Origin of the sequence: Xanthomonas sp. CFBP 8443, from assembly GCF_025666195.1 — a bacterium.
Classification (GTDB): domain Bacteria; phylum Pseudomonadota; class Gammaproteobacteria; order Xanthomonadales; family Xanthomonadaceae; genus Xanthomonas_A.
Genome location: NZ_CP102592.1, coordinates 3,202,122 through 3,259,792, shown reverse-complemented (window position 1 = coordinate 3,259,792; position 57,671 = coordinate 3,202,122). Strand labels below are relative to the sequence as shown.

Genomic DNA, 57,671 nt, shown 5'->3' with positions numbered 1-57,671 from the left:
TCCGATGCGCCAGTGATGCCGCCGTCTTCGACGGCCTTGTCCGTTCCTGCCGAACCCGGCGGGCGCGACCGGCATCCCTGGAGGTCCCATGACGCATCCCCTGCTCGCGCTGCAACGCGCGTCGTATGTCCTGCCCGACGGCAGGACCCTGTTTTCCGATCTCGATTTCGTGCTCGATGCGCGGCGCACCGGCCTGGTCGGCCGCAACGGCGTCGGCAAGAGCGTGTTCGCGCGCCTGCTCGCCGGCCAGCTGGCGCCGAGCGCCGGGCGCTGCCGCCGGCATGGCCGCATCCATTACCTGCCGCAGCAGATCGTGCGCGCCGCCGGCGACACGGTGGCCTCGCTGGCCGGGGTGCGTCCGGCGCTGGACGCACTGGCGCGGATCGAGGCCGGTAGCGCCGATCCGGCCGACTTCGACACGCTTGGCGAGCGCTGGGACATCGCCCAGCGCCTGCGCGCCGAACTGGAACTGTGCGGACTCGGCCATGTGACCGCGCGGCGGCCGGCGGCCGAACTCAGCGGCGGCGAGGCGATGCGCGTGGCGCTCCTCGGCGCCTGGCTGTCCGATGCGGATGTGCTGATCCTGGACGAACCGAGCAACCATCTCGACCGTCCGCAGCGCCAGCAGCTGCAGCAGCAACTGCGACGCTGGCCGAACGGGCTGCTGGTGGTCAGTCACGATCGCGCGCTGTTGCAGGACATGCAGCGCACCGTGGAGCTGTCGTCGCTGGGCCTGCGCGACTACGGCGGCGACTACGCGTTCTACGCGCAGTGCAAGGCGCAGGAGCAACAGCACGCGCTGGCCGACCTGGAACGCTGCAGGCACGAGCGGCGCCGCCACGGGGATGCGTTGCGCGAGCAGCAGGCGCGCCAGCAGCGGCGCAGCGCGCACGGCCGCCGCCAGGCGCAGGACGCCAACCAGGCGCCGATCCTGCTCGGCGCGCAGAAGCAGCGCAGCGAGCACAGCGCCGGCAAACAGCGGCAGCAGCTGGCCGCTGCGCACACGCGGCTGTCCGCACAGGTGCGCGCGGCAGCGAGCGAGGTCGACGCCGCCGCGCCGATCGCGTTGTTCGCGCCATCGCCGGCCGCGGTGGCCACGCGCCGGGTCGCCGACCTGCACGGCCTGCGGCTGCCGTACGCCACGGCCACGCGCGCCGCGCTGGACCTGCGCATCGGCGGCCGGCAGCGGATCGGCGTGGTCGGGCCCAACGGCAGCGGCAAATCGACCCTGTTGCGGGTGCTCGACGGCCAGCTCGCGCCGCGGGCCGGGCGCTGCGACGTGTCGGTGCCGAGCGCCTACCTGGACCAGTCGTTGCAGTTGCTCGACCCGGCACGGCCGGTGCTGGCGCAGGTGCAGGCGGCCAATGCCGTCGCCGACGTCGCCGAGCTGCGCACGCGGCTGGCCCTGCTCGGCCTGGACGCGCAGCGCATCGGCGTGCCCAGCGGCCGGCTCAGCGGCGGCGAGCGGCTGAAGGCGGCGCTGGCCTGCGCGTTCTACCGCGATCCGCCGGCGCAGTTGCTGCTGCTGGACGAGCCGGACAACCACCTGGACCTGGACGCGCGCGAGGCGCTGCGGCAGGTGCTGCTGCAGTACCCGGGCGCCTTGCTGGTGGTCTCGCACGATGCCGGGTTCCTCGACGACCTGCGCCTGGACACGCGCCTGCAGGCCGATCCCGACGGCTGGCGGCTGGCGCCGTGGTGAGCGTGGGCCGCGCGCCAGGGGTGGCCCACGCCAGGGCATGGCGCGGCCCCGGGCTGGTAATGGCGGGCGCGATGGCCGACCATTCGCGTCTTCCCGTCCGTTGCCGCCGCCCGCCTGTCGCAGGCCGCGCTGCCGCGATACGCGCGGAGCGGGCCGAGTGTCCGCCCGTGCATTCCTCCTTCTTCGTGTGGTCCGCATTCCCGTGAAATTCTTCGTCTCCTGCGCCAAGGGCCTGGAATACCTGCTCGTCGACGAGCTGCTCGCGCTCGGCGTGGCCAAGGTCACCGCCACCGTGTCCGGGGTCAATAGCGAGGGCGAGCTGCGCGATGCGCAGCGCGCCGTGCTGTGGTCGCGCCTGGCCAGCCGCGTGCTGTGGCCGCTGGACGAGTTCGATTGCCCCGACGAGACCGCGCTGTACGCCGGCGTCGCCGCGCTGCCGTGGCGCGAGCACCTGACTTCGCAGCACACCCTGGCGGTGGACGCGCACGTGTCCGGGACCGCGATCACGCATGCGCGCTACGCCGCGCAGCGGGTCAAGGATGCGGTGGTGGACACGCTGCGTGGCGAAGGCCTGGAACGGCCGTCGGTGGACGTGGAGGATCCGGATCTGCGACTGAACCTGTCGCTGCGCAAGGGCCGCGCCACGCTGTCGGTGGACCTGGGCGGCGGTTCGCTGCACCGGCGCGGCTGGCGCCAGGCGCAGAACGAAGCGCCGCTGAAGGAGAACCTGGCCGCGGCGGTGCTGTTGCGCGGGCAATGGCCGCAGCTGTACGCGCAGGGCGGCGGGTTGCTGGATCCGATGTGCGGCAGCGGCACGCTGCTGATCGAAGGCGCGCTGATGGCCGCCGACGTGGCCCCGGGGCTGTTGCGCGGCGATCTGGCCGCCGCACGCCGCGGCGACGCCGGCCCACTCGGGTTCAGCGTGGCGCCGAGCCGCTGGCTGGGCTTCGACCAGGACGCCTGGCGCGCCCTGCTGGCCGAGGCGCGGCAGCGCGAAGCGGCTGGCCGCGCCGCGTTGCGGCCGGTGATCCATGGCGGCGACATCGACCCGCACGCGATCCGCGCCGCGCGCGAGAACGCGCAGGCGGCCGGCGTCGCCGCGGCGATCGTGTTCGAGGTGCGCGACGTCGCCGACCTGCGCACGCCAGCGCAGGCGCTGGGCACGGTGGTGTGCAACCCGCCCTACGACGAGCGCCTGGCCGCCGACACCGCGCTGTACCGGCGCCTGGGTGAGGCGCTCAAGCGCGCGGTGCCGCAGTGGCGGGCCAGCCTGCTGTGCGGCAATGCCGACCTGGCCTATGCCACCGGCCTGCGCGCGGCCAAGAAATACCAGATGTTCAACGGCGCGCTGGAATGCCCGCTGATCGTCTGCGACCCGATCGCGGTCGCGCAGCGCGAGCCGGCCGAGGCGCCGCGCGCGCTCAGCGACGGCGCGCAGATGGTCGCCAACCGGCTGCGCAAGAACCTGCGCAAGTTCAAGACCTGGCGCGCGCGCGAGCAGGTCAGCTGCTTCCGCGCCTACGACGCCGACCTGCCCGAGTACGCGGCGGCGATCGACGTGTACCAGGAGGACGGCGGCCAGGCGCGTACCTACCTGCACGTGCAGGAATACGCCGCGCCCGAAGAGATTCCCGATGCCGACGTGCGCCGCCGCCGCAACGAGTTGCTGGCCGCCGCGCGCGAGGTGTTCGAGGTCCCGGCCGAGCGGGTGGCGCTGAAGTCGCGCGAGCGCGGCAAGGGCGGCAGCAAGTACGGCCGTTTCGAGCAGCGCGGCGAGTTCCTGGTGGTGCGCGAGCACGGCGCCTTGCTGCGGGTCAACCTGTTCGACTACCTGGACACCGGCCTGTTCCTGGACCACCGCCCGCTGCGCGGGGCGATGGCGCAGCAGGCGCGCGGCAAGCGCTTCCTCAACCTGTTCTGCTACACCGGCGTGGCCAGCGTGCAGGCGGCGGTGGCCGGCGCCGATTCCACCACCAGCGTGGACCTGTCCGGGACCTACCTGCAGTGGTGCGCCGACAACCTGGCGTTCAACGGCAAGGGCGGCGCCCAGCACCGGCTGGTGCAGGCCGACGCGCTGACCTGGCTGGAGGCGGAGAAGAACCGCTACGACGTGATCTTCTGCGACCCACCGACCTTCTCCAACTCCGCGCGCGCGGAGGACTTCGACATCCAGCGCGAGCACGTGCGGCTGCTGCGCGCGGCGGTGGCGCGGCTGATGCCCGACGGCGTGCTGTACTTCTCCAACAACTTCCGCCGCTTCAAGCTGGACGAGAACGCGCTGGCCGAATTCGCATCGTGCGAGGAGATCACCGCGCAGACCATCGCGCCGGATTTCGAGCGCAACCCGCGCATCCATCGCGCCTGGCGCTTGCAGCGGCGCTGAGGGCAGGCTGGTGCCGCTTGCTGCGGCGGCCCGATCCGGGCGCTGTTGGCCGTAGGGGCGTTTTTGTGGGAGCGACTTCAGTCGCGACGGGCATTACCGATAAAGCCCGTCGCGACTGAAGTCGCTCCCACAGTGTGCTCTGCGGCTCAGCTGTCGCTGTGCCGCGCCGCGGCCTGGATGGCCGGACGCGGCTGCACGTCCTCGCCCGAGTCGCGTTCGCTCCAGTAGTCCTGGATCTGCAGGATCTGCGGCAGGATCGCGGTGAACAGCGCCACCAGGCGCGGCTCGAACTGGCTGCCGGCCTGTTGCTGGAACAGCTCCATCACCTTGGCCAGCGGCCACGCCTCCTTGTACGGGCGCTGCGTGGTCAGCGCGTCGAACACGTCGGCCACGGCCACGATCCGCGCCGATTCGGGAATGCGTTCGCCGGCCAGACCGGCCGGGTAGCCGCTGCCGTCCCAATGCTCGTGGTGGTACAGCGCGACTTCGGCGGCGAGCCGGAACAGCGGTGCGCCGCTGCGGCTGAGGATGTCGTAGCCGATCTGCGGATGCCGCTTCATCACCCGCCATTCCTCCGTATCCAGCGGCCCGGGCTTTTTCAGCACCGCGTCGGGGATGCCGATCTTGCCGGTGTCGTGCATCGGCGCGGCCTGCTCGAGCAGGCTGGCGTCCTCGCTCGACCAGCCGGCGGCCACCGCCAGCGCGCGCGCGTAGGCGGCCATGCGCCAGATGTGGGTGCCGGTGTCCGAGTCGCTGTAGTGGCCGGCCATGCCCAGCATGCGGATCGCGTCGCGGTGGCTGCTGGCCAGGCTGGCGGCGCTGACCAGCGACAGGTGGGTGCGCACCCGCGCGCGCAGGATGCTCGGCGAATAGGGCTTGGTGATGTAGTCCACGCCGCCGGCCTCGAAGCCGATGCTCTCGTCGGCGTCCTTGTCCTTGCCGGTGACGAAGATGATCGGGATCGCCGCGGTGCGCGGATCCTGCTTGAGCGTGCGGGCGATGGTGTAGCCGTCCAGATCGGGCAGGTCGACGTCGAGCAGGATCAGCGCGGGGCGGTGCTTGACCACCGCGCGCAAGGCTTCGGCGCCGTTCTTGGCGAAGGTCAGCGCGTAGTCCTCGCGCAGGATCTGCCGGATCAGCGCCAGGTTGCTGGCTTCGTCGTCTACGCACAGGATCGGAGGGTGGGCCATCGTGGTTCCTTGTCGTGTGCACGCCGCGGCGCCCGGACTGGGGCGCAGCGGCGGATGCTATTGGTTTGCATCGGCCTGCCAGCGCCTGACTTTAGTTTCGGCCTCGCGGAAGGAAAAGCTTTCCACCAGGTGCAGCAGTTCCGCCGTCATCGCCGCCGGCAGCGACGGCGCCAGGCCGTGCAGCACCCGCTCGACGCGGTCCGGGTCGTCGCTGTCCAGGGCCTGCAGCAGTTGCTGCAGTTGCTGTTGCAGCAGGACCGGGGACGCTGCGCTCTCGCCGACATCCGCGGCGGGAGCGGCCGGCGGCGCCTGCGCGGCGGCGGCCTCGGCCTCGGCCACGAAGCGCTGGATCGCCGCGGCGGTGGCGGCCATGGCCGTGCCCAGCGCCGCGATCGCCGCGCCGGCCTGGGCCGGCGCATCGCTCAGTCGTTCCTCCAGCGCGGCGCTGGCCGCGACCAGCGCCGGCAGCGCCAGCGAACCGGCCGAGCCGCGCAGCTTGTGCACGTAGGAGATCGCCGCTGCCGGCGCCTCCGGGGTCAGCAGCGTGCGCAGCATCGCCGCCGGATCGGGGTTCTCCTGCAGCAGCTTCAGCAGGTAGCGCTGGTAGGGCGCGCGTTCGGTCCACAGGCGCCGCGCCTGGTCGGCGTCGAGCAGCTGCGGGTCGGCGTCGGGCCAGACCTCGGCAGCGACCGCTGGCGGTGGCGGCTCGAGCGGCAGCGGCATGCGCAGCGGCAGGAACTGGCGGATCACCGCGATCAGCTCTTCGACCTGGAAGGGCTTGGCGATGAAGCCGTTCATGCCGCTGGACAGGGCCAGGTCCTGCTGCTGGCGGTAGGCGCCGGCGGTCAGCGCGATCACCGGCAGGTGGGCCAGGCGCGGGTCCTCGCGCAGCAGGCGGGTGGCCTCGTAGCCGTCCAGGGTCGGCATCTGCACGTCCATCAGCACCAGATGGAAGCGGCTGGGATCGCGCCGCAGCCGTTGCAGCGCCTGCTCGCCGTCGTGCGCCAGTTCCACCTGCGCGCCTTCGCCCTCGAGGATGCGCTGTGCGACCTCGCAATTGATCTCGCTGTCGTCGACCACCAGCAGCCGCGCGCCGGCCAGGCGCGGGGTGCCGTCGCCGCTGAGCAAGGGCGCGGGGCCATCGCCGCGGCGCCGCGCCAGCAGCGTGGCGATGGTGCGGTACAGCGCCGAGGCGGTGACCGGCTTGGTCATCACCGCGTCCACGTCGCTGGGCGCGTGCTGCTGTTCCTCCAGCAGGCGGCGCTCGTAGGCGGTGACCATGACGATGATCGGTTGCCGGTCAGGCGCCGATTGCGCGCGGATGCGCTGCGCCACGCTCAGCCCGTCCAGGTCGGGCATGCGCCAGTCGAGCAGGATCACGTCGAAGCTGTCGCGTTCCGGGCCGGCCGCGGCGACCGCCGCGGTCCCGCTGGACACCGCTTCCACCTGCCAGCCGAAACCGCTGGCGATGCTGGCCAGGTTGTTGCGCACCAGGTCGTGGTCGTCGGCGATCAGCACCCGGCGCGCCTCCGGGTGCTCCACCTCGGCGGCCGGCGCCGGCAGCACCGCGAAGCTGATCGCGAAATAGAAATCGCTGCCCAGCCCGGGCGTGCTCTGCACCTCGAGCTGGCCGCCCATCAGTTCCACCAGGCGCCGGCTGATGGTCAGGCCCAGGCCGCTGCCGCCGTAGCGGCGGCTGGTGGAGGTGTCGGCCTGCAGGAACGGCGAGAAGATCAGGCTCTGCTTCTCGCGCGCGATGCCGATGCCGGTGTCGCGCACCGAGAAGAACAGTTTGACCTTGCCGGGCTCGGGGCTGGGGAAGCTGCGCACCGACAGCGCCACTTCGCCCTGCTCGGTGAACTTGATGGCGTTGCCGACCAGGTTGATCAGCACCTGGTTCAGGCGCAGCGCATCGCCGCGCAGCCAGCGGCAGCCGGCCGGCAGCGGCTCGACGATCATCTCCACCGGCTTGGCGCTGATCGCCGAGGTCATCAGCGCGGCGATGTTCTCCAGCAACTGGTTCAGGTCGAACGGTTCCGATTCCAGGTCGATGCGCCCGGATTCGATCTTGGAGAAGTCGAGGATGTCGTTGATGATCTCCAGCAGCGAGCGCGCCGAGGTATCGATCTTCTGGATCATGTCCTTGGCCGCCTGCGGCAGCTCGCTGTGCTGCAGCAGGTACAGCATGCCCAGGATCGCGTTCATCGGCGTGCGGATCTCGTGGCTCATGTTGGCCAGGAAATCGCTCTTGGACTGGTTGGCGGTTTCCGCCGCGTCGATCGCCAGGCGCAGTTCGCGCTCGTGGCGCTTCTGCTCGGTCAGGTCGACCGCGATGCCGAGGTAGCCGATCACCTGGTCGTTGTCGTCGCGCAGCGTGCTCAGCGTCAGCAGCACCGGGAACGGGCGGCCGTCCTTGCTGACGTAGGTCCACTCGCGGGTATCGCTGCGCCCCAGCGTGGACAGCGCGGCCACCGACTCGAACGCCGGCACCACCGCCATGCCCGATTGCGCGGCCATGTGCTCGGCGCGGCTGGCCAACTGCTCCGGATCCAGGAACAGGCCGGTGGCCTTGCGTCCGATCATCTCGTGCGCGGCGTAGCCGAGCATGGTCTCGGCGGCGGGGTTGAACAGGGTGATGGTGCCGTCCGGGTCGGTGGCCACGATCGCGTAGCCGGCGTTGGCCAGGATCGTGCGCTGCAGCGCCGAGTAGGTGACCAGTTCGCTGGTGCGCTGCGCCACCTGCTGTTCCAGGGTGGCGTTGAGCTCCAGCACCCGCGCCTCGGCGCGCACCCGTTCGGAGACGTCGTGCAGCAGGTGCGAGTGGCCGACGACGTCGCCGTCGGTGTCCAGGATCGGCGAGGCGCTGGCCAGCGCGCTGACCACGTGGCCGTCGCGATGGCGCAGTTCACGCACCTGCGTGTCGTTGCCGGTGGAATCGCGCACCTGCGTACCCAGCAGGTCCTGCAGCGGCTGGCCGATGGCCTGGCCCGGGGTGTGGCCGAAGATGCGTTCGGCGGCCGGATTCCAGTGGGTGATGCGGCCGTGCAGATCTTCGGCCACGATCGCTTCGCTGGTTCCGCCGACCAGCGAAGCCAACTGGCTCTGCTCGCGCAGGATCAGGTCGCGCCGATGGCGGCCGGTCAGATATAGGTACAGCAGCGCGGCGAGCAGCAGGGAGATGCCGCCGACCAGGCCGCCGACCAGCAGCGGCGAGGTCTGGTTGAGCGAGCGGACGAAGCCCGGCGTGGCCTGTGCGCTGAGCAGCCAGCGCCGTCCGTAGACCGGCAGGCTGCGCTCGGCGCGCAAGCCCGCGACCGGCGCCCCCGCGGCGGCACCGCGATAGAACGGCTGCGTGCTGTTCTCGCTGTCGGCCAGGGTCAGCAGCAAGTCGTGGGCATGGTTGGGGGACGACACCAGCACTTCGGCAATATTGAGCGGCGCATAGGCCCAGCCGGTGGTGGCCTGCCAACGTTGCTCCGGGGTCTGCAACGGCAGGTCTTCGCGGTAGATCGGCAGCAACAGCAGGAACCCACTGTTGCCGACCCCGGGACTCTGCACCAGGCGGATCGGTGCGGTGAGGGTCGGCTTGCCCGAGCGCGCCGCGGCGATCGCCGCCGCGCGCCGCGTCGGCTCGGAGGCGATGTCGAAGCCCTGCGCGGGATTGTTGGCGCGCACCGGCTGGATATACAGGATCACGAAGCGGTCGCCGTCGTGCGGCGCCAGCTGGCCGATCTGCAGCGACGGCGCCCCGTCGGCACGCGCCTGCTGCAGGAACGCGGCCTCCTCGCTGCGCGCCACCCGGCGGATATAGCCGAAGCCGCGCACGCCGGGGAATTCGCGCCGGTACTCGCGCGAATCGCTGTAGCGTGTGAAGCGTTCGCGCGTGATGCGGTCGCCGCCGGCGGCGATCACCGCACCGCGCGCGCCGCGCAGGCCGTGTTCGTAGACGTTCATGCGTTGCTGCAGTTCGCCGGTGGCGTGGCTGGTCAGCTCCTGGAAGCGGTCGCGGGCCTGCTGCAGATTGCGTTGCTGCAGGCCGCGTGCGATCAATGCCGCGGCCAGCAACCCGAGCACCAGCACTGCCAGGGCGGCGATGCGCGCCAAACGCGCAGGGCCGGCAGCGGGTGTCCAGTGGTTCTTCGACATGAGCCCCTTTCCTTTGGCGAACGCTGGCGATGCGCAGGCATCGCCGTCCTTCCGCTTATACGGGATATCGGCCTTCACGATTGCAGCGCCGGTCCTGCCCCGACCGTGCGGACCACGCTAGCGCGATCGTTGCCGCCGCACCAGCCCCCATGCAGGGCTGGGGCAACGGTTCAGACCATCATGGAATCAGCGTGACGGCTGCGTGGAGCGCGAGCCCGATCAAGCCGCCGACCAGGGTGCCGTTGAAGCGGATGTACTGCAGGTCGCGGCCCACGCTCAGCTCCAGCTGCTCCACCAGGTGGCGCTCGTCCCAGCCTTTCACGGTCTGCGCGATGTGCTCGGTGACGCCGCTGCGCAGGCGCTGGGTCAGTTTCTCCGCGCCGCCCAGCAGGTGCTGGTTGAGCGCGTCGCGCAGCGCGCTGTCCTGGGCCAGCGACTGCCCGAGCGCGCCCAGCGAGCGTTGCAAATGCTGCACCAGCACACCGTCGCTGCGCGACAGGTCCTCGCGCAGGCTGGCGTGGATCTGCTCCCACAGGCCCTGCACGTAGTCCTGCACGCCGGGGTGCTCGATCAGGCGCTGCTTCATCGCCTGCAGCTTGTCGGCGGTGGCCGGGTCGTTGCGCAGGCGCTGCACGTAGCCGCCGAGCCAGCGCTCGTAGTCCTGGCGCAGCGGATGCTGCGGCTGCGACAGCACGTCCTGCAGTTCGTCCAGCAACGCATGCGCCAGGCGTTCGGCGAGGGTGTCGGCGATGCCTTCCACCGGCTTGACCCATTCCACCGTGCCGACCAGCTTGGGCCATTCGCGGCGCGCGTACTTGACGATCATCGCCGACACCCGCTGCTTGACCGCCGCGTCGTCCAGGTGCCGGCCGAGCCGGGTCAGCGCTTCGTCGAGCAGGGCCTGGTGGCGGCCGTCGGCGGTGAGCAGGCCGAGGATCTCGCCGGCGGTCGCGGCGGCGTTCCATTCGTGCAGGCGCGCGACCACGAAGCCGTGGATGCGACGCCGCACCGCGGCCTCGTCGAGCAGGTCCAGTGCCTGCAGCGCCCAACCGCGCGCCAGTTCGGCCAGCTTGCCGGCCTGCACCGGTTCGGCCAGCCACTGGCCCAGCCGCGCGGCGGGGTCGAACGCGCTGAGCTTGGACAGCAGCGTCGCCGGCTCCAGGAAATGATCGCGCACGAACACCGCCAGGCTGTCGGCGATGCGGGTCTTGCCGTGCGGGATGATCGCGGTGTGCGGGATCGGCAACCCCAGCGGATGCCGGAACAGCGCCACCACCGCGAACCAGTCGGCCAGCGCGCCGACCGTGGCCGCCTCGCAGAACGCGCCGATCCAGGCCCAGGCGCCGTGCATGCCCATGACGTGGCTGAGCAGGAAGCCGGCCAGCATCGCCAGCAGCAACAGCGCGGCCAGCAGCTTCATGCGCCGCAGCTGCGCGCGGCGCGGATCGGGCGGCATCGACGGGGCGGAGGAAACGCTCATGCCGGCCAGTGTACGCAGCGGCGGGTTAGGCGGATTTCATCGCCGGGCGAGGGTGGTTGGCGTGTCGTACGGCAAGTGTGTAAGAACGATGGCCTTGCACATGTCATCGATGTGCGTGGCGTCTCCGTGGGGCGGGCGGCATCCCTGTGGGAGGGACTTCAGTCCCGACGCGGTATTGCCGGAACAAGCCTCGCGACGGGAGTCCCTCCTGCACGTGCAGCGCACGGGCCCGATGCGTGGCGGGCCAGTGCCGGATCAGTCCTGCAACTGCGCCCGCAACGCCGCCAGTTCCTCGCGCAGCGCCCGGTTCTCGGCGTCCAGTTCGGCCACGCGCAGACGCAGCGCGGCCAGTTCCGCGTCGCCTTGCACCGCGTCGCCATCGCCGTCCTGCTCGGCCGGGGTTTCGCGCGGCTTGCGTTTGGACTCTCGGGCGCGCTTGGCCGCCTGCTTGAGCTCGTCCTTGCCGGCCCTGGCCGCGGCGCGCTGTTCCTCCTCCGGCAGGCCGGCCACCGCGGCGGCAGCGTTGATCGAGATCGCGCCGGACTTCACCGCTTCCACCACTTCGGCGGTGGCCTGCTTCTGGATCTTCTCGATCTGCACCACCTGGCTGTTGCTGAGTCGCGCGGCGCGCGCCAGGTCGGCACGGCTCAACGGCGCCGGCACCGCTTCGCTGCGCGCGCCGGTCTCGCCGGCGGACGGCGCATCGGCCCAGGGCGCGGCGTCGTCGTGCGCGTCGGTCGTCGCTTCAGTGCCGTCGGCGGACGCCGCGGTCGGCGCGGCGGCGCGGCTGCGGCGCTCGGCCAGGATCTCGCGCTTGCGCAGCGCCAGCACGCCGCGCTGGAAATCGGACACGCTGCGCCGGCCCAGGTGCTGGTCGATCATCCACAGGTGCACGTCCTGCAGCGACTGGAAACGGGTGTTCTGCACGGTCTGGAACGGCAGCCCGTGTTTCTGGCAGATGCCGTAGCGGTTGTGCCCGTCGACCAGGATCTCGCCCCACAGCACCAGCGCATCGCGGCAGCCCTCGGCGAGCAGACTGCGCTCCAGCGCCGCGTATTCGTCGGCGGTGAGCGGATCGATGTAGGCCTTGAGGTCTTCGTTGACGACGATGTTCATCGGGGCAGGGCACGGCATTGCGACAGGGGGCGGCATTGTAGAGACTTGCGCGCATCCGCGCCGGGCGGTGTGCGGCCGTTGACGCTATGCCGGACCAGGCACAGAATCCGCACGGCCTGGCGATCGGGGGATCGCGGCCCGGCCGATGGGGACGCGACGATGATCTTGTGGGGCTGGGGCGAGCGCGACGTCGCCTGTGGCATGGAGGAGCGCCAGTTCTGCCCGCGCTGCGAACAGGAGCGCGCGTTCGCGATGCGCCTGCGCTATTCGTACGGGCACTTCTACCACCTGTTCGGATGGGTCCGCGAAAAGCAGTACCAGCTGGTGTGCCCGGTGTGCCATCACGGTTGGCTGCTGAACCAGGCCAGCGCCGAGGGCCTGCTGCAGGCCGTGCCGATCCCGTTCCACCAGCGCTGGGGATGGCTGGTGATGCTGGTGCTGTCGGTGCTCATCGCGGCGGCGGTGTTGCTGCGCGGTGGCGACGCCTAGCGGGCGCGCCGAACCGCCTTCGCCGGCACCGCGCCCGTTCTGCTGTAATGCGCGGCCCTCCGCTGCCGACGCTTCGCCATGCCCGTTTCCGCAACCGCACGCCGCCGTCTGTGGTTGACCGCCGCCATCGTGGCGACGATCGCCGCCGGCTTGGCGTCGCGGCACTTCCCGTGGCTGCTGCCGTCGTGGCTGGGCAAGTTTCCCGGCGATGCGCTGTGGGCGCTGATGGTCTACCTCGGCCTGGCATGGCTCGCGCCGCGCGCGCGGCCGCTGCGCTTGGCGGCCGTGGCATTGGCCGTGTGCTGGCTGGTGGAAGCATCGCAGCTGTACCGCGCGCCCTGGCTCGACGCGCTGCGCGCCACCACGCTGGGGCATCTTGCCTTGGGCTCGACGTTCGTGTGGCTGGACCTGCTCGCCTATACGCTGGGCGTGGCCGCCGGCGCATGGCTCGACCGGTGCTGCGCGCGCCGATGAAGGCGGTCCAGAGAGGACGCCAAGGTCTGCAGGATCCGCAATTCGGTCGTGGCGGTACGGCCAACTGGCCAACCGGGAAGCGCAGGCGAAAGAGCCGGCAGGGCGTCGACGGTGCGTTCTCGCTGCGGTCGCTTTGCGCGGTAAGCAGAAGGGCAGGGCCGCTGCGCAAACACGCAACGGCCGCAGCGCTCAGTCGACCACCACCTCGCTGATCTGCATCACCGGGGCCAGGTCGGTGTAGTTCTTGATGTCGCCGAGGATCTCGTCGGCATGCGGGCCGAAGCCGGCCTGGAACGTCTCCACCGAGTCGCTGAAGATGTGGCACATGCCGACATAGGTGGGGTCGCTGCCGGGGGCGCCGCCGGACAGGCCTTTGTCCACGGTGTAACGCTTGCAGGCCTCGCCCATGCGCGCCTGCAGCAGCGGCATGTGCGTGTCGCGGTAGTAGTCGTGGTCGAAACGGGCGCCTGGCGTGTACGGGTACATCACGCTTACCTTGATCATCGTGCTGCTCCTGTCGGTGATACCGCGAATGTCGGCCACCGCGGGGTCTGGCCGGCGCTGGCGCAAGGCTAGCACCGGGTGCCGGTGGCGATAAGTGCCGCGGGTCAGGCCCAGGCGAGGCGGTGGCGGCCGGGGCCGCTCCACGCGATCCGCAGGAACGCGCCGCTCAGCAGGCCGCGCTCGCGCAGATGTGCGAACACCTCCGCCGGGCACCATTCTCTGCCGTCGGCAAAGGCCACGCCCAGGGCACGCAACGCTGCGAACGCGGTGGCCTTGTGCGCGTCGTCGGCGACCTGCAGCAGCCACGCGTCGGGTTGCGCCGCAGCGAATCCAAGCGCAGCCAGTGCGTCGTGCAGCCGGCGATCCGGCAGCCTGACCCGGATCGCAGCGCCGTCGGCTTTTTCCACATAGGCGACGGCCGGCTCATCCATCGCGCGGCGACGCTCCTGCGGCATGGCGGCGCCCGGCGCCGGTCGCCAGGCAATGGGCATGCAACCTGGTGGCCGGGCTGCGCCTCATTGCATCGTCGGCATCGCGAACTCGGCATCGCGCGCGGCCGCCGGCCAGCGTGCGGTGACGGTCTTGAGCCGGGTGTAGAAGCGCACGCCGTCCGGGCCGTGCACGTGCAGCGGGCCGAACAGCGAGCGCTTCCAGCCGCCGAAACTGTGGAACGCCATCGGCACCGGGATCGGCACGTTGATCCCGACCATGCCGGCCTGCACGCGCCGGGCGAAGGCGCGCGCGGCGCCGCCGTCGCGGGTGAACACCGCCGCACCGTTGCCGTATTCGTGCGTATCGATCAGCTGCAGCGCGGCCTCGGCGTCGGCCACCCGGACCACGCACAGCACCGGGCCGAAGATCTCTTCGCGGTAGATGCGCATGTCGCTGTGCACGTGATCGAACAGGCTGCCGCCGAGGAAGAAGCCCTCGGCCGCCGCCGGCGTGCGCGCGGCGCGGCCGTCGACCACCAGCGTGGCGCCGTCGGCCACGCCGCTGTCGATGTAGCCGCGCACGCGCGCGCGGTGCGCGGCGCTGATCAACGGGCCCATGTCCGGTTCGTCGGCGCCGGCGCCGAGCGTCAGCGCGGCCACGCGCGGCGCCAGCCTGGCGACCAGCGCATCGGCCACCGCATCGCCCACGCACACCGCCACCGAGATCGCCATGCAGCGTTCGCCGGCCGAACCGTAGCCAGCGCCGAGCAGGGCGGACACCACGTCGTCCAGATCGGCGTCGGGCAGCACCACCAGGTGGTTCTTGGCCCCGCCCAGCGCCTGCACGCGCTTGCCCAACGCACTGCCGCGCGCGTACAGGTCGGCGGCGACCGGGGTGGAGCCGACGAAGCTCAGCGCCTGCACCTGCGGGTGCGCGAGCAGCGCGTCCACCGCCGGCTTGGCGCCGTGCACCACGTTGCACACCCCGTCCGGCAGGCCGGCCTCGTGCAGCCACTCGGCCAGCAGCAGCGAGGCGGACGGATCGCGTTCGGAGGGCTTGAGCACGAAGCTGTTGCCGCAGGCCAGCGCCACCGGCAGCATCCACAGCGGCACCATCGCCGGGAAATTGAACGGGGTGACGCCGGCGACCACGCCCAGCGGCGCGTACTCGCTCCACGAATCGACGCCGCGGCCGACATCGACCGAATGCTCGCCCTTGAGCAGGTGCGGAATGCCGCAGGCGAACTCCACCACCTCCATGCCGCGGGTGACTTCGCCGCGCGCGTCGGACACCACCTTGCCGTGCTCGGCGCTGATGCAGCGGGCGAGGGTGTCGGCATGCCGTTCGAGCAGCTCGCGGAAGCGGAACATCACCCGTGCGCGCTGCAACGGCGGTGTGGCGGCCCAGGCCGGGAACGCCTGCGCGGCGGCGGCGACCGCGGCATCGACCTCGCGCGCGCCGCCCAGCGGCACGCGCCGCGCCACCGCGCCGCTGGCCGGGTCGAACACCTCGGCATGCTCGCCGCCGTCGAAATCGACGCGGCGCCCGCCGATGTAGTGGGACAGGGACTCGCTCATGGTCGGCAATTCTCCAAGGTCAACCCAACGCGTCCAGCGGGCGCACGAAATCCTCGCCCAACGCCTGCGCCACCGCGCGGTGGGTGAGCTTGCCGGTGTGGACGTTGAGGCCGTTGCGCAGATCCTGGTCGTCGCGCAGCGCCTGCAGGCCGTGTTCGGCCAGCTGCAGCACGAACGGCAAGGTCGCGTTGGTCAGGGCGAAGGTGGAGGTGCGCGCCACGCCGCCGGGCATGTTGGCCACGCAGTAGTGGACGATGCCGTCGACCTCGTAGGTCGGCTGCTGGTGGGTGGTGGCGTGGCTGGTCTCGAAGCAGCCGCCCTGGTCGATCGCCACGTCGACCAGCACCGAGCCCGGCCGCAGCAGCGCCAGCTGCGCGCGCGACACCAGCTTGGGTGCGGCGGCGCCGGGGATCAGCACCGCGCCGATCACCAGGTCGGTGTGCGGCAGGCATTGCTCGATCGCGTCGCGGGTGGAATACAGCGTGGTCAGCTGGTGGCCGTACAGTTCGTCGAGATACTTGAGCCGTTCCAGCGAGCGGTCCAGCACCGTTACCCGCGCGTGCAGGCCCATCGCCATGCGCGCGGCGTTGATGCCGACCACGCCGCCGCCGATCACCAGCACTTCGGCCGGCTTGACCCCGGGCACGCCGCCGAGCAACACGCCCGAGCCGCCCTGCGCCTTCTCTAGCGCGTGCGCGCCGGCCTGGATCGCCATGCGCCCGGCGACCTCGCTCATCGGCGCCAGCAACGGCAGGCCGCCATGGCCGTCGGTGACAGTCTCGTAGGCGATCGCGGTGCAGCCGGAGCGCAGCAGCGCACTGGCCTGCGCCGGATCCGGCGCCAGGTGCAGATAGGTGAACAGCAGCTGCCCCGGGCGCAGCAGCGCGCATTCGTCCGGCTGCGGTTCCTTGACCTTGACGATCATGTCGGCCTGCGCGAACACGCTCGCCGCGTCGTCGGCCAGGCGCGCGCCGGCGCGTTCGTAGTCGGCATCGGTCAGGCCGATGGCCTGGCCGCCGTCGCGCTGTACCAGCACCTGGTGCCCGTGCAGCACCAGTTCGCGAACTCCGGCCGGGGTCAGCCCGATCCGGTATTCGTGGTTCTTGATCTCTTTCGGGACGCCGACCAGCATGAGCGGTTCTCCAGGCATGCGGCGCGCGTGGGGAGCGCGGAGCGGGTTGGGTTGGGGCGGATCGGGATAGGCGGATCAGGGCGTGGTGCGGATCATGTCGGCGAGCACCGCGAAGATGCGGTCGATGTGTTCGCGCTCCACGATCAGCGGCGGCGACAGCGCGATGGTGTCGCCGGTGACGCGGATCAGCAGGTCGCCCTCGTGGAAGCAGCGCTCGAAGATCTCGTAGCCGCGCGCGCCAGGCGCATCCTTGCGCGGCGCCAGTTCGATCGCGCCGATCAGGCCGAAGTTGCGGATGTCGACGACGTGCGGCAGGTCCTTCAGCGCATGGATCGCCTGCTGCCAGTAACCGCCCAGTTCGATCGCCTTGTCGAACAGGTTCTCCTCCGCATAGGTGTCCAGCGTCGCCAGCGCCGCGGCGCAGGCCAGCGGATGACCGGAGTAGGTATAGCCGTGGAACAGGTCGATGGCGCCGGCCGGGCCGTGCGCGAAGGCGTCGTGGATCGCGTGCGAGACGAATACCGCGCCCATCGGCACGCAGCCGTTGGTCAGTCCCTTGGCGGTCGTCATCAGGTCCGGGGTGACGCCGAAGCGCTGCGCGGCGAAGGCCTTGCCGACGCGGCCGAAACCGGTGATCACCTCGTCGAAGATCAGCACGATGCCGTGCTTGTCGCACAGTTCGCGGATGCGCTGCAGGTAGCCGTGCGGCGGCAGCACCACGCCGGCCGAGCCGGAGATCGGCTCGATGATCAGCGCGGCGATGGTGGAGGCGTCGTGCAGTGCGACCAGCCGCTCCAGGTCCTCGGCCAGTTCCGCGCCGTGCGCCGGCAGCCCTTGCGAGAAGGCGTTGCGCTCGATGTCCAGGGTGTGTCGCAGATGGTCCACGCCGGGCAGCAGCGGGCCGTACCACTTGCGGTTGTTGGGCAGCCCGCCGACCGAGATGCCGCCGAAGCCGACGCCGTGGTAGCCCTTCTCGCGGCCGAGGAAGCGGGTGCGCTGGCCTTCGCCGCGGGCGCGGTGGTAGGCCAGCGCGATCTTCATCGCGGTGTCCACCGATTCGGAGCCGGAGTTGGTGTAGAACACGTGGTCCAGGCCGGTCGGGGCCAGTGCGACCAGGCGCTCGGCGAGCACGAACGGCAGCGGCGAGCCCATCTGGAAGGTCGGCGCGAAATCCAGCGTGGCGATCTGCCTGGATACCGCCTCGACGATGCGCGGCCGCGCGTGCCCGGCGTTGCAGCACCACAGCCCGGCGGTGCCGTCGAGAACCTGTCGGCCGTCCACGCTGCGGTAGTACATGCCCTCGGCCGAGGCCAGCAGCCGCGGCCGCGCCTTGAACTGGCGGTTGGCGGTGAACGGCATCCAGAACGCCTCCATGGCGTCCGGCGCCTGCGTGGCCTGGGCGGCGTAGTGGTCGGCCAGCGCCTGGGAGGAGGGGGGCGACTGAGGGCGCATCACAGGCTCCACGCAAGAGAAGTGTTGAAAAAACTTTACACCAACCGGAGCCGCGGTGGCGGCCGGGCCGCGTCTGCGCCACCGCCCGCAACGCAGGCCACTGCGCGGCGCGAACCCACGCATCAGCGCCAGGGTACGCCGGTCCGGCCGGATCGGCCGGTCGCGACGCGCGGCGCGCAAATTGACCGCGAGGAGCGGCTGTGTAAAGTATCCGGCAACACCCTCCAGGCCTTGCTCATCACGCGATGGATATCGGCGCCCGCCTGCATCGGGTTCGCACCGCCCACGGGCTGAGCCAGCGCGAGCTGGCCAAGCGCGTGGGCGTGACCAACAGCACCATCTCGCTGATCGAGCAGAACAAGGTCAGCCCCTCGGTGAGTTCGCTGAAGAAGGTGCTGGACGGCATCCCGATCTCGCTGGCCGATTTCTTCACCCAGGACCTGGACATCGGCGCGGCCGATGCGCCGTTCTACCGCGCCGACGAGCTGCCCGACGTGGGCAGCGACGGCATCCACTACTACCTGGTCGGGCAACACCGTCCGCAGCGGCAGATGTGCATCCTGCGCGAGGTGATGCCGCCGGGCAGCGACACCGGCGCCGCGATGCTGGTGCACGAAGGCGAGGAAGGCGGGGTGGTGGTGGCCGGCGAAGTGGAGATCACCGTCGGCGCGCAGGTGCGGGTGCTGCGCGCCGGCGAGGGCTACTATTTCGAAAGCCGGGTGCCGCACCGGTTCCGCAACGTCGGCAGCGACGCGGCGGTGATCGTCAGCGCCAATACCCCGGCCACGTTCTGAGCGGCGCGTGCGCCCGGCCGCGGTCGCACGACTTCAACATCCGTTCCTTCTTTCCGATCCGGAGCCTTTTCGATGAACGCACCCCGCACCCGCGACGCATGGCAGGCCATGGCCGACGCGCTGCACCTGCGCACCCAGGCCTTTATCGACGGCCGCTACGTCGATGCGGCCAGCGGCAAGACTTTCGACTGCATCAGCCCGATCGACGGCCGCGTGCTCGGCCAGGTCGCCGACGGCGGCGCGGAGGACATCGAGCGCGCGGTCGCCGCGGCGCGGCGCAGTTTCGATACCGGGCACTGGTCGCAGGCCAAGCCTGCGCAGCGCAAGAAGACCTTGATCAAGCTGGCGCAGCTGGTCGAACAGCATGCCGACGAACTGGCGCTGCTGGAGTCGCTGGACATGGGCAAGCCGCTACGCGACGCGCGCAGTGTGGACGTGGCGGCCGCCGTGCGCTGCCTGGCCTGGACCGGCGAGGCGCTGGACAAGGTCTACGGCGAGGTGGCGCCGACCGGGCACGACGAGCTGGGCCTGATCACCCGCGAACCGCTGGGCGTGGTCGGCGCGATCGTGCCGTGGAATTTTCCGCTGCTGATGGCGGCGTGGAAGATCGCCCCGGCGCTGGCCGCGGGCAACTCGGTGGTGCTCAAGCCCTCGGAGAAATCGCCGCTGAGCGCGCTGCGCCTGGCCGAACTGGTGGCCGAAGCCGGGATTCCCGATGGCGTGTTCAACGTGGTGCCCGGGTTCGGCAAGAGCGCCGGCGAGCCGCTGGCGCTGCACATGGACGTGGACGGGCTGGTGTTCACCGGGTCCACCGCGGTCGGCAAGCGTTTGCTGCAATGCGCCGGGCTGTCGAACATGAAGCGTGCGTACATGGAATGCGGCGGCAAGAGCCCGAACCTGGTGTTCGCCGATGCGCCGGACCTGGAACAGGCGGCGCAGGCCGCGGCCGGCGCGATCTTCTACAACCAGGGCGAGGTCTGCACCGCGGCGTCGCGCCTGCTGGTGGAGCGCTCGATCAAGGACGACTTCGTCGCCCGCGTGGTCGCCGCCGGGCGCGCGCTGCAGCCGCGGCATCCGTTCGACGACGACGCGGCGATGGGCGCGCTGGTGGACGAGGCGCAGACCGACCGCGTGCTCGACTACATCGCCCGCGGCAGCGAGGAAGGCGCGCGGCTGTTGCTCGGCGGCAAGCGCGTGGAGGTGGTGGCCGGCGGTTGCTACGTGGAGCCGACGATCTTCGACGAGGTCGGCCACGAGGACACCATCGCCCGCGAGGAGATCTTCGGCCCGGTGCTGTCGGTGATCGCCTTCGACGACGAAGCGCACGCGCTGCGCATGGCCAACGACAGCGACTACGGCCTGGCCGCGGGCGTATGGACCCGCGATATCGGCCGTGCGCACCGCGTGGCGCGCAAGCTGCGCGCCGGCAGCGTATGGGTCAACTACTGGGACGGCGGCGACATGACCGCCCCGTTCGGCGGCTACAAGCAATCGGGCAACGGCCGCGACAAGTCGCTGCATGCGTTCGACAAGTACACGGAGATGAAGGCGACCTGGATCAATCTGGCGGTCTGAGCCGGGATTGGGGATTGGGGATTGGGGATTGGGGATTCGCAAGTGCGCAGCACCTGCGCTTTTCTGTGGGAGGGGCTTCAGCCCCGACGCGTTACCGGTAACGCGTCGGGGCTGAAGCCCCTCCTACAGAGAAGCGGTTGCGCCGGAAGTCCAAGCTGCTGCTTCTCTTCAGGCGTGGCGATTTTTCCGCAAATCGCTTGACAGCACTTTGCCGCAGAACAGCGTTCCCGAGTCCCGAGTCCTCAAATCCGATCGACCCGGCAAGCGAAACAGCCCTGGCGCGCATTGTGCAAATGCAGGTAGCGCACCTGCGGATCGGCGAAGGCCTGCACGATGGCGGCCGCGACCGTCTCGCCGGCATGCACGTCGGCGGCGACCATCATGTCGGCGGCGTCGTAGCCGCGCAGCGAGATCAGTCGCCGGCGGATCGCGTCGGGCACCTGGTCCGGTACCGCCACGGCGGTGGGCACGTGGCGGCGCACGTAGATCGGTCCCGCGGCGCGGTACGGCGTGTCCGCCGGCTGGTGCTGGTAGTGCAGCAGCAACAGTTCTTCGCCGGGCTGGGCGTCTTCCAGGCTGACCCGGCACGGGAAGCCCGGCATCTGGTCGGCGCGGACGCGGCGCGCGCCGCGCGCGTGCAATCGCGCATCGTCCAGGTCGAACAGCGGTGCGAAGTGCGCGGCCGCAAGGCCGACACAGACGAAACTGGACATGAGCGCTCCCACAGGACAGTGAGCGCACAGCATGCGCGCCGCCGCAACACGGCGCCGGCCGGATTCGGACACGGCAGCGGTGTGCGACCGCCAGGCAGTACACCGGCGTGGCGATGCGACAAGCGAGCGTCCGCGCGCTGTCGCGCCGACGGCGCGCCGTGGCGTGTGCACGGCGTTTCTTTTCGGAGTTGCCGCATCGCGCCGGCTCCGTGCAGTCACTGCCGACAAAGCGCCGGGAACAAAGCGCCTCCTGCAAGAGCGCAGAGCTGAAGCGCTAGCGTCGTGACCCGCCGCGTGGTTCGACGGGCGCCATGAAGGTGCCGACGACGTCAGCACCTGGATCGCGTGCCGCGACGCCTGGGGCTGGCAGCCGGCGCAACGCGTGGCCGACGGCGCGCAGCCGCTCGCTCCGGGTCCCGAGTCCCGAATCTCACTTCACACCAGCCCGGCAAACGCCTCCGCCAATCCCTGCACGCGGCCGCAGTCGTGCGCGTCGTAGCCGGGCAGCAAGCCCAGTTCGTGCTGGAACGCCTCGCTGCGCAGCAGGTCCACGATCGGTGCCAGGCGGCCGCTGTCCAGTGCTTCGCGGCGGCATAGCAGGAAATAGCGCTCGTTGACGATCGGGATGAAGTCCAGGCCGTAGCGCCGCGCCGGCGGTTCCAGGCCCAGGCCGGCGTCGGCCAGGCCGCTGGCGACGTAGGCGGCGACCGCGGCATGGGTCAGCTCTTCCATATCGGCGCCGTGCAGGCCGCTCAGCGGCAGGCCTTGCCGCGCCAGCAGGCATTCCAGCAGCAGGCGCGTGCCCGAGCCGGGCTGGCGATGGATGAAGCGCACGTCGGCGCGCAGCAGGTCGGGCAGGGCGTGGATGCGTTTGGGATTGCCTGGCGCCAGCACCAGGCCCTGGGTGCGCGTGGCCAGGTGCAGCACGCAGTCGCCGTGCGGGTCCAGCCGGTCGCGGTAGTGGCCGAGCAGCTCGGCTTCCAGTTCGCCGATCGGCAGGTGCAGGCTGGCCAGGTCGCAGGCGTCGTTGCGCAGCGCGCTCAGCGCGTCGTCCGGACTGCGGTACTTCAGCTCCAGCGGCGCGCCGGCCAGCACCATGCACCGGCGCAGCGTCTCCACCCCGAACCCGTGCGAGGCGTGCAGGCGCAGCGGTATCGCTTCCTGCCGGAACACGCGCTCCAGTTCGCTCTCCAGTTCGCTGGCCAGGCTCTCCAGGGTTGGCGCCAGGCGTGCGGCGATGCGCTGCTCGGCCCAGACCAGGCGTTCGCCGATCGGCGCCAGGCGCGCGCCGCGGCCGCGGGTGGCGCGCAGCAGCGGCTGCCCGAACAGGCGTCGCGCCTCGCGCAGCGTGCCCCAGGCGTAGCGATAGGACAGCCCGGTCTGGCGGCAGGCCGCGGCCAGCGAGCCGGTGTCGCGGATTGCCAGCAGCAGTTCCACCAGCCGCGGCGGCAGGCGCTGTCCGGCGTCGGTGTGCAGCTCCCACTGCGGTCGGATCGTCACTTTGTACATGGCTGCGGCGCGTGTCCAATCGGCTTTCCACAGCCGATTATTAGACCATCGGGCGCTCGGCACCATTGCGCTTTCGTACTAACCTCGCCGCGCGTCGTTGCATCGCCATATGCAGTCGATCACATAAACGCCGGGCATCAAGGGGAACCGAATGAGCGACTCACGCACTGCGGCGCCGTCCGCGCACACCGCCCACGCCGCCCTGCTGTCGAAGGAACGCATCGTCGCCGGGCCGGGATTCAACCGCTGGCTGGTGCCGCCGGCGGCGCTGGCGATCCATCTGTGCATCGGCATGGCCTACGGGTTCAGCGTGTTCTGGCTGCCGCTGTCCAAGGCGCTGGGGATCACCGAGGCGGTGGCGTGCCCGGCGGACATGGGCTTCTTCGCGCGCATCGTGTCGGCCAGCTGCGACTGGAAGATCAGCGAGCTGCAGTGGATGTACACGCTGTTCTTCGTGCTGCTGGGCTGCTCGGCGGCGCTGTGGGGCGGCTGGCTGGAACGCGCCGGCCCGCGCAAGGCCGGGGTGGTCTCGGCGCTGTGCTGGTGCGGCGGGCTGGTGATCTCGGCGCTGGGCATCCATCTGCACCAGATCTGGATGCTGTGGCTGGGGTCGGGGGTGATCGGCGGCATCGGCCTGGGCCTGGGCTACATCTCGCCGGTGTCCACGCTGATCAAGTGGTTCCCGGACCGCCGCGGCATGGCCACCGGCATGGCGATCATGGGCTTCGGCGGCGGCGCGATGATCGGCAGCCCGCTGGCCGATGCGCTGATGCGCCATTTCGCCGGCCCGGCGTCGGTGGGGGTGATGGAGACCTTCTTGGTCATGGCCGCGCTGTACTTCGTATTCATGATGGCCGGCGCGTTCGGCTACCGGGTGCCGCCCAGCGGCTGGACCCCCGCCGGCTGGACCGCGCCGGCGGCCAGCGCCAACGCGATGATCACCGCCCACCACGTGCACGTGAAGAAGGTCTGGGGCATCCCGCAGTTCTGGCTGCTGTGGGGCGTGTTGTGCCTGAACGTGTCGGCCGGCATCGGCGTGATCGGCATGGCCTCGCCGATGCTGCAGGAAGTGTTCGGCGGACGCCTGATCGGCGTGGACGCCGGCTTCGGCAGCCTGGACACCGCGCAGCTGGCGGCCATCGCCGCCATCGCCGCCGGCTTCACCGGCCTGCTCAGCCTGTTCAACATCGGCGGGCGCTTCTTCTGGGCCAGCATGTCCGACAAGCTCGGCCGCAAGCACACCTACACCGTGTTCTTCGTGCTCGGCATCGTCCTGTACGCGGCGGCGCCGTGGGCCGGCAAGATCGGCGGCACTGCGCTGTTCGTCGGCATCTTCTGCGTGATCCTGTCGATGTACGGCGGCGGTTTCGCCACCATTCCGGCCTACCTGGCCGACCTGTTCGGCACGCAGATGGTCGGCGCCATCCACGGCCGCCTGCTGACCGCCTGGGCTACCGCGGGCATCCTCGGCCCGGTGGTGGTCGGCTACATGCGCGAGTACCAGCTGGGCCTGGGCCTGCCGCCCTCACAGGTGTACAACACCACGATGTACATTCTGGCCGGGATGCTGGTGCTGGGCCTGGTCTGCAACCTGCTGGTACGGCCGGTGGCGGCCAAGCACTTCATGACGGCGCAGGAACTGGCGGCGGAGAAGCAGCTGGCGCACGAGAAGGTCGGCAGCAACGGCCAATCGGCGCTGGATGCGGCGCAGCTGGCGCAGGTCGGCCACGGCGGCAACCCGCTGCTGGTGGCGCTGGCCTGGCTGGCGGTCGCGGTGCCGATGCTGTGGGGCATCTGGATCACGCTGCAGAAGGCGTTCGTGCTGTTCCGTTGATTTTTGCGAAAGGGGGGCGTCACCATGTACTCGCGTGCGTCTTCCCGGCCCGGCGCCGTCGCGCGCGGCGTGCGCCGCCATCGCGACGGACGGACCGCCGTGACCCAGGATCTGGTGGCGGCCGAGGTCCCGGTGGCGTTCGCCTACAACGGCGAGCCGTTCGTGGTGATGATGGCCACCCCGGAAGACCTGCACGACTTCGCGCTGGGCTTCTCGCTCAGCGAGGGCATCGTCGAGACCCCGGCGCAGCTGCGCATCGCCAGCGTCGACACGTTTCTGGAAGGGGTCTCGCTGCAACTGCAGATTCCGCCCGCGCATGCCGCGGCCCTGCAGGCGCGGCGCCGCAACCTGCAAGGCCGCAGCGGCTGCGGGGTGTGCGGCAGCGAATCGATCGAGGCGGTGCTGCGCGCGCCGCGGCCGCTGCCGGCCGGCACCGCGATCGCGCCGGCGGCGCTGGCGCGCGCGCTGCGCGAGCTGCGCCAGCAGCAGACGCTCAATGCGATCACCGGCGCCACCCACGCCGCCGCCTGGGCCGCTGCCGACGGCGGCGTGCAGCTGGCGCGCGAGGACGTCGGCCGCCACAACGCGCTGGACAAGCTGATCGGCGCGCTGGCGAGCGCCGGCATCGATCCGGCCGGCGGCTTCGCCGTGGTCACCAGCCGCGCCAGCTACGAGATGGCGATGAAGGCCGCGCAGGCCGGTATCCCGTTGCTGGCCGCCATTTCCGCACCCACCGCGCTGGCGATCGCGCTGGCCGACAGCGCCGGCCTGACCCTGATCGGTTTCGCCCGCGACCACGATTACGTCGTCTACAGCCATCCGCAGCGCCTGACCCAGGCCGAGCACGCCGGAGAGCCCGCATGAGCAAGAAAACCATCCAGCCCTACACGCAACCGGCCGGCGGCTGGGGCGCGCTGCGCGCCGTCGCCAAGCACCTGATGCAGCAGGACGTGGCGGTGCAGGGCTCCAAGACCCTGCTGCACGTCAACCAGCCCGACGGCTTCGACTGCCCCGGCTGCGCCTGGCCCGACCGCGACCACACCTCGACCTTCGAGTTCTGCGAGAACGGCGCCAAGGCGGTGGCCGCCGAATCCACCGCGCGCCGCGCCACACCGGAACTGTTCGCGCAGCACAGCGTCGCGCAGCTGGCCAAGTACAGCGACTACTGGCTGGAAGGGCAGGGCCGGCTGACCCATCCGCTGCGCTACGACAGCGCCAGCGACCACTACCTGCCGGTGAGCTGGGACGACGCGTTCGCGCTGATCGCCGGCCACCTCAACGGCCTGGCCTCGCCGGACCAGGCGATCTTCTACACCTCCGGGCGCACCAGCAACGAGGCCGCGTTCCTGTACCAGCTGTTCGTGCGCGAGTTCGGCACCAACAACTTCCCCGACTGCTCGAACATGTGCCACGAGCCGTCCGGCACCGCGCTGAAGGCGCAGATCGGCGTGGGCAAGGGCACCGTGTCGCTGCACGACTTCGAACTGGCCGATGCGATCTTCATCTTCGGCCAGAACCCGGGCACCAACCATCCGCGCATGCTCGGCGAGCTGCGCCAGGCGGCCAGGCGCGGCGCGGCGATCGTGTCGTTCAATCCGCTGCGCGAGCGCGGCCTGGAGAAGTTCGCCGATCCGCAGGACAAGCTGCAGATGCTGCACAACGGCTCCACGCGGATCTCCTCGGACTATTTCCAGCTGAAGATCGGCGGCGACCTGGCCGCGGTCAAGGGCATCATCAAGCACGTGCTGGAACGCGACGCCGAAGCGGCGCGCGCGGCGCGGCCGCGGCTGCTGGACCTGGAATTCATCGGCCAGCACACCGCCAACTTCGACGCCTTCGCCGCCGACGTGATCGCCGAGCCGTGGTCGGTCATCGTCGAGGAATCCGGGCTGAGCGAGGCCGAACTGCGCCACGCCGGCGAGATCTACCTGAAATCGGAGCGGCTGATCGCCTGCTGGGGCATGGGCATCACCCAGCACAAGCACTCGGTGGCCACGATCCACATGATCGCCAACCTGCTGCTGCTGCGCGGCCATCTCGGCCGCCCCGGCGCCGGCGCCTGCCCGGTGCGTGGCCACAGCAACGTGCAGGGCGATCGCACGATGATGATCTACGAGAAGCCGCCGGAGGCGTTCCTGGACCGGCTGCAGGCGGTGTTCGGGTTCGATCCGCCGCGCGCGCCCGGCTTCGACACGGTCGGCGCGATCGAGGCGATGCTCGACGGCCGCGCCAAGACCTTCTTCGGCATGGGCGGCAATTTCGCCACCGCCACCCCCGACACCGAGGCCACGCACCGCGCGCTGCGCCGCTGCGACCTCACCGTGCACGTGACCACCAAGCTCAACCGCAGCCACCTGGTGCACGGCCGCGACGCGCTGATCCTGCCGTGCCTGGGCCGCACCGAGATCGACATCCAGGAGACCGGGCCGCAGGGCGTCACCGTCGAGGACTCGATGAGCATGGTGCACCTGTCGGCCGGCATCAATCCGCCGGCCTCGCCGGAGCTACTGTCGGAGCCGGCGATCGTCGCGCGCCTGGCCGAAGCCACGCTCGGCACGCGCAGCGCGATCCGCTGGCGCTGGCTGGTCGCCGACTACGACCGCATCCGCGACCTGATCGCGCAGGTGTTCGTGGACTTCGCCGATTTCAACGCGCGGGTGCGCGTGCCCGGCGGTTTCCGCTTGTCCAACACCGCGCGCGACCGCGTGTGGGAGACGCCGGAAGGCCGTGCGGTGTTCAAGGCGCACCCGGTGCCGACCGACAACCCGATCCACCGCGCGCGCCGCCAGCGTCCCGAGCAACCGGTGTTCACCCTGGCCACCACGCGTTCGCACGATCAGTACAACACCACCATCTACGGCCTGGACGACCGCTACCGCGGCGTGTTCGGCGAGCGCCGGGTGCTGTTCATCAATGCCGCCGACATCGCCGACCTGGGCCTGCAGGCCGGCGCCTGGGTCGACCTGGAAAGCCTCGGCGAGGACGGCGTGCAGCGCCATGCCAAGCGCTTCCTGCTGGTGGAGTACAACATCCCGCGCGGCTGCCTGGCCGCCTACTACCCGGAGACCAACGGCCTGGTGCCGCTGTCCAGCTTCGCCGACGAGGCGCGCACGCCGACCTCCAAGTCGATCCCGGTGGTGGTGACGCCGCACCTGGCCGAGGCCGCCGACGCGGCGCCGCGCGACATCGGCGTGGCGCTTGTCCGCTGATCCGGCGCTGACCCGGGCGCTGCTCGAGGCGCTGGCGCCGGAGCCGGAAGGCATCGCCCTGGCGCGGCTGTGCAAGCGCATCGGCGTGCGCATGAGCGTGCTGCTGCGCACCCTGGCCTGGCTGGGCGAGGCCAACCTGGACGGACGCCCCGGGCCGGGCTGGATCCGGGTGGAGACGCGCGGCGAGCGCGAGGTCGCGGTGCTGACCGCCGCCGGCCGCGCGCAACTGCCGCGCTGAGGCGCACGGCCGCGTCGCGCTGCGTGGCCTCGGCCGATCTGCCAGAATCGGGCGGTTTCCCGTCGATCCCGCCGCCATGACCGCTGCCGCGCTTCCCGTTTCGCCCCTCAATTCGCCGCGCCGCGTGCTGCTGGCCAGCCTGGTCGGCACCACCATCGAGTTCTTCGATTTCTACATCTACGCCACCGCCGCGGTGCTGGTGTTCCCGACCCTGTTCTTTCCCGCCGGCGACGCCGACGCGGCGCGGCTGCAGTCGCTGGCGACCTTCGCCGTGGCCTTCGTCGCGCGACCGCTGGGCTCGGCGTTGTTCGGCCATTTCGGCGACCGCGTCGGGCGCAAGGCCACGCTGGTGGCGGCGCTGCTGACCATGGGCCTGTCGACGGTGCTGATCGGGTTGCTGCCCAGCTACGCCCGCATCGGCATGTGGGCGCCAGCGCTGCTGGTGCTGTGCCGCTTCGGCCAGGGCCTGGGGCTGGGCGGCGAATGGGGCGGGGCGGTGCTGCTGGCGACCGAGAACGCGCCGCCGGGCAAGCGCGCCTGGTACGGCATGTTCCCGCAGCTGGGCGCGCCGCTGGGCTTCCTGCTGTGCTCGGGCATCTTCCTGCTGCTCGGCGCGCTGCTCGACGATGCGCAGTTCATGCAGTGGGGCTGGCGCATTCCGTTCGTGGCCAGTTCGCTGCTGGTGGTGACCGGGCTGTGGGTGCGCCTGCGCATCCACGAGACCCCGGACTTCCAGCGCGCGCTGGACCGCAACGAGCGGGTGCGGCTGCCGATGTGGACGGTGCTGTCGCGGCACACCGCGGCGATGCTGCTGGGCACGCTCGGGGTGTTCGCCACCTTCGTGCTGTTCTACCTGATGACGGTGTTCGCGCTGGGCTACGGCACCTCGGCGCTGGGCTACAGCCGCGAGCAGTTCCTGTTGCTGCAGATGGTCGGCATCCTGTTCTTCGCCGCAGGCATCCCGCTGTCGGCGCATTTCGGCGACCGCCGCGGCACGCGCCTGGCGATGATCGTGGCCAGCGTCGCCATCGTCCTGTTCGGGCTGGGCTTCGCGCCGCTGTTCCAGGCCGGGCAGCCGTGGCAGGTGTTGGCGTTCCTGTCGCTGGGGTTCTTCTTCATGGGCCTGACCTACGGCCCGTGCGGCACCTTGCTGGCCGAGCTGTACCCGGTGCCGGTGCGCTACACCGGCGCCTCGCTGTCGTTCAACCTGGCCGGCATCATCGGCGCGGCACCGGCGCCGTACGTGGCCAGCTGGCTGGCCCAGCACTACGGCCTGCAGTGGGTGGGCTACTACCTCAGCGCCGCGGCGCTGCTGACCCTGCTGGCGCTGGTGGCGATCCGCGCCGCGCGCCGCTGAGCCGCGGCGCGCTCACCACAGCGCGTCGCGCAGCTTGTACCAGGACATCGCCGCCACCAGCAGCGGGGTGCGCAACAGGCGCCCGCCGGGAAACGGCGCGTGTGGGATCCTGGCGAACAGGTCCAGGCGTTGCGCCTGTCCGGCGATGGCGGAGGCGATGACCGCGCCGGCCAGGCCGGTGGCAGCCACGCCGTGGCCGGAGAAGCCCTGCGCGAAATAGACGTTCGGAGTCAGCCGGCCCCAGTGCGGGGCGCGGTTGCGGGTGATGTCGACATAGCCGCCCCACACGTAGTCCAGTTCGACCTCGCGCAACTGCGGGAACACCCGGCGCATGCGCCGGGTCATGACCCCGCGCAGGCCCGGCGGCGGCAGCGACGAATAGCTGGCGCGGCCGCCGAACAGCAGGCGGTGGTCGCGACTGAGGCGGAAATAGTCCAGCGCCCAGTTCACGTCGGCCACCGCCATGTCGTTGCCGATCAGCTCGCGCGCCAGCGCCGCGCCCAGCGGTGCGCTGGCGCCGATGTAGGTGCCGACCGGCATGATCCGCGACTCCAGTTCCGGCGCGATGCCGCGCAGCCAGGCGTTGCCGGCCAGCACCGCGAACTCGGCCTGCACCTCGCCGTGCGCGCTGCGCAGGATCGGCCGCGCGCCGCGCACCAGCGCGGTCACCGGCGACTGCTCGTAGATGCGCACGCCGGCGGCCAGCGCCGCGCGCGCCAGCCCGCGCGCGTACTCGAGCGGGTGCAGGTGGCCGCTGGCCGGGTCGTACATCGCGCCCAGGTAGCGCTCGCTGCGCAGCTGCTCGCGCAACTGCGCGCGGTCCCACCACTGCAGCGGATAGTCGTAGCGCTGCGCCATCTCGACGATGCCGGCCTGCAGCGCGCGCACCTGGCGCGGCTTGATCGCCACGTGCGCATGGCCGTCGCGCCAGTCGCAGGCGATGGCATGGCGCTGGATGCGGCTGCGCAGCAGCTGCATGCCATCGCGCGAGAAGTCGAACAGCAGCCGCGCCTCCGCGCTGCCGAGCAGCGCCTCCAGCGTGTGCTGCTCGCAGCCGTAGCCGACGATGGCCTGGCCGCCATTGCGCCCGGACGCCCCCCAGCCGACCCGCTGCGCTTCCACGATCGCGACCTGATAGCCGGCCTCGGCCAGCGCCAGCGCCGCACTCAGCCCGGTATAGCCGGCGCCGAGGATGCACACGTCGGCGCGCACCTGGCCGCGCAGCGGCGGCTGCGGCGGGAGCGGGGTGGCGCTGGTGGCGTACCAGTTGTCGGGACCGGGGACCGGGGACCGGGGACCCGGGGGGCTGGACGCGCGCTGCAACTCATCGTGACGATCGGACATGATGCTCGGGTTCTCGGCTCTTGGCTTTTCCGGGTCCCCGGTCCCTGGTCCCCGGTCCCGGCTCGACACTCACACCGTCCGCAAATACCACCGATAATCCAGATCGCTCACCTGCGCATGGAAATCCAGCATTTCGCGCCGCTTCTGCTGGCCGTAGACGTGGCGGAAGCGGGGGCCGAACTGGTCGGCGACGAAGTCGCTGGCGAGGAATCCGGCGATCGCGCCGCGCCAGTCCGGATGGCGGATGTCGGTCTGTTCGTAGGCGTTGCCCTGCACCGGCGGGCCGGGATCGAAACCGTGCTGCAGGCCGTGTTCGATGCCGGCCAGCACCGCCGCGGCGACCAGGTAGGGGTTGGCGTCGGCGCCGGCGATGCGGTGTTCGATGCGGGTGTTGGCCGGGTCGCTGTGCGGCACGCGCATCGCCACGGTGCGGTTGTTGAAGCCCCAGCTGTCGTTGAGCGGCACGAACGCATTGGGCACGAAGCGGCGGTAGCTGTTGGCGTGCGGGGCGAACAGCAGCAGGCAGTCGTCGGCGCTGCGCTGCAGGCCGCCGATGGCGTGGCGCAGCGCGTCGGCCGGTGCCTGCACGGTGCCGGCGAAGACGTTGGCGCCGGCCGCGTCGAGCAGGCTCACGTGCAGGTGCAGGCCGCTGCCGGACTGCGCCGCGAACGGCTTGGCCATGAAGCTGGCGAGCAGCTCCTGCTGCTGCGCGATCGCCTTGATCGCGCGCTTCAGCAGCACCGCGTCGTCGCAGGCGGCCAGGGCGTCGCCGCGGTGCTTGAGGTTGATCTCGAACTGGCCGGGCGCGTACTCGGCGACCGCGGTATCGGCGGGGATGCCCTGCGCGCGGCAGGCCTGCGCGACCGCGTCGGTGAAGCCGCGCTGGTCGTCCAGTTCCTGCATGTAGTAGACCTGGGTGCTGTCGTTGCGCAGCCCGGTCTGCGCCTGCAGCGGCGGTTGCGGCCGGCCGTGCGCGTCGGCGCGCGGATCGAACAGGTAGAACTCCAGTTCCACCGCGATCACCGGGGTCAGCCCGCGCGCGCGCAGCCGCGCCAGCACCCGCGCCAGCACTTCGCGTGGGGCGAATTCCAGCGGGCTGCCAGCGTCGTCTTGCATCGCCAGCAGCAGCTGCGCCGAGGGCACCGGCGCCCACGGCACCGGCTGCAGCGTGCCGGGGATCGGGAAGCACAGCCGGTCCTCGTCGCCGATGTCGTAGCCCAGGCCGGTCTCCTCCACCGTATTGCCGGTGATGTCGGTGGCGATCAGCGACATCGGCAGGCACACCCCGTCGCGATAGACCTTGTCCAGCGCGTCGCGGGTGATGCGCTTGCCGCGCAGCAGGCCGTTGCCGTCCGGCAGCAGCAGGTCGATCTGTTCGCAGCCGGGGATGCGCTGCAGGGTCTGGGCGTCGTCCGGGGGCAGGTGCGGAGCGTCGTGCGTGCGGGTCATGGCGGCGGCCTGCGGGAGTGTGGCGAGCTTAGCAGAGCCATGCGCGCGTCAAGAATACTCAACAGGCGGAGGTGTCGGGCGGAAGCGCAGAATGGCGTCGGGTCCGCGCGTTTGCTGCGTCGAGTGGCGGCCGTGCTGCAGAAACCAGCGTATTGCGCGTGCGCGCAGCGGCGCCATACGCTCAGTGCAGAACCGCACGCCGAGGCCGCGTGTTGTAAAAATAAAACGCCCGGGGTAACTTGCGGCCACGCCACACGAGTTCTTCGCATGGCCGTATCGCCCCTGGTCGGCCTGCCGACCGATCGCAAACTCATCGGCCAGCATCCGTTCCTGGTCGCTGGGGAAAAGTATCTGCGCGCGGCCGTCGACGGCGCCGGGGTCACCCCGGTGCTGCTGCCGTCGCTGCAGCCGCCGGTCGCGTCGCGCGACTGGCTGGCGCGGCTGGACGGCCTGCTGCTGACCGGCGCGATCAGCAACATCGAACCGCACCACTACAGTGACGAACCGAGCTGGCTCGGCAATCCGCACGATCCGGCGCGCGACGCCAACACCCTGGACCTGATCCCGCAGGCGATCTCGCTCGGCCTGCCGATCCTGGCGATCTGCCGCGGCTTCCAGGAAGTCAACGTCGCCCTTGGCGGCACCCTGCACCAGAAAGTGCACGCGGTGGCGGGGCTGTCCGATCATCGCGAAGACCCCCAGGCGGCGCTGGAACTGCAGTACGCGCCGGCGCACGAGGTAGCCCTGAGCGAGGGCGGCTGGCTGGCGGAGATCGCCGGCAGCACGCGTGCGCGGGTCAATTCGCTGCACGGGCAGGGCGTGGCCCGGCTCGGCGGCGACCTGATCGTGGAGGCGCTGGCACCGGACGGGCTGATCGAGGCGTTCCGCGGCATCGGTCCGGGCTTCCTGCTGGGCGTACAGTGGCACCCGGAATGGCGCGTCCTCGACGACCCGTTCTATCTCGGCATCTTCCAATCCTTCGGCGACGCCTGTCGCCACTACGCGGCTCGCCGCACGCACTGAATCGATATTTCCCCCATGGCCAGCCGATCGCGTTCCCGCAAGAACACCCCCGAACAGCAGGAAAGCTCGCTGCGCCGCTGGCTGAAGGACCGCCACATCACCGAGGTCGAGTGCCTGGTGCCGGACATCACCGGCAACGCGCGCGGCAAGATCATTCCCGCGGCCAAGTTCTCGCACGACTACGGCACGCGCCTGCCCGAAGGCATCTTCGCCACCACCGTCACCGGCGAGTATCCGGACGACTACTACGACCTGACCTCGCCGTCGGACTCGGACATGCAGCTGCGCCCGGATCCGGACACGGTGCGGATGGTGCCGTGGGCCACCGACCCCACCGCGCAGGTGATCCACGACTGCTATACCAAGGACGGCCAACCGCACGACCTGGCGCCGCGCAACGTACTGCGCGGCGTGCTGCAGGCCTACGCGGCGATCGGTTTCAAGCCGGTGGTGGCGCCGGAGCTGGAATTCTTCCTGGTGCAGAAGAACACCGACCCGGATTTCCCGCTGCTGCCGCCGGCCGGCCGCTCGGGACGGCCGGAGACGGCGCGGCAGTCGTACTCGATCGACGCGGTCAACGAATTCGACCCGATCCTGGACCTGATGTACGACTACTGCGACGCGATGGAACTGGACGTGGACACCTTGATCCACGAATCCGGCGCGGCGCAGCTGGAGGTCAACTTCACCCATTCCGACGCGCTGTCGCGCGCCGACCAGGTGTTCCTGTTCAAGCGCACGATGCGCGAGGCGGCGATGCGCCACGGCGTCTACGCCACGTTCCTGGCCAAGCCGATGGAGAACGAGCCGGGCAGTGCGATGCACATCCACCAGAGCCTGGTCGACAAGAACGGCAAGAACGTGTTCAGCGGCCGCCGCGCCGGCGAGTACAGCCGCACCTTCGCGCACTACCTGGCCGGGCTGCAGAAGTACGTGCCGATGGCGATGGCGCTGCTGGCGCCGAACGTCAACTCCTACCGCCGGTTGATGTTCGGCGAGGTGTCGCCGAGCAACGTGCTGTGGGGCTTCGACAACCGCACCTGCGGACTGCGGGTGCCGATCGACACGATCGAGAACATGCGGGTGGAGAGCCGTTTCGCCGGCTCCGACGCCAATCCGTATCTGGCGATGGCGGCGACGCTGGCCTGCGGGTTGCTGGGCATCCGCGAGAAGCTGGAGCCGACCGAGCCGATCAGCGGCAACGGCAAGGAGATGGGCTATCAGTTGCCGCGTTCGCTGGGCGAGGCGCTGGACGAGCTGGAGCGGTGCGTGCCGCTGCAGGAGATGCTGGGGCCGCGTTTCGTGCGCGCCTACATTTCGGTCAAGCGCAAGGAATACGAGACGTTCTTCCGGGTGATCAGTTCGTGGGAGCGGGAGTTCCTGCTGCTCAACGTGTGAGGTGGCCATCCGTCTTGTGACGGGGCAGCTATGAGCGGTACGCCCGCATAGGATTTGCTGTTGCTGTTGCTGTTGCTGTTGCTGTGCTGTTGCCTAGCTTGGCTTTGGCTTTGGCTTTGGCTTTGGCTGTTGCTTTGCTTTGCCTTACCGGGTTCCCTTCCGTAGCGGCGAACCAGGCGGGAAAAACCCGAAGGGCGGCGCACATGGATGTGCGCCGTCCGCGGCAGGGGCAGGATGCCCCTTCCGCGGATCCCGTCTGGTTCGCGGACCCGGAGCGCGCAGCGCGGAGGGCGCGGAGGCAGGGTGTGCTTTCTTTTGGTTACTTTTCTTTGCACAAGCAAAGAAAAGTGACCCGCGCAGCGGAAGCTCTGCTCCTGCTTCATGCTTATGTTGTTGCTCAAGGCTTGCAAGCGAAGGCAAAAAAGCAAAGGCAAAAGCTTTCGCGCTTTGGCGCGAGTCACTTTTCTTTGCTCGCGCAAAGAAAAGTAACCAAAAGAAAGCGCGCCCTGCCGAGCGCCTTCCGCGCTGCGCGCTCCAGGTCCGCGTCCATGTCGGGGATTCGCGGAAGGGGCATCCTGCCCCTGCCGCGAACGGCGCACATCCCTGTGCGCCGCCCCTTCGGGGTTTTTCCCCGCCATGGCCGCCGCTGCGGAAGGGAACCCGGTAAGTCAACAGCAACAGCAACAGCGTCAGCCAAGCAACAGCAACAGCAACAGCAGGGCAACGGCAACAGCCACGCAGGGCAACAGCAAGAGCTAAGGCAACAGCAACGGCAAGGCGACAGCGGCAACCAAGGCGCGGCAACGGCAACTCGGCACAGTACGGAGTGGACATGGATCGGATAGACACGCGGGCCCTGCAGGACCTGGATGCGGCGCATCACCTGCACCCGTTCAACGACAACGCCGCGTTGGCCCAGAAAGGCACGCGCATCCTCACCCGCGGCGACGGCGCCTACGTCTGGGACGCGGATGGCAACAAGCTGCTCGACGCGTTCGCCGGGCTGTGGTGCGTCAACGTCGGCTACGGACGCAAGGAGTTGGGCCAGGCCGCCGCGCGGCAGATGGAACAGCTGGCGTACTACAACAGCTTCTTCCAGTGCACCACCGAGCCGACCATCCGCCTGGCCGCCAAACTCGCCGAACTCACCCCCGGCGACCTCGACCATGCCTTCTTCACCAACTCCGGCTCCGAGGCCAACGACACCATCCTGCGCCTGGTAAGGCACTTCTGGGCCGTGCAGGACCAGCCGCAGAAGAGCATCTTCATCGGCCGCCACGACGGCTACCATGGCACCACCATGGCCGGCGCCAGTCTCGGCGGCATGAAGGGCATGCACCGCCAGGGCGGGCTGCCCATTCCCGACATCCACCATATCGACCCGCCGTACCCATTCGGCGACGGCGGCGATCTGGATCCGGAGGAATACGGCCTGCTGGCCGCGCGCCGGCTCGAGGACAAGATCCTGGAGCTGGGGCCGCAGCGCGTGGCCGCGTTCATCGGCGAGCCGATCATGGGCGCGATCGGCGTCTACATCCCGCCGCGCAGCTACTGGCCGGAGATCGAGCGCATCTGCCGCCGCTACGACGTGCTGCTGGTCGCCGACGAAGTGATCTGCGGTTTCGGCCGCACCGGCGAATGGTTCGGCGCGCAGCATTTCGGCTTCCAGCCGGACGTGATGACCATCGCCAAGGGCATCACCTCCGGCTACATCCCGCTCGGCGCGGCCATGTTCGGCAAGCGCGTGGCCACGGTGCTGAAGGAGCAGGGCGGCGAACTGGCGCACGGTTGCACCTATTCGGGGCATCCGGTGTGCGCGGCGGTGGCGCTGGAGAACCTGCGCCTGCTGCAGGACGAGGGCATCGTCGCCCGCGCGCGCGACGAGATCGCGCCTTACCTGGCGCAGCGCTGGGCCGAGCTGGGCGAGCACCGGCTGGTGGGCGAGGCGCGCATCGTCGGCATGATCGGCGCGCTCGAGCTGGTCCCGGACAAGCCGCGCCGGCACTATTTTCCCGACCGCGGCAAGGTCGGCGCGCTGTGCCGCGACCACGCGCTACGCCGCGGCCTGATCCTGCGCGCGACCAACGATGCGATGCTGCTGTCGCCGCCGCTGATCCTCAGCCGCGCCCAGGTCGACGAACTGTTCGACAAGGCCTGGCTGGCGCTGGAGGACACCGCGCAGGCGCTGGGCAAATAGGCCGGCGCTGGTTAGTCTGGGCCGTCAGCCCCCGACTCGGCCGCGCGGCGCCGCGGCGTGTATCTTCCGATCTTCCCCACGGACCTGCGGAGACCTGCAATGAAGCTGCGACTGCTCACTCTTTCCCTTTCTGCGGCGCTGCTCGCCTCCTGTGGCGGTTCCGGCGGCGGGGAGGGCGGCAAGCCCGCGGCGGGCGAAGACCAGGTGCTCAACGTCTACAACTACTCGGACTACATCGCCGAGAACACCATCCCCGAGTTCGAGAAGGCCAGCGGGGTCAAGGTCACCTACGACGTGTTCGACAGCGACGAGATGGTCGAGACCAAGCTACTGGCCGGCGGCAGCGGCTACGACGTGGTGGTGCCGACGCTGAACTTCTTCGGCCGGCAGATCCAGGCCGGCGTGTTCCTGCCGCTGGACAAGAGCAAGATCCCGAACCTGGCCAACCTGGACCCGGAAATCATGCAGCGCATCGCGCAGCAGGATCCCGGCAACAAGTACGGCGTGCCGTACATGGTCGGCACCACCGGCATCGGCTACAACGTGGACAAGGTCAAGGCCGCGTTCGGCAGCACCGACATCGCCAACAGCTGGGACCTGGTGTTCAAGCCGGAGAACATCGCCAAGCTCAAGGACTGCGGCGTCACCATCCTCGACACGCCGTCGGACCTGATCCCGATCGCGCTGCACTACCAGGGCGAGGATCCGCACAGCACCGACACCGCCAAGATCGAGAAGGCCGCGGCGCTGATCAAGAGCATCCGCCCGTACGTGCAGAACTTCCACTCCTCGCAATACGTGACCTCGCTGGCCAACGGCAGCACCTGCCTGGCGGTGGGCTGGTCGGGCGACATCATCCAGGCGCGCGACCGCGCCGAGGAAGCCAAGAACGGCGTGCACGTGGCCTATTCGATTCCCAAGGAAGGCGCGCCGCAGTGGTTCGACATGCTGGCGATCCCGAAGGATGCCAAGCATCCGGAGAACGCCTACAAGTTCATCAACTACCTGTTGACCCCCGAGGTGGCCGCGGCCAACAGCGACTTCATCCACTACGCCAACCCGGTGCCGAAGGCGACGCCGCTGGTGGATGCGGCGATCCGCAACGACCCGACCATCTATCCGCCGCCGGAGGTGGCGGCGAAGATGTTCACCTACGCGATCAACCCGCCGGAGGTGGACAAGCTGTACACCCGCCTGTGGACGGAGATCAAGACCGGCCGCTGAGGCGGTCGCGTCCGTGGTCCATGGCGCGGCGCGACGGCGCGGCGCCTGCACGCAGTACGGCCGCGCCGCGCGCGGCCGCCGAAGGGGAGGACCACCGGGATGCGCGCCATGTGCGCGTCCCGCCAACCGCCGCCCGCAACGGGCGGCATGGAGACGACGATGAAGCGGCGAGCGATAGCGGGGATGGTGGCGGTGCTGTGCCTGGCCGGTTGCGGCGAAGCGGGCCGGCAGGGCGACGCGGCGGATGCGGCGGATGCGGCCGGCGATGCGAAGCAGCTGAACGTCTACAACTGGTCGGACTACATCGCCGAGGGCAGCGTGCCCGGCTTCGAGCGGCACAGCGGCGTCCACGTCACCTACGACGTGTTCGACAGCAACGAAGTGCTGGAGGCCAAGCTGCTGGCCGGCGGCAGCGGCTACGACGTGGTGGTGCCGTCGTTGAGTTTCCTCGGCCGGCAGATCCAGGCCGGCGTGTTCCTGCCGCTGGACAAGAGCAAGATCCCGAACCTGGCCAATCTGGACCCGGCGATGATGCAGCGCATCGCCCAGCAGGACCCGGGCAACACCTACGCGGTGCCGTACCTGTGGGGCACCACCGGCATCGGCTACAACGTCGACAAGATCCAGGCCGCATTCGGCACGACCGATGTGGCCGACAGCTGGGACCTGGTGTTCAAGCCGGAGAACCTGGCCAAGCTCAAGGACTGCGGAGTGACCTTCCTCGACACCGCCTCGGAGATCGTGCCGACGGTGCTGCACTACCTGGGCGAGGACCCGAACAGCACCGATCCGAAGGTGATCGAGAAGGCCGCGGCCAAGCTCAAGGAAATCCGCCCCTACATCCAGAACTTCCATTCCTCGCAGTACATCGACGCGCTGGCCAAGGGCAGCACCTGCCTGGTGGTGGGCTGGTCCGGCGACATCCTGCAGGCGCGCGACCGCGCCGAGGAGGCCAAGAACGGCGTGCACATCGCCTATTCGATTCCGAAGGAAGGCGCGCTGCAGTTCTTCGACATGCTGGCCATCCCTAAGGACGCCAAGCATCCGGAGAACGCCTACCAGTTCATCAACTACCTGCTGACCCCGGAAGTGGCCGCGGCCAACACCAACTTCGTCAGCTATCCGAATGCGGTGCCCAAGTCGCTGCCGCTGATCGATGCGGCCATCAGTGGCGACCGCACGATCTATCCGCCTGCGGAGGTGCAGGCCAAGCTGTTCGCACTAGCGGTGATGCCGCCGGAAGTGGACCGCCAGTACACGCGGCTGTGGACGGAGCTGAAGACGGGGCGCTGAGCGGCTCGCAGCAGATGATTGGCCCCTCTCCCTGCGGGAGAGGGGTTGGGGTGAGGGTACGGCCGCGCCGGAGAGTTGCAGGTCTGGGGAGATCACGCTGTCGCCATCTCGCAGCCCTCTCGCAATGACGGATAGCGCGCGTGTTTGCCCGTACCCTCATCCGCCCTTCGGGCACCTTCTCCCGAGGGGAGAAGGGAGTTGTGCGACGCCTCCGCACCTGCAATGGCTCAGCCTGCCGTACAGCAACGACGCCATGATTTCCCTCTCCCTGCGGGAGAGGGGTAGGGGTGAGGGTACGGCGGTGCTGGGAAGTTGCAGATCTTGGGAGAACACGCTGTCGCCATCTCGCAGCCCTCTCGCAATGACGGATAGCGCGCGTGTTTGCCCGTACCCTCATCCGCCCTTCGGGCACCTTCCCCCAAGGGGAGAGGGACGTCGTCGGTCGCTGTGGCAGGCAAGATCGGATAGACGTGCCCCGCGGCGCGCGAGCCCATGCCGGCGCCCCTGAATGCCGCCATCGGCGGCATTCACACAATCTGGACTCGCCGGTACAGATACTTGTGTCGTCCGTACGCCACCGTCTGGTGGAGGGCCGGCGGGTGCGGTGCATGGCCGTGCCCTGTCAGGCACCTGCGGTGACGGTCCCTCCAATCCTCCCCCAGGAACCGCGACTTGAGCACCCACGACCCAGATCCCACGCAGACGCAACGGCAGGCGGCTTCGGACGATGGCCGGGCCGCGCCGGCCCAGGGCGATGGCACGCAGCCGGACAAGCCCTCGCCGCTGAAGAACCCCAAGGTGAAATGGACTCTGCTGCTGATCGGCCTGGTGGTCGTGGTCGGCCTGGTCGCATGGCTGGTCTATTACCTGACCACCGGCCGCTACCTGCAGGACACCAACAACGCCTACCTGCAGGCCGACTCGGTGGCGGTGGCGCCGCGGGTCAACGGCTACGTGACCGCGGTGTTCGTCGGCGACAACCAGACGGTCAAGGCCGGGCAGCCGCTGCTGCAGATCGACGAACGCACCTATCGCGCCACGCAGCAGCAGGCGCAGGCCGTGGTCGCGGTGCGCCAGGCCGACATCGCCGCCGCCGAGGCCGCCCTGCAGGCGCAGCGCGCGACGCTGCTGCAGGCGCGCACCCAGGTCACCGCGGCCGCCGCCAGCCTGCGCTTCGCCCAGGCCGAGGCCAGGCGTTTCGCGCCGCTGGCCGCGTCCGGCGCCGATACCCACGAGCACTACGAGAGCATCGTCCACGATCGCGATCGCGCCCAGGCCCAGTACGACGCGGCCAAGGCGCAGGTTGCCGCCGCCGAGAGCCAACTGCTGGGCGCGGGCGCGCAGCTCGACCAGGCCCGCGCCGGGCTGCAGCAGGCGCAGGCCGATGCCGACCAGGCGCAGGTGGCGATGGAGGACACCCGGCTGACCGCGCGCATCGACGGCCGCATCGGCGACAAGACCGTGCAGGTCGGCCAGTTCGTCGCCGCCGGCACCCGCTTGATGAGCGTGGTGCCGGTCGATGCGCTGTACCTGAGCGCCAATTTCAAGGAGACCCAGGTCGGGCTGATGCGGCCCGGGCAGCCGGCGCGGATCGAGGTCGATGCGCTGTCCGGGGTCGAACTGGATGGCGTGGTCGAGAGCATCGCGCCGGGCACCGGCTCGCAGTTCGCGTTGCTGCCGCCGGAGAACGCCACCGGCAACTTCACCAAGGTGGTGCAGCGGGTCCCGGTGCGGATCCGGCTCAAGGCCGGCGCGGAGGCGCGCAAGGTGCTGGTGCCGGGCATGTCGGTGACGGTCACGGTGGATACGCGTGCGGCCAAGGACGCCAAGCAGCGGGTCGAGCAGGAAGGCGAGCAGGGCGAGGGCCGGCCGTGAACGAGGCCGCCGCTGCCCCGGCGGCGGGCGCGGGCGCGCAGCAGAAGGCCGACGCCGGCGCGTGGCTGGCGGTGGCCGCCGGCACCATCGGCTCGTTCATGGCGACGCTGGACATCTCCATCGTCAACGCGGCGCTGCCGACCATCCAGGGCGAGGTCGGCGCCAGCGGCACCGAAGGCACCTGGATCTCCACCGCCTACCTGGTCGCCGAGATCGTGATGATCCCGCTGACCGGCTGGTTCGTGCGCACCCTGGGGCTGCGCAACTTCCTGCTGATCTGCGCGCTGCTGTTCACCTTCTTTTCGGTGGTGTGCGGCTTGTCCAGCAGCCTGAGCATGATGATTCTCGGCCGCGTCGGCCAGGGCTTCGCCGGTGGCGCGTTGATCCCCACCGCGTTGACCATCGTCGCCACGCGCCTGCCGCCGGCGCAGCAGACCATGGGCACGGCGCTGTTCGGCATGACCGTGATCCTGGGGCCGGTGATCGGGCCGCTGCTCGGCGGCTGGCTGACCGAGAACGTCAGCTGGCACTATGCGTTCTTCATCAACGTGCCGATCTGCGCCGGGCTGGTGGCGCTGCTGCTGCTCGGCCTGCCGCACGAGCGCATGAACCTGCGCGGGTTGCTCGACGCCGACTGGCTCGGCATCTTCGGCCTGACTGCCGGACTCGGCGCGCTGACCGTGGTGCTGGAGGAAGGCCAGCGCGAGCGCTGGTTCGAATCCTCGGAGATCGTGCTGCTGAGCGTGGTGTCGCTGGTCGGCTTCGTCGCCCTGGGCGCCTCGCAGTTCCTTAGCCGGCAACCGGTGATCCGCCTGTCGATCCTGCGGCAGCGCAGTTTCAGCGCGGTGTTCGTGATGGTGATGGCGGTGGGCATGATCCTGTTCGGGGTCATGTACATGATCCCGCAGTTCCTGGCCACGATCTCCGGCTACAACACCGAGCAGTCCGGCTACGTGGTGCTGCTGTCCGGCGTGCCGACGGTGCTGCTGATGCCGTTGATGCCGAAGATGCTGATGCGCGTGGACGTGCGCATGCTGGTGATCGGCGGGCTGAGCTGTTTCGCCGTCGCCTGCTTCGTCAACATGCGCCTCAGCGCCGAGTCGGTGGGCATGCATTTCGTGGCCGGCCAGCTGTTGCAGGGCTGCGGCCTGGCGCTGGCGATGATGTCGCTGAACCAGGCCGCGATCTCCTCGGTGCCGCCGGACCTGGCCGGCGACGCCTCCGGGCTGTTCAACGCCGCGCGCAACATGGGCGGCTCGATCGGCCTGGCGCTGATCTCCACCTTCCAGGAGCGGCGCATGGTGTTCCACACGCAGATGATCGGCAGCGGCACCAGCGCCAACTCGCCGCTGGCGCAGGACTATCTGCACGGCGTCGCCGCGCAGCTGCAGTCCAGCGCCGGCGCCGGCGCGGCGATGCAGTCGGTGGCGCAGCTGGCGCGGCTGGTGCAGCAGCAGGCGCTGGTGATGACCTACAACGACCTGTTCTGGATCTTCGGGGTGATCGTGGTGTGCACGATCCCGCTGGCGTTCCTGCTCAAACCGCTGCCCAAGGGCGGCGCTCCGCTCGCGATGCATTGAGGATTCCATGGCCCAGCGCTTTCCCCGTGTTCTCGTCCCTGCCGCGTTGCCGCTGCTGTTGTCGGCGTGCATGCTCGGCCCGGACTACGTGAAGCCGCCGCCGGTGGCCGCGGCGGCGCAGGCGCAGCCGCAGCTGCATCGCGCCGACGCGGTCGCCGCGGCCGCCGGCGTGGTGCCCGCGCCGCCGCCGCAGCGCTGGTGGGAGACGCTGCAGGATCCGCAGTTGAACCTGCTCGTCGAGCAGGCATTGCAGAACAGCCCGAACCTGCGCGCGGCGCAGGCCAAGCTGCGCGCCTCGCGCGCGCTGGTGCGGCAACGCCATGCCGAACAGCTGCCCAGCGTCGGCGCCAACGCCGCCTATCTCAACGCCAGGGCGCCGGATGCGCTGGCCGACGGTCTGGGATCGATCGCCGCCGGCAGCGGCCAGCAACTGGCGATCGACCCGCGCGCGGAGTTGTACAGCGTCGGCTTCGACGCCAGTTGGGAACTGGATTTCTTCGGCCGCCGCCGCCGCGCCAGCGAAGGCGCGCTGGCCGACGCGCAGGCCGACGAGGCTGAGCTGGCCGACACTCAGGTGCAGCTGGCCGCCGAAGTGGGCCAGGCTTACCTGGGCTATCGCGCGACCCGCGAGCGCATCGCCATCGCCCAGCGCAACCTAGAAGCGGCGCGGCAGACCGTGCAGTTGACCCGGCAGCGCCGCGAACGCGGCGCCGATGCCGACCTGCAGGTGGAGCGCGCGCAGGCGCAGCTGCAGCAGCAGGAAGCGGTGCTGCCGGACCTGCAGGCGCAGGCGAAGGAAGCGCTGGACCAGCTGGCGCTGATGATCGGCCGCGAACCGGGGGCGCTCGACGCCGCCCTGGCCGCGGACCGGCCGCTGCCGACGCTGCCGGCGGTGGTGCCGGTGGACGATGCCGGTTCGCTGATCCGCCGCCGCCCGGACGTGCGCCGCGCCGAGCGCCAGCTGGCGTCCTCGTCGGCGCAGATCGGGCAGGCGCTGAGCGCGTACTTCCCGCAGGTCACCCTGCTCGGCAACATCGGCATGGCCGCGACCTCGCCGGGCGATCTCGGCAGCGACGCGATCAACAGCGTGGTGGCGCCGTTCCTGCGCTGGTCGATCTTCGATTTCGGCGCGACCCGGGCCAAGGTCGAACAGGCCCGCGCCGGCAACGACGCGCGCCTGGCCGCCTACGAAGGCACCGTGCTGGCCGCGCTGCAGGACGCCAACAGCGCGCTGGCGCGGTTCGGCGCCGCGCGCCAGCAGGCGCTGGCCGCGGCCAAGGCCGAAGCCTCGGCGGACCGTTCCGCGGCGCTGCTGCAGCAGCGCTATGCGGCCGGCGCCTCGTCGCTGATCGATGCGCTGGACGTGCAGCGCCAGCAGGCCTCGGCGCAGGACAGCGCGGTGCAGGCGCGGACCCAGGTGCTGCTGCGCTACGTGGCACTGCAGAAGAGCCTGGGCCTGGGTTGGGCGCCGCCACCAGCGCCGCCGACGCAGTAGAAAAACGCCTGCGCCGCGTATCGCCGATGCGGCGGCCGCGGCTACACTGGGATCGGCCACGCGGTGTCCGGCGGCATCGGCGAACCTGCGCGGCGGTGTCTTCCACGGGGAGCAACAGATGGCGTTGAGCGAAGCGAACTCCGATCTTCCGCCGGCTGCGATTCCGGCCGCCGCGGCGCCACCGGCCAAGGGCAGCGGTTACCTGTCCATCGCCGGCCTGCGTAAGGAGTTCGACGGCTTCGTCGCGCTCGACGACGTCGACCTGGATATCCGCAAGGGCGAGATCTTCGCGCTGCTCGGCGGCTCCGGCAGCGGCAAGTCCACGCTGCTGCGCTGCCTGGGCGGGTTCGAACAGCCCAGCCGCGGCCGCATCGTGCTCGACGGCCAGCCGCTGGACGATCTGCCGCCGTACGAGCGCCCGCTCAACATGATGTTCCAGTCCTATGCGCTGTTCCCGCACATGACGGTGGAGCAGAACATCGCCTTCGGGCTGAAGCAGGACGGACTGTCGCGCGCGGCCATCGCCAAGCGCGTGGGCGAGATGCTGGAGCTGGTGCGGCTGGACAAGCTCGGCAAGCGCAAGCCGCACCAGCTCTCCGGCGGCCAGCAGCAGCGCGTGGCGCTGGCGCGCTCGCTGGCCAAGGGGCCCAAGCTGCTGCTGCTGGACGAGCCGATGGGCGCGCTGGACAAGAAGCTGCGCTCGCAGATGCAGCTGGAACTGGTCAACATCATCGAAACCTCCGGGGTGACCTGCGTGATGGTTACCCACGACCAGGAGGAGGCGATGACCATGGCCACCCGCATCGCGCTGATGGACGCCGGCTGGATCCAGCAGGTCGGCACCCCCGACGAGATCTACGAGCAGCCGGCCAACCGCTTCGCCGCCGAGTTCATCGGCTCGGTGAACCTGATCGACGCGGTCATCGACGAGGACCTGCCGGAGTACGTGACCCTGCGCACCGGCGCGTTTGCCGACAGCATCTACGTCGGCCACGGCATCACCGGCATCACCGGCCAGCCGGTGTCGTTCGCGGTGCGCCCGGAGAAGCTGGGCATCGGCAAGCAGGCGCCGGCGCAGGCGCACAACAAGGCGCAGGGCACGATCGAGGACATCGCCTACTTCGGCAGCCATTCGGTCTACCACGTGCGCCTGCCCAGCGGCTTCAAGCTGATGGCCAACTTCACCAACCAGCAGCGCTGGGCCAGCGACAACCTGACCTGGGGCGATGCGGTATGGGTGTGGTGGGGCGACAACGACGGCGTGGTGCTGACCGCATGAGCGCGCCCGCCGCCTCGGCCGCGCCTGCCGCGCCCCCCATGCCGCCGCGGCGCACGCTGCTGCAGCGCCTGCGGCGCCTGCCCGGCGCGCGCTGGGCGGTGATCGCCGCGCCGTACCTGTGGCTGCTGCTGTTCTTCGCGATCCCGTTCCTGATCGTGTTGCGCATCTCCTTCGCCGAGCAGGCGATCAGCAGCCCGCCGTACAGTGCGCTGCTGGACTACAGCGACGGCGTGCTGACGCTGAAGTTCACCCTGCAGAACTACCTGGCGCTGTTTCGCGACAGCCAATACATCGCCGCCTACTGGGGCTCGATCAAGATCGCCGGGATCTCGACCTTGTTGACCCTGCTGATCGGCTATCCGATGGCCTACGTGATCGCGCGCATGTCGCCGGCGTCGCGCAACATCGCGATGATGCTGGTGGTGCTGCCGTCGTGGACTTCGTTCCTGATCCGCGTCTATGCCTGGATCGGCATCCTCGACAGCAACGGGGTGCTCAACCGCACGCTGCTGGCGCTGGGGCTGATCGAGCAGCCGCTGCGGATCCTGTACACGCCTATCGCCGCCTACATCGGCATCGTCTACTGCTATCTGCCGTTCATGGTGTTGCCGCTGTACGCCACGCTGGTCAAGCAGGACCACCGCCTGCTGGAAGCCGCCTACGACCTGGGCGCGCGGCCGTGGAAGGCGTTCTTGACCATCACCCTGCCGATGTCGCGCCCGGGCATCGTCGCCGGCTGCATGCTGGTGATGATTCCGGCGGTGGGCGAGTTCGTGATCCCGGAAATGCTCGGCGGCCCGGACACGCTGATGATCGGCCGGGTGCTGTGGGGCGAGTTCTTCAACAACCGCGACTGGCCGGCGGCCTCGGCGGTGGCGATCGCGATGCTGGCGCTGCTGATGGTGCCGATCCTGATCTTCAACCGCTACCAGCAGCGCCAGCTCGAAGGCGGTCAGGCGTGAGCGGCGCGGGCGCGCTGCGCGGCGGGCGGGTGCTGCGCTGGACGGTGCTGACCGGCGGCTTCGCCTTCCTGTACCTGCCGATCCTGCTGTTGATGGTGTATTCGTTCAATTCCTCCAAGCTGGCCACGGTGTGGGCCGGGTTCTCGACCAAGTGGTACGGTGAACTGCTGCGCGACCGGCAGATCCTGCAGGCGGCGTGGATCAGCCTGAAGGTCGCGTTCTGGACCGCCACCGCGGCGATGGTGATCGGCACGCTGGCGGCGATGGTGATGACCCGCTTCCGCCGCTTCCCCAGCAAGAGCCTGTTCGGCGCGCTGGTGACCGCGCCGCTGGTGATGCCGGAGGTGATCATCGGCCTGTCGATCATGATGATGCTGGTGTCGATGGGCGGGCTGATCGGCATCCCGCCCAAGGGCGTGACCGCGATCTGGGCCGCGCACGTCACCTTCACCCTGTCCTTCGTCACCGTGGTGGTGTCCTCGCGCCTGCAGGAACTGGACCGCTCGCTGGAAGAGGCGGCGATGGACCTGGGCGCGAACCGGCTCAAGGTGTTCTTCCTGATCACCTTGCCGATCATCGCGCCGGCGCTGGTGTCCGGCTGGCTGCTGGCGTTCACCCTGTCGCTGGACGACGTGGTGATCGCCAATTTCGTCGCCGGCCCCAATTCGACCACGCTGCCGATGACCGTGTTCTCCTCGGTGCGGATGGGGCTGAAGCCGAAGATCAACGCATTGGCCACGCTGATGGTGCTGGCGGTGTCGCTCGCCGCGTTCGTTGGCTGGTGGCTGATGGCGCGCAGCGAGAAGCGCCGCCAGCGCGACATCCAACTGGCGTTGCAGCAGGGCGGGTAGCGGAATCCGCGCTTTTCTGTAGGAGCGGCTTCAGCCGCGACATGAGCGCCGGAACGAAGCCGGCTGCGGGAAAGTCCTGTCGCGGCTGAAGCCGCTCCTACAAAGGCCGCCGCCTCTGGCCGCCGCGGAACGCTGTGGTCCACCGCGACCGCGCCATCGCCACGCCACCGCAACCTTCGCGGCGCTAGGCTGAGCGCACTATTTCCAGGAGTCCGTCGCGATGCCTCACGACACCGTCAATCCCGCCACCGGCAAGGTCGACTATTCCCTCGAACTGATGGACGCCGCCGCCGTCGAGCAGCGCCTGGCCTTGGCCGCGCAGGCGTTCCCGGCATGGGCGGCGACGCCGCTGCAACAGCGCGGCGCGCTGCTGCAGAAAGTCGGTGCGCAGCTGCGCGCACGCCGCGAGGAGATCCAGCGGCTGATGACCGCGGAGATGGGCAAGCTGCGCAAGGAAGCGCTGGCCGAGATCGACAAGTGCGCCGACGCCTGCGATTACTATGCCGAACATGCCGCGGACTACCTGCGCGACGTGCAGGTGGCCACCGATGCGCAGCGCAGCTACGTGCGCTACGAGCCGCTGGGCTGCGTGCTGGCGGTGATGCCGTGGAATTTCCCGATCTGGCAGGTATTCCGCTTCCTGGCGCCGGCGCTGATGGCCGGCAACGTGGCGTTGCTCAAGCACGCCAGCAACGTGCCGCGCTGCGCCGATGCGATCCAGGCGGCGCTGGCCGCCGCCGGCGTGCCGGCCGGCGTGTTCGACGTGCTGCACATCGACAACGACCAGGCCGCCGAGGTGCTGCGCGACCCGCGCATCGCCGCGGTGACGCTGACCGGCAGCGAGCGCGCCGGCCGCTCGATCGCCGCCAACGCCGGCGGGCAGCTGAAGAAGTGCGTGATGGAACTCGGCGGCAGCGATGCCTTCGTGGTGCTGGACGACGCCGACCTGGACACGACCGTGGCCGCGGCGGTGAAGTCGCGCTTCGACAATGCCGGGCAGACCTGCATCGCGGCCAAGCGCTTCGTAGTGGTGGACGCCATCGCCGACGAATTCGTGCGCCGTTTCGTCGCCGCCGCCGCCGAGCGCCGGCTCGGCGATCCACAGGACGAGGCGACCACGCTGGCGCCGCTGGCGCGGCAGGACCTGCGCGACGAACTGCACAAGCAGGTGCAGGCCAGCCTCGCCAAGGGCGCCACGGCGCTGCTCGGCGGCGCGCCGGATACCAGCACCCACGCCGGCTACCCGGCCACGATCCTGGACAACGTCGCGCCGGGCATGCCCGCCTACGACGAGGAACTGTTCGGCCCGGTCGCCGCGATCCTGCGCGTGGCCGACGAAGAAGAGGCGGTGCGCGTGGCCAACGACACCAGCTTCGGCCTGGGCGGCAGCGTGTGGAGCGCCGACCGCGATCGCGGCGAACGCGTCGCCCGTCAGCTGCAGTGCGGCGCCGCCTTCGTCAACGCCATCGTCAAGAGCGACGTGCGCCTGCCGTTCGGCGGCATCAAGCGCTCCGGCTTCGGCCGCGAACTGGCCGAGCACGGGATCCATGAGTTCATGAATATCAAGTCGGTGTATGTGGGGTGAGGCCGGGACCGGGGACCGGGGACCTGGGACCCGGAACGGCAAAAGCAAAGGCAAAAGCAGGTGGCTACCGCGTTACGCGCAGAGTTTCAGCCATCGCAAATCCCGCTTTTCCGGGTCCCCGGTCCCCGGTCCCCGGTCCCGGCCTCACAGCCACCGCGCCCGCTTGAACGCCAGATACATTCCCACGCAGACCACGGCCACGCCGCCGATCATCAGCGGGTAGGCCCAGGGCCATTCCAGTTCCGGCATCAGCTTGAAATTCATGCCGTACCAGCTGGTGATCAGGGTCGGGGCGGCGAGCAGGGCGGCCCAGGCGCCGAGGCGCTTGACCGTCTCGCCCTGGGCCAGGGTCACCAGCGACAGGTTCACGCTCAGCGCGGTGCCGAGCATCTCGCGCAAGGTGTCGATGGCCTCGTTGGTGCGCACCGCGTGGTCTAGCACGTCGCGCAGGTACAGCCGCACTTCGTCGGGAATCAGCGGCCCGGGATTGCGCTTGAGGTGCGAGAGCACGTCCTGCAGCGGCGCCACGCCCAGACGCATCTGGTTGAGCTCGCGCTTGAGTTCGTACAGGCGGATCGCGGTGTCGCGCCGGTAGGCCTCGGCGAAGATGTCCTTCTCCAGGCGCTCCAGGCTCTGCCGGAATTCGTCCAGGATCGGCTGGTAGTTGTCGACGATGTAGTCCAGCACCGCGTACAGCGCGTAGGACGGCCCGAGCTGCATCAGCGCCTTCTCGCGTTCCAGCCGCTCGCGCACCGGCGCGTACGGCAGCGAGGCGCCGTGGCGCACGGTCAGCAGGAAGCGCGCGCCGAGGAAGGCGTGGGTCTCGCCGTAGACGATGCGCTCGTCGATCACCTGCGCGGTGTGCACCGCCAGAAACAACGAATTGCCGTAGGCCTCGACCTTGGGCCGCTGGTGCGCCATGCGCGTGTCTTCGATCGCCAGGTCGTGCAGCTGGAATTCTTCCTGCAGCTTCTGCAGCACGTCGTCGCCGGGCTCGTACATGCCGACCCAGACGAAGCCGTCGTCTTCGGCCAGCACGTCGCTGATCCGCTCCAGGGCGATGTCGTGGCGGCGGCCGTGGCCGTCGTAGTGCACGCAGTTGATGACGCAGGCGGGGTTTTCGGGGACAGAGGCCATGGGCGGGAATCGTGCGCGGGCGGGATCAGCGCTGCAAGCGGCGCCGCGTGAACGCCCAGGCCAGTGCCGCATGCACCGGCAGCAGCAGGGCGATCCACTGCAGGTTGAACTGCGGCTGCAGCATCGACAGCCAGTGGATCAACAGCGCCGCGCCGGCCAGCGCGACCACCGTCCACAGCAGCACGCCGAACCAGCGCCCGGGCTGGCGCCCGCGCAGCAGCGTCACCGCGCCGGCCAGCAGCGGCAGGCACAGCGGGTCGAGCAGCAGCAGGTTGCGATTGGCCCAGGCCGCGCGGTGGTCGCTGAAGCCCCACAGATACAGCAGCACGCCGCCGCCGAGCGCGCACAGCAGCCAGAACGGCAGGGCAAGCGCCGCCAGCCGGCGCGGCCGCCGCGCCAGCGCGAGCACGCCGGCGGCGACCAGCAGCCCGGCCAGCAGCCACGGCCACCAGTGCCGCAGTCGTTCCTTCGGTTCCGGCGCCAGCCGCTGCGGCAACACCTGCTGGCGCGCCTGCACCAGCGGGCGCCCGGCGCGGTTGCGCACTTCGCCCAGGCTCTCGGCCAGGCGCATCGGCACGAACGCCTCTTCCCAGCGCGACAGCGGCTTGTCCGCGAACGGGCCCAGGCCCAGGTCGAAGCCCAGCCACATCCACGGCGCCGGCGAGGCAAGGCGCACCGATTCGCTGCGGTAGGTGTTGCCGCGCGAACGCCCGGACAGCTGCGCGTGCAGCGCGCCGTCCAGCGCCCGGTCCAGCGCGTCGCGGACCATGGTGGCGCAGTTGGCGGTGTAGTAGTCGTAGCGGTAGCGCGCGTTCTCCGGACGCGCGCGCCAGGTCAGCGCGGCCTGCAGCGCGCGCGCCTGCGCCGGTTCCATGTCCAGCCACTGGATGTCCACGCCGCGGCCGGCGTCGCGGTACTGCGCCAGGTCCTCCTGCAGCGGCAGGGCGACCAGGTAATACATCATGTCGCCGGCGGCGAAGCGGCTGACGAAGTCCGGTTCGCTGGGGTCGAAGAAGCCGAAGTTGTACGAGGTCGCCTGGCCGCTGCGCGGGTCCACCACCACGATCGCGTCGTGGCCGAAGCGTTCGAAGAACACCTCGCCCGGCTGCATCGTGGCCACGCCGATGCGCGGCGCCGGCGCATCGGCGTCCGCGTCGGGCGCAGCGGCGACCGGCGCCGTGGCGGGCGCCAGCGCCGGCGGCGCGGCCAGATCGGTGCCGGCCTGCGCGAACGCCAGCGCCGCGCAGCAGGCCAGCAGCGTGCCCAGCAGCCAGTGCGGCCAGCCGCGTGCCGGCAGGCGCTGCGAACGAGAGGGGATCAAGCGTCTTCCTGCGGGCCGGGCGGCAGGATGGTGACGTGGAACGCCTGCACCCGGCGCGCGTCGGCGCGGGCCACGCGGAACGCGAAGCGCCCCAGGGTCAGTTCCTCGCCGGTTTCCGGCAGATGGCCGATGGCCTCGGTGACCAGGCCGCCGACGGTGTCGTAGTCGTCGTCGGGGAAGTCGGCGCCGAAGCGCTCGTTGAAATCCTCGATCGGGGTCAGCGCGTCGACCACGTACTGGCCGTCGGCCTGCGCGGCGATCAGCGAGGCCTCGTCCTCGGCGTCGTCGTGCTCGTCGTCGATCTCGCCGACGATCTGCTCCAGCACGTCCTCGATGGTGACCAGCCCGGCGACACCGCCGTACTCGTCGACCACGATCGCCATGTGGTTGCGCGAGAGCCGGAACTCCTTGAGCAGCACGTTGAGCTTCTTCGACTCGGGGATCAGCACCGCCGGGCGCAGCAGTTCGCGCACCGTGCCGGGGCCGTGGTCGGCGACCACGCCGCGCAGCAGGTCCTTGGCCAGCAGGATGCCGAGGATGTCGTCCTTGTTCTCGCCGTGCACCGGGAAGCGCGAATGGCCGGATTCGACCACCTGCTTCATCAGGTCGAGGAAGCGCGCTTCGGCGGACAGGGAGACCATCTGCGAGCGCGAGACCATCACGTCGCCGACGGTGAGTTCGGACACCGACAGCGCGCCTTCCATCATGCGCAGCGTATCGGCGGCGATCAGCCCGTCGTGCTGGGCGTCGCGCAGCACCTCGACCAGGTCGTCGCGGGTGTGCGGGTCGCCGGAGAAGACCGAGCTCAGGCGTTCCAGCCAGCCGCGGCGTTTTTCGTGGGTTTCCGGAGGGGAGCTACTAGAGTCGTCTTCTGACATGTTCTGTGGATACGGCACCCGGTCTGCCGGGCGATGTGCGCAAGTCTAGCAGGGCCAATGGGACAGAGCCGCGACGCCGGCGGCGGTCGTCGCGGCGTCCATGGGGACGCTCAGCCGCCGGTGGCGGGCGTGTGCAGCGGGTCCGGCGCGGGCGCGGCGTTAGGGTCCTCGGGCAGGTCCAGGCTGTAGCTGCAGCCGGCCAGGGTCTTGCCCGGATGCGACTTCACCGTGGACAGGCTGAGGATGATCGATTCGATCATCGGCTCGCCGGTCTTCGGATCGGTCACGTCGCGGCTGACCACTTCGCGGCCGAACATCGCCTTTTCCGGAGTATCCACCGCCGCTTCCAGCTGCAATTGCGTGGCCAGCGGGCGCGGATCGGCCAGGTCCAGGATCGCCATCACGCTGGCGCCGGCCACCGCGATGCGCGTGGTGCTGTGGCCGAACACCTGGATCGGCCGCACCAGCTCGTACTCGCTCATGAACAGGTTGGATTGCGGCAGCGGCCGCCAGCCCTGCGCCACGGCCTTCAACGGATCAGCCAGCAGCGGCCCCAGCGCGGCGAAGTCGGCCACGCGCTGGCGGCATTCCAGCAGCGCCGGCAGGTCGATCGTGGGCGTGGGTGCGGGCGCAGGTGCGGCGGCCGCGGGAAGCGCGGACACGAGCGCGAGCAGAACGAGCGATGGATGGATCAACGCGTTGGACCTCGGGCCGGGGAACGGGGCAGGGCGGCACAGCGGCCGCGCGGCAACGTTAACGTCCGCGCCGGCACTTGACCAGCGCACCCGATCCAGCGGATGGGCCGCGGCAGCTCTGCATAGATACGCGGATGTCGAGCCGATGCAGGGCCAGCCGCAGCTGGACGCACTATTCGCCAGCGACGACCCGCAGGTGGCGGTATCGAGGCGAGCACAGCATGGCCGCCGGCGCGCCACGGCGGCTCATCCGCCACGCGCGGGCGTGTCGTCCTCGCTTTGGCGATGACCCTGCCATGCATCGGTATGCACGGCGTGGCGACCTGGAAGGAGGCTATGCCTCAGCCAGCGCCAGGCGCTGGTCAGCGTCAGCAGCGCGGCAACGAAAAAGAGTGCGGAACCTGCGCCGAACACGAGATGGACATCGATCTGCTGTCCGAGCTGACGGCAGCTCAACCAGGCGCCGAGCGACAGCGGGAACAGCAGCGCGACCCGCCCGGCGCGGGCGCCGACGCGTACCCGGCCGCTGTCGGCATCCCGGTGCCGGCGCAGGTACCACCAGCGCCACGCGCCGGGTGTGGTGGCCAGCACCAGCAACGCCAGCGCGCCCAGCCAGGGCAGCAGTTCCTCGGCCAGGCTGCCGCTGCCCGCGAACAGGGGCGCGGGACGGATCAGCGCCAGATACGCATAGCCGGCTAGGCCGGCAGCCCACAGCGCGGCGGCGACGCCGTGCAGGCGTGCCATCCCGGTGCGCGGGCCGGCGTGGGCGGTTGGTGCTGGTGCCTGCATCCGTGTATCTCCCGGTCCAAAAAAGCCCGCCGTGCGGCAGGGATCAGCCTTCCGCGGCGTAGGGATCGTCCACGCCCAGGTCGGCCAGGATCTCGCGCTCCAGTTGCTCCATCGCGTCGGCCTCCTTGTCGTCCTCGTGGTCCCAGCCGAGCAGGTGCAGCACGCCGTGCACGGTCAGGTGCGCATAGTGGGCGTTGAGCGCCTTGCCCTGTTCGGCGGCTTCGCGCGCCACCACCGGCGCGCAGATCACCAGGTCGCCGAGCAGCGGCAGCTTGACTCCCTTGGGCAGGCCTTCGGGCAGCTCGGCCGGGAAGCTGAGCACGTTGGTGGCGTAGTCCTTGCCGCGGTAGTGGTGGTTCAGCGAACGGCCTTCCTTGGCGTCGACCAGGCGGATCGCCAGGTCGGCTTCGCGGATGCGGCCCTTCAGCGCCGCGGCGACCCATTTGCGGAAGCTCGCCGCCGCCGGCAAGCCGGCGCGGGGCAGGGCGTAGCTGACGCCGACATCGAGGCGGACCGGACCTTTGGTCATGGCGATACGGCAGTTCGCAGCGGACAGGAGCCGACAGTATCGCGCGTGCGGCGCTTCACCGCGACGTCCAGTCGTCGGCGGCGTAGACGATCTCGACCATGTCGGCTGTGCCGGCGTCGCGATCGACGCCGGCATCCTTGGCCGAGCGATGGCAGTTGAAGCCCTGGTGGGTCCTGGTTTGGCGCACCAGCGCCACGGCGCCCTGCTCGGGCGTGGCGTCGGGGTCGAGATAGATCGTCGCGTCAGCGCATCCGCCGACGTTGGCCACCTGGATGGCCGGGACCAGCGTGCGCGCGACCCGGTCGGCGAGGGCGTCGAAGGCGTCCTGCGCCATGCTGGACTGCGCGGCGGACACGCGCACCTTGAAGTAGTACAGCTGTTTGTAGAACAGGTAGCCGCTGGACCGCAGCGGCATGCCGGTGGACGACAGCTGCATGCTGAGCCGCAGTCTTTCCCCTGTCGTCCGCTCGGTTTCGGCGATGGCCGCCAGCACCGCGGCATCGATGTCGTTGGCGGGCTCGGGAGCCGGATCGGTGCTGCCGCCCAGCACGAACGGTGCATGGTCCAGTTCGTCCAGACGTGAATAGGTGCCCTGCGTCACTGCCGACGCCAGGTCGCGACGAAACGCGACCAGACCATCATCGAGCGCCGTGGCCGGATCCAGCCGCCCGGCCGGATAGACGAAGACATCGATCACTAGGTCCGGCTGGTCCGCCATCGCGTAGTGGAAGCCGACGCCCGCAAGTTTGGCGGCCGGATCGTACTTGCTGCGGGTGAGCGAGAGCCCGTCCACCGCTTTCGGCGCGATCACATAGCTGCTTTCGACGTAGGCGCGCGCTGGGGCGGGCGGTTGCTTCGGTTTGGCGGACGCTGCACCGGACACCATGACCAGCAGACAGGCAGACAACAGCGCGCAACAACGGAACATGGCACTTCCCCAAGTGCGGAACGTGGCGACAGTGTAGGTGAGCGCGCGCTCAGGTCCGAGCGGGGCGCAGGGCTGGCCGGCGTCGGTGCTGGGCGGCAGGATCAGGTGACGCACTCGATCAGCATCAGCAGCGGCGGTCCGCCGGCAGCCACGCGGTAGGCGGCGTGGCCCATCGGCCCGTGCCGGCACTGCGGGTTGCTGCGCCTGACTTCGATCGCGGCGGCCAGGCCTGGCGGTGCGGTGGTCCACACCGCGGCGCGTCCGCTTTCCAGCAGGCGTCCGACCAGGTACATGCCGTCGGCAGGCACCTGCCTGCGGTCGACGAGGGTGCAGCCGAACCGGTCGCGTTGGTCGCTGGCGATGGCCAGCAACGTCTGCGCGCGCCCGCCTGCGATCCAGGCCTGTCGCTGCGTTTCGTCTTCCGGTGCGGTGGCCGAGGCGCGTCGGCCCTGGACGGCGCGCATGAGTTCGTTGCCCGGCAGGCTGATGGTCGCCTGTTCGACCGCGATCGACAGGCACGGCGGCGCCATGCTCTGGGCGATGGCGATACGCCGCGGCGTTTCCGGGTCCGCGCTGGAGATCTGGGCCTGACCGACGTCGCTGCAGGCCGCGCCGAGCAGGGCGGCCAGCGCGACGTCCGGCCAGCGCGGCGTCACGCCGCCGGGCCGGTCAGCTTGTCGGTGAGATCGCGCTTTTCGTAGGCGTTGACGATGCGCGCCACCAGCGGATGGCGCACCACGTCGCGCGCCTCGAAGAAGGTGAAGCTGACGCCCTCGACTTCGTGCAGCACCTCGATCGCATCGCGCAGGCCGGACTTGACGTGCTTGGGCAGGTCGATCTGGGTCAGGTCGCCGGTGACCACCGCGGTGGAGCCGAAGCCGAGCCGGGTCAGGAACATCTTCATCTGCTCGATGGTGGTGTTCTGCGCCTCGTCCAGGATCACGTAGGCATCGTTGAGCGTGCGGCCGCGCATGTAGGCCAGCGGCGCGATCTCGATGACGTTCTTCTCCAGCAGCTTGACCACTTTTTCCACGCCGAGCATCTCGTACAGCGCGTCGTACAGCGGACGCAGGTAGGGGTCGACCTTCTGGCTCAGGTCGCCCGGCAGGAAGCCGAGCTTCTCGCCGGCTTCCACCGCCGGGCGCACCAGGATCAGGCGCTGCACGCGCGATTCGTTCAGCGCCTCGACCGCGCTGGCCACCGCCAGGAAGGTCTTGCCGGTGCCGGCCGGGCCGATGCCGAAGTTGATGTCGTGGGTGGTGATCTGGTGCAGGTACTTGGCCTGGTTGGCGCCGCGGCCGCGCACGGTGCCGCGCTTGACCTTGATCGCCACTTCCTGCGGTTCGTAGGCGCGCTGCGCGACGCGGTCGACATTGGCCTGGTTCAGCCGCAGGTGGATGGCCTGGTCGTCGAATACGACGCTGTCGGCCTCGGCGTACAGCGCCTGCAGCAAGGTCTCCGCGGCGGCGACCGCGGTGGCCGGGCCAGTGACCCGGTACACGTTGCCGCGGTTGGAGATCTCCACGCCCAGGCGCAGTTCGATCTGGCGCAGGTGCGCGTCGAACGGCCCGGCCAGGTTGGCCAGGCGTTCGGTGTCGGCGGGTTCCAGGGTGAAATCGCGTTGTGCGGGGATGGTCATCGAGGTTCGTCCGCGGCGCGCAATGCGACGCCAGCGTCGTTGGATAGGGACGCAGAGCGTAGCGCGCGTGGCTGTGAAGGAACAGGCGACGCGCGCTGCGTCGCAACGTCGCCGTGCCGTCCGGCAGGAAAAACAATGCGATCGCGGCGGTCGCGAATACGGCAGCGCGCCGCACGCCAAGCGTGGCGGTGCAGCGGAAAGATGCGCCGCCGCGGCCTGCGCGCAGGCGCTTGCGTCAGCGGCCGGCGACCGGCGCTGGACCCGGCGACAGGTTGCCTGCGAACAACCACTCTCCCGGACACGGATCCGGGTCGGCGGGATCGTCGGGGTCGGCCAGCGTGTCCAGCGCCAGTCCGGCCGGCAACAGTGTCGCCGGCAACGCGGCGCGGCTGCATCCCCAGCGGAACGGCTCGCCGCTCCAGCGCAGCCAGCGCCGCAGCCAGGGGCGCGCGTGCAGGAAATTCGCGTGGCCGTCGCCGCGCGTCTGCATCGTGGTGGCGATGCAGCGCGCCCGCCGCAGCAACCCGGCCAGCCCATGCAGCAGCCGGATCGCCGCCGGCGCGGGCAGATACATCAGGACGCCCTCGGCGATCACCAGCGTGGGCGCGTCGGGGTCGAACTGCGCGGCGTCGGCGAGCGAAGCCGGTAGCGACGCCTGCGCCAGATCCAGCACCACGAAGTGCAGGCGCGGTTGCTCGATCCCCAGCGACGCCAGCGCGCGCTGTTTGATCGCGATCCCATGCGCCAGATCGACTTCGTAGACACGCAGGTGCGGGATGCGGTCCGCCAGTTCCGCACCCAGCGCATCGAACCCGGCGCCGAGAATCACCACCTGCCGCATTCCGTCGGCGCAGGCACGTTCGGCCCAGGCGCGGATCCGACGCTTGCGCCATG

47 protein-coding genes (1 of these 47 only partly in view) are annotated in these 57,671 nt (G+C 70.1%); 24 read left to right on the top strand and 23 right to left on the bottom strand.

The window, feature by feature from the left end:
- Window positions 1-88: 88 nt before the first annotated feature.
- A complete protein-coding gene (locus NUG20_RS13600) occupies window positions 89-1,702 on the top strand; it encodes an ATP-binding cassette domain-containing protein (protein WP_263394993.1) in 1,614 nt (537 codons plus the stop codon).
- A 202-nt stretch (window positions 1,703-1,904) separates the two neighbouring features.
- The gene (gene rlmKL / locus NUG20_RS13595; protein ID WP_263394992.1) at window positions 1,905-4,085 is read left to right on the top strand and encodes a bifunctional 23S rRNA (guanine(2069)-N(7))-methyltransferase RlmK/23S rRNA (guanine(2445)-N(2))-methyltransferase RlmL; all 2,181 of its coding nucleotides are present in this window, start codon (window positions 1,905-1,907) and stop codon (window positions 4,083-4,085) included.
- Between the two features lie 146 nt (window positions 4,086-4,231).
- On the opposite strand, the gene NUG20_RS13590 is transcribed toward rlmKL, so the two are convergent.
- The 4 genes from NUG20_RS13590 to NUG20_RS13575 all read right to left on the bottom strand — a co-directional run bounded on the left by NUG20_RS13590 (window position 4,232) and on the right by NUG20_RS13575 (window position 12,017).
- Window positions 4,232-5,275 (bottom strand): HD domain-containing phosphohydrolase, encoded by a 1,044-nt coding sequence (locus tag NUG20_RS13590; protein WP_263394991.1) that lies wholly within the window; start codon window positions 5,273-5,275, stop codon window positions 4,232-4,234.
- Between the two features lie 57 nt (window positions 5,276-5,332).
- Window positions 5,333-9,421 carry a CHASE domain-containing hybrid sensor histidine kinase/response regulator gene (locus NUG20_RS13585; RefSeq protein WP_263394990.1) on the bottom strand — a complete coding sequence of 1,363 codons (4,089 nt, stop codon included), beginning with the start codon at window positions 9,419-9,421 and terminating at the stop codon, window positions 5,333-5,335.
- Window positions 9,422-9,599: 178 nt separating this feature from the next.
- Window positions 9,600-10,841 carry a DUF445 domain-containing protein gene (locus tag NUG20_RS13580; protein ID WP_263398483.1) on the bottom strand — a complete coding sequence of 414 codons (1,242 nt, stop codon included), beginning with the start codon at window positions 10,839-10,841 and terminating at the stop codon, window positions 9,600-9,602.
- A 315-nt stretch (window positions 10,842-11,156) separates the two neighbouring features.
- A complete protein-coding gene (locus tag NUG20_RS13575; RefSeq protein ID WP_263394989.1) occupies window positions 11,157-12,017 on the bottom strand; it encodes a plasmid replication/partition related protein in 861 nt (286 codons plus the stop codon).
- Between the two features lie 159 nt (window positions 12,018-12,176).
- On the opposite strand from NUG20_RS13575, the gene NUG20_RS13570 reads away from it, so the two are divergent.
- Together NUG20_RS13570 and NUG20_RS13565 are read left to right on the top strand one after the other, a co-directional pair.
- Window positions 12,177-12,506: a hypothetical protein gene (locus NUG20_RS13570; protein ID WP_263394988.1), complete on the top strand. Its 330-nt coding sequence runs from the start codon at window positions 12,177-12,179 to the stop codon at window positions 12,504-12,506.
- 78 nt (window positions 12,507-12,584) lie between these two features.
- Complete coding sequence (locus NUG20_RS13565; protein WP_263394987.1) at window positions 12,585-12,980, top strand: ribosomal maturation YjgA family protein; 396 nt, start codon at window positions 12,585-12,587, stop codon at window positions 12,978-12,980.
- A gap of 189 nt (window positions 12,981-13,169) precedes the next feature.
- Here NUG20_RS13565 and NUG20_RS13560 read toward each other — a convergent pair whose 3' ends face one another.
- From NUG20_RS13560 to NUG20_RS13540, 5 genes are all read right to left on the bottom strand, one after another.
- Window positions 13,170-13,484, bottom strand: a complete 315-nt coding sequence (locus NUG20_RS13560; protein ID WP_263394986.1) for an EthD family reductase — start codon at window positions 13,482-13,484, stop codon at window positions 13,170-13,172.
- Window positions 13,485-13,588: 104 nt separating this feature from the next.
- The gene (locus NUG20_RS13555; RefSeq protein WP_263394985.1) at window positions 13,589-13,975 is read right to left on the bottom strand and encodes a hypothetical protein; all 387 of its coding nucleotides are present in this window, start codon (window positions 13,973-13,975) and stop codon (window positions 13,589-13,591) included.
- Between the two features lie 24 nt (window positions 13,976-13,999).
- A complete protein-coding gene (locus tag NUG20_RS13550; protein ID WP_263394984.1) occupies window positions 14,000-15,493 on the bottom strand; it encodes a CoA-acylating methylmalonate-semialdehyde dehydrogenase in 1,494 nt (497 codons plus the stop codon).
- Window positions 15,494-15,512: 19 nt separating this feature from the next.
- Window positions 15,513-16,625, bottom strand: coding sequence for an alanine dehydrogenase (gene ald / locus NUG20_RS13545; RefSeq protein ID WP_263394983.1), 1,113 nt, complete (start codon window positions 16,623-16,625; stop codon window positions 15,513-15,515).
- Window positions 16,626-16,700: 75 nt separating this feature from the next.
- Entirely contained in the window at window positions 16,701-18,077 is a 1,377-nt protein-coding gene (locus tag NUG20_RS13540) for an omega-aminotransferase AptA (protein WP_263394982.1), read from the bottom strand.
- 245 nt (window positions 18,078-18,322) lie between these two features.
- On the opposite strand from NUG20_RS13540, the gene NUG20_RS13535 reads away from it, so the two are divergent.
- Complete coding sequence (locus NUG20_RS13535) at window positions 18,323-18,871, top strand: type II toxin-antitoxin system RelB family anti-toxin (protein WP_263394981.1); 549 nt, start codon at window positions 18,323-18,325, stop codon at window positions 18,869-18,871.
- Between the two features lie 72 nt (window positions 18,872-18,943).
- Complete coding sequence (locus NUG20_RS13530; RefSeq protein WP_263394980.1) at window positions 18,944-20,446, top strand: aldehyde dehydrogenase; 1,503 nt, start codon at window positions 18,944-18,946, stop codon at window positions 20,444-20,446.
- Window positions 20,447-20,688: 242 nt separating this feature from the next.
- Here NUG20_RS13530 and NUG20_RS13525 read toward each other — a convergent pair whose 3' ends face one another.
- Both NUG20_RS13525 and NUG20_RS13520 read right to left on the bottom strand, forming a co-directional pair.
- Entirely contained in the window at window positions 20,689-21,159 is a 471-nt protein-coding gene (locus tag NUG20_RS13525) for a DUF1203 domain-containing protein (RefSeq protein ID WP_263394979.1), read from the bottom strand.
- 435 nt (window positions 21,160-21,594) lie between these two features.
- Complete coding sequence (locus NUG20_RS13520; RefSeq protein WP_263394978.1) at window positions 21,595-22,668, bottom strand: substrate-binding domain-containing protein; 1,074 nt, start codon at window positions 22,666-22,668, stop codon at window positions 21,595-21,597.
- Window positions 22,669-22,819: 151 nt separating this feature from the next.
- On the opposite strand from NUG20_RS13520, the gene NUG20_RS13515 reads away from it, so the two are divergent.
- The 5 genes from NUG20_RS13515 (at window position 22,820) to NUG20_RS13495 (ending at window position 29,306) form a co-directional block, all read left to right on the top strand.
- Window positions 22,820-24,502 (top strand): OFA family MFS transporter, encoded by a 1,683-nt coding sequence (locus tag NUG20_RS13515; protein ID WP_263394977.1) that lies wholly within the window; start codon window positions 22,820-22,822, stop codon window positions 24,500-24,502.
- Window positions 24,503-24,526: 24 nt separating this feature from the next.
- Window positions 24,527-25,366 carry a formate dehydrogenase accessory sulfurtransferase FdhD gene (gene fdhD / locus NUG20_RS13510; protein ID WP_263394976.1) on the top strand — a complete coding sequence of 280 codons (840 nt, stop codon included), beginning with the start codon at window positions 24,527-24,529 and terminating at the stop codon, window positions 25,364-25,366.
- Entirely contained in the window at window positions 25,363-27,711 is a 2,349-nt protein-coding gene (locus NUG20_RS13505; protein WP_263394975.1) for an FdhF/YdeP family oxidoreductase, read from the top strand. The genes fdhD and NUG20_RS13505 overlap by 4 nt, the downstream gene beginning before the upstream one ends.
- Entirely contained in the window at window positions 27,701-27,949 is a 249-nt protein-coding gene (locus tag NUG20_RS13500; RefSeq protein WP_263394974.1) for a hypothetical protein, read from the top strand. Before NUG20_RS13505 ends, NUG20_RS13500 begins: the two co-directional genes overlap by 11 nt.
- 76 nt (window positions 27,950-28,025) lie before the next feature.
- A complete protein-coding gene (locus tag NUG20_RS13495; protein WP_263394973.1) occupies window positions 28,026-29,306 on the top strand; it encodes an MFS transporter in 1,281 nt (426 codons plus the stop codon).
- Between the two features lie 12 nt (window positions 29,307-29,318).
- Here the strand turns inward: NUG20_RS13495 and NUG20_RS13490 are convergent, their stop codons facing one another.
- Window positions 29,319-30,518: an NAD(P)/FAD-dependent oxidoreductase gene (locus NUG20_RS13490; protein WP_263398482.1), complete on the bottom strand. Its 1,200-nt coding sequence runs from the start codon at window positions 30,516-30,518 to the stop codon at window positions 29,319-29,321.
- 201 nt (window positions 30,519-30,719) lie between these two features.
- Window positions 30,720-32,099 (bottom strand): glutamine synthetase family protein, encoded by a 1,380-nt coding sequence (locus NUG20_RS13485; RefSeq protein ID WP_263394972.1) that lies wholly within the window; start codon window positions 32,097-32,099, stop codon window positions 30,720-30,722.
- A gap of 267 nt (window positions 32,100-32,366) precedes the next feature.
- Here NUG20_RS13485 and NUG20_RS13480 point away from each other — a divergent pair, with 267 nt between their 5' ends.
- The 13 genes from NUG20_RS13480 to NUG20_RS13420 all read left to right on the top strand — a co-directional run bounded on the left by NUG20_RS13480 (window position 32,367) and on the right by NUG20_RS13420 (window position 48,861).
- Window positions 32,367-33,122: a gamma-glutamyl-gamma-aminobutyrate hydrolase family protein gene (locus NUG20_RS13480; RefSeq protein WP_263394971.1), complete on the top strand. Its 756-nt coding sequence runs from the start codon at window positions 32,367-32,369 to the stop codon at window positions 33,120-33,122.
- Between the two features lie 15 nt (window positions 33,123-33,137).
- Window positions 33,138-34,520 (top strand): glutamine synthetase family protein, encoded by a 1,383-nt coding sequence (locus tag NUG20_RS13475; protein ID WP_263394970.1) that lies wholly within the window; start codon window positions 33,138-33,140, stop codon window positions 34,518-34,520.
- Window positions 34,521-34,825: 305 nt separating this feature from the next.
- Window positions 34,826-35,365 carry a hypothetical protein gene (locus NUG20_RS13470; RefSeq protein WP_263394969.1) on the top strand — a complete coding sequence of 180 codons (540 nt, stop codon included), beginning with the start codon at window positions 34,826-34,828 and terminating at the stop codon, window positions 35,363-35,365.
- Window positions 35,353-36,717 carry an aspartate aminotransferase family protein gene (locus tag NUG20_RS13465; RefSeq protein ID WP_263394968.1) on the top strand — a complete coding sequence of 455 codons (1,365 nt, stop codon included), beginning with the start codon at window positions 35,353-35,355 and terminating at the stop codon, window positions 36,715-36,717. The genes NUG20_RS13470 and NUG20_RS13465 overlap by 13 nt, the downstream gene beginning before the upstream one ends.
- A gap of 99 nt (window positions 36,718-36,816) precedes the next feature.
- A complete protein-coding gene (locus tag NUG20_RS13460) occupies window positions 36,817-37,941 on the top strand; it encodes a polyamine ABC transporter substrate-binding protein (RefSeq protein ID WP_263394967.1) in 1,125 nt (374 codons plus the stop codon).
- 159 nt (window positions 37,942-38,100) lie between these two features.
- Complete coding sequence (locus NUG20_RS13455) at window positions 38,101-39,234, top strand: extracellular solute-binding protein (RefSeq protein WP_263394966.1); 1,134 nt, start codon at window positions 38,101-38,103, stop codon at window positions 39,232-39,234.
- Window positions 39,235-39,906: 672 nt separating this feature from the next.
- On the top strand, window positions 39,907-41,109 hold the full coding sequence (locus NUG20_RS13450) for an HlyD family secretion protein (RefSeq protein ID WP_263394965.1): 1,203 nt from the start codon (window positions 39,907-39,909) through the stop codon (window positions 41,107-41,109).
- Window positions 41,106-42,689: a DHA2 family efflux MFS transporter permease subunit gene (locus NUG20_RS13445; protein ID WP_263394964.1), complete on the top strand. Its 1,584-nt coding sequence runs from the start codon at window positions 41,106-41,108 to the stop codon at window positions 42,687-42,689. The genes NUG20_RS13450 and NUG20_RS13445 overlap by 4 nt, the downstream gene beginning before the upstream one ends.
- A 7-nt stretch (window positions 42,690-42,696) precedes the next feature.
- Complete coding sequence (locus tag NUG20_RS13440; protein ID WP_263394963.1) at window positions 42,697-44,184, top strand: efflux transporter outer membrane subunit; 1,488 nt, start codon at window positions 42,697-42,699, stop codon at window positions 44,182-44,184.
- A gap of 118 nt (window positions 44,185-44,302) precedes the next feature.
- Entirely contained in the window at window positions 44,303-45,463 is a 1,161-nt protein-coding gene (gene potA, locus NUG20_RS13435) for an ABC transporter ATP-binding protein (RefSeq protein ID WP_263394962.1), read from the top strand.
- Window positions 45,460-46,425, top strand: coding sequence for an ABC transporter permease subunit (locus NUG20_RS13430; RefSeq protein ID WP_263394961.1), 966 nt, complete (start codon window positions 45,460-45,462; stop codon window positions 46,423-46,425). Before potA ends, NUG20_RS13430 begins: the two co-directional genes overlap by 4 nt.
- The gene (locus NUG20_RS13425; protein ID WP_263394960.1) at window positions 46,422-47,276 is read left to right on the top strand and encodes an ABC transporter permease subunit; all 855 of its coding nucleotides are present in this window, start codon (window positions 46,422-46,424) and stop codon (window positions 47,274-47,276) included. The genes NUG20_RS13430 and NUG20_RS13425 overlap by 4 nt, the downstream gene beginning before the upstream one ends.
- Window positions 47,277-47,496: 220 nt before the next feature.
- Window positions 47,497-48,861: an NAD-dependent succinate-semialdehyde dehydrogenase gene (locus NUG20_RS13420; protein WP_263394959.1), complete on the top strand. Its 1,365-nt coding sequence runs from the start codon at window positions 47,497-47,499 to the stop codon at window positions 48,859-48,861.
- A 144-nt stretch (window positions 48,862-49,005) separates the two neighbouring features.
- Here the strand turns inward: NUG20_RS13420 and corA are convergent, their stop codons facing one another.
- The 10 genes from corA to NUG20_RS13370 all read right to left on the bottom strand — a co-directional run.
- Entirely contained in the window at window positions 49,006-49,998 is a 993-nt protein-coding gene (gene corA / locus NUG20_RS13415; protein ID WP_263394958.1) for a magnesium/cobalt transporter CorA, read from the bottom strand.
- A 25-nt stretch (window positions 49,999-50,023) separates the two neighbouring features.
- The gene (locus NUG20_RS13410) at window positions 50,024-51,190 is read right to left on the bottom strand and encodes a lipoprotein N-acyltransferase Lnb domain-containing protein (RefSeq protein WP_263398481.1); all 1,167 of its coding nucleotides are present in this window, start codon (window positions 51,188-51,190) and stop codon (window positions 50,024-50,026) included.
- A 125-nt stretch (window positions 51,191-51,315) separates the two neighbouring features.
- On the bottom strand, window positions 51,316-52,197 hold the full coding sequence (locus NUG20_RS13405; RefSeq protein ID WP_263394957.1) for a CorC family transporter: 882 nt from the start codon (window positions 52,195-52,197) through the stop codon (window positions 51,316-51,318).
- Window positions 52,198-52,307: 110 nt separating this feature from the next.
- Window positions 52,308-52,859 (bottom strand): hypothetical protein, encoded by a 552-nt coding sequence (locus NUG20_RS13400; protein ID WP_263394956.1) that lies wholly within the window; start codon window positions 52,857-52,859, stop codon window positions 52,308-52,310.
- A 279-nt stretch (window positions 52,860-53,138) separates the two neighbouring features.
- Window positions 53,139-53,636 (bottom strand): hypothetical protein, encoded by a 498-nt coding sequence (locus NUG20_RS13395; protein ID WP_263394955.1) that lies wholly within the window; start codon window positions 53,634-53,636, stop codon window positions 53,139-53,141.
- 88 nt (window positions 53,637-53,724) lie between these two features.
- Window positions 53,725-54,210, bottom strand: a complete 486-nt coding sequence (gene ybeY, locus NUG20_RS13390; RefSeq protein WP_263394954.1) for an rRNA maturation RNase YbeY — start codon at window positions 54,208-54,210, stop codon at window positions 53,725-53,727.
- 55 nt (window positions 54,211-54,265) lie between these two features.
- Window positions 54,266-55,252: a hypothetical protein gene (locus NUG20_RS13385; protein WP_263394953.1), complete on the bottom strand. Its 987-nt coding sequence runs from the start codon at window positions 55,250-55,252 to the stop codon at window positions 54,266-54,268.
- The gene (locus tag NUG20_RS13380) at window positions 55,240-55,794 is read right to left on the bottom strand and encodes a hypothetical protein (RefSeq protein ID WP_263394952.1); all 555 of its coding nucleotides are present in this window, start codon (window positions 55,792-55,794) and stop codon (window positions 55,240-55,242) included. The genes NUG20_RS13385 and NUG20_RS13380 overlap by 13 nt, the downstream gene beginning before the upstream one ends.
- Window positions 55,791-56,777, bottom strand: a complete 987-nt coding sequence (locus NUG20_RS13375; protein ID WP_263394951.1) for a PhoH family protein — start codon at window positions 56,775-56,777, stop codon at window positions 55,791-55,793. Before NUG20_RS13375 ends, NUG20_RS13380 begins: the two co-directional genes overlap by 4 nt.
- Before the next feature lie 235 nt (window positions 56,778-57,012).
- Window positions 57,013-57,671 carry the 3' portion of a class I SAM-dependent methyltransferase gene (locus tag NUG20_RS13370; protein WP_263394950.1) on the bottom strand. The gene runs 223 nt beyond the window's last position, so the window shows 659 of its 882 coding nt (coding positions 224-882); its start codon lies beyond the right edge, outside the window; the stop codon is at window positions 57,013-57,015.

Bases quoted from the DNA above. Each gene is read 5' to 3' on its own strand.
- NUG20_RS13600 (WP_263394993.1), top strand. From the start codon at position 89: ATGACGCATCCCCTGCTCGCGCTGCAACGCGCGTCGTATGTCCTGCCC.
- NUG20_RS13590 (WP_263394991.1), bottom strand. From the start codon at position 5,275: ATGGCCCACCCTCCGATCCTGTGCGTAGACGACGAAGCCAGCAACCTG.
- NUG20_RS13585 (WP_263394990.1), bottom strand. From the start codon at position 9,421: ATGTCGAAGAACCACTGGACACCCGCTGCCGGCCCTGCGCGTTTGGCG.
- NUG20_RS13580 (WP_263398483.1), bottom strand. From the start codon at position 10,841: ATGAAGCTGCTGGCCGCGCTGTTGCTGCTGGCGATGCTGGCCGGCTTC.
- NUG20_RS13575 (WP_263394989.1), bottom strand. From the start codon at position 12,017: ATGAACATCGTCGTCAACGAAGACCTCAAGGCCTACATCGATCCGCTC.
- NUG20_RS13570 (WP_263394988.1), top strand. From the start codon at position 12,177: ATGATCTTGTGGGGCTGGGGCGAGCGCGACGTCGCCTGTGGCATGGAG.
- NUG20_RS13565 (WP_263394987.1), top strand. From the start codon at position 12,585: ATGCCCGTTTCCGCAACCGCACGCCGCCGTCTGTGGTTGACCGCCGCC.
- NUG20_RS13560 (WP_263394986.1), bottom strand. From the start codon at position 13,484: ATGATCAAGGTAAGCGTGATGTACCCGTACACGCCAGGCGCCCGTTTC.
- NUG20_RS13555 (WP_263394985.1), bottom strand. From the start codon at position 13,975: ATGCCCATTGCCTGGCGACCGGCGCCGGGCGCCGCCATGCCGCAGGAG.
- NUG20_RS13550 (WP_263394984.1), bottom strand. From the start codon at position 15,493: ATGAGCGAGTCCCTGTCCCACTACATCGGCGGGCGCCGCGTCGATTTC.
- ald (WP_263394983.1), bottom strand. From the start codon at position 16,625: ATGCTGGTCGGCGTCCCGAAAGAGATCAAGAACCACGAATACCGGATC.
- NUG20_RS13540 (WP_263394982.1), bottom strand. From the start codon at position 18,077: ATGCGCCCTCAGTCGCCCCCCTCCTCCCAGGCGCTGGCCGACCACTAC.
- NUG20_RS13535 (WP_263394981.1), top strand. From the start codon at position 18,323: ATGGATATCGGCGCCCGCCTGCATCGGGTTCGCACCGCCCACGGGCTG.
- NUG20_RS13530 (WP_263394980.1), top strand. From the start codon at position 18,944: ATGAACGCACCCCGCACCCGCGACGCATGGCAGGCCATGGCCGACGCG.
- NUG20_RS13525 (WP_263394979.1), bottom strand. From the start codon at position 21,159: ATGTCCAGTTTCGTCTGTGTCGGCCTTGCGGCCGCGCACTTCGCACCG.
- NUG20_RS13520 (WP_263394978.1), bottom strand. From the start codon at position 22,668: ATGTACAAAGTGACGATCCGACCGCAGTGGGAGCTGCACACCGACGCC.
- NUG20_RS13515 (WP_263394977.1), top strand. From the start codon at position 22,820: ATGAGCGACTCACGCACTGCGGCGCCGTCCGCGCACACCGCCCACGCC.
- fdhD (WP_263394976.1), top strand. From the start codon at position 24,527: ATGTACTCGCGTGCGTCTTCCCGGCCCGGCGCCGTCGCGCGCGGCGTG.
- NUG20_RS13505 (WP_263394975.1), top strand. From the start codon at position 25,363: ATGAGCAAGAAAACCATCCAGCCCTACACGCAACCGGCCGGCGGCTGG.
- NUG20_RS13495 (WP_263394973.1), top strand. From the start codon at position 28,026: ATGACCGCTGCCGCGCTTCCCGTTTCGCCCCTCAATTCGCCGCGCCGC.
- NUG20_RS13485 (WP_263394972.1), bottom strand. From the start codon at position 32,099: ATGACCCGCACGCACGACGCTCCGCACCTGCCCCCGGACGACGCCCAG.
- NUG20_RS13480 (WP_263394971.1), top strand. From the start codon at position 32,367: ATGGCCGTATCGCCCCTGGTCGGCCTGCCGACCGATCGCAAACTCATC.
- NUG20_RS13475 (WP_263394970.1), top strand. From the start codon at position 33,138: ATGGCCAGCCGATCGCGTTCCCGCAAGAACACCCCCGAACAGCAGGAA.
- NUG20_RS13465 (WP_263394968.1), top strand. From the start codon at position 35,353: ATGGATCGGATAGACACGCGGGCCCTGCAGGACCTGGATGCGGCGCAT.
- NUG20_RS13460 (WP_263394967.1), top strand. From the start codon at position 36,817: ATGAAGCTGCGACTGCTCACTCTTTCCCTTTCTGCGGCGCTGCTCGCC.
- NUG20_RS13455 (WP_263394966.1), top strand. From the start codon at position 38,101: ATGAAGCGGCGAGCGATAGCGGGGATGGTGGCGGTGCTGTGCCTGGCC.
- NUG20_RS13440 (WP_263394963.1), top strand. From the start codon at position 42,697: ATGGCCCAGCGCTTTCCCCGTGTTCTCGTCCCTGCCGCGTTGCCGCTG.
- potA (WP_263394962.1), top strand. From the start codon at position 44,303: ATGGCGTTGAGCGAAGCGAACTCCGATCTTCCGCCGGCTGCGATTCCG.
- NUG20_RS13430 (WP_263394961.1), top strand. From the start codon at position 45,460: ATGAGCGCGCCCGCCGCCTCGGCCGCGCCTGCCGCGCCCCCCATGCCG.
- NUG20_RS13420 (WP_263394959.1), top strand. From the start codon at position 47,497: ATGCCTCACGACACCGTCAATCCCGCCACCGGCAAGGTCGACTATTCC.
- corA (WP_263394958.1), bottom strand. From the start codon at position 49,998: ATGGCCTCTGTCCCCGAAAACCCCGCCTGCGTCATCAACTGCGTGCAC.
- NUG20_RS13405 (WP_263394957.1), bottom strand. From the start codon at position 52,197: ATGTCAGAAGACGACTCTAGTAGCTCCCCTCCGGAAACCCACGAAAAA.
- NUG20_RS13395 (WP_263394955.1), bottom strand. From the start codon at position 53,636: ATGGCACGCCTGCACGGCGTCGCCGCCGCGCTGTGGGCTGCCGGCCTA.
- ybeY (WP_263394954.1), bottom strand. From the start codon at position 54,210: ATGACCAAAGGTCCGGTCCGCCTCGATGTCGGCGTCAGCTACGCCCTG.
- NUG20_RS13375 (WP_263394951.1), bottom strand. From the start codon at position 56,777: ATGACCATCCCCGCACAACGCGATTTCACCCTGGAACCCGCCGACACC.